Raw genomic sequence first — 56287 nt, forward strand, 5'->3', positions numbered from 1 at the left:
GAACTCCTCGGAGCGGCGGTAGCGCTCGTCGTGCTCCAGCCACGGCTCGCCGAGGGCGGTGAACTCGCCCTTGAACCAGCCCGATACGACGTTGACGGCGAACCGGCCGTTCGAGAGGTGGTCGGCGGTGGCGCCCAGCTTGGCGAGGACGCCGGGGTGCCACAGGCCGGGATGGACAGCGGCGATGACCTTCAGACGCTGGGTGGCGAGGAGCAGGGCCAGGCTGAAGCTGGTCGACTCGTGCTGGTACTCGGCGCCGTAGCTGGCCATGTACCGGACCTGGCTGAGCGCGTAGTCGAAGCCGTTGTTCTCGGCGAGGACGGCGAGTTCGCGGTTGTACTCGTATCCCCAGTCGGTGCGCTGCTCGATCTTGCTGGTGACGAGTCCCCCGCTGACGTTGGGAACCCAGTAGGCGAATTTCACGGGCGCGGCAGGCATGCGTGACTCCTGTTGCGGAATGTTTCCGGGCACGCCGAATTCAAGCCGTGCAAGGGCGCGGCGAATTCAGGCGGAGAAGACGGAAAAGGGCGGCGGATTCAGGGCGTTGATCAGGCCGCGGCGCAACAGGAGGCGCTGGAGACGCGCGCGAGGTCGACATGGCGTCGCCGCGTGAGGTCCAGTCGCATCTTCATGTCGTCGATCGTGGCAGTCGGCGCCGCGGACCGTCAAGGAAAACCCGACCGGTCTCGCATCCCGGACCATTGAATTTCACGAACGTGTGACAGGGAAACCCTTGAACACGCTGCGAAACGGGCGGCATTCTGCTGGGCGTGCGGACGGAACAACTGGAATACATCGCGGCCGTGACCCGGCTCGGTTCACTACGCCGGGCCGCGGAGGAACTGCGCCTTTCCCAGCCGGCGCTGAGCGAGACGGTGCGCAATCTGGAACGCGAACTGGGAGTCGATCTCTTGGAGCGCAAGCGGTCCGGGGCGACGATGAGCGCGGAGGGCCGGGAGCTGCTGCCGCACATCATCGATGTGCTGGACGCGGTTGACCGGCTGCGCGGCGCGGCGGGAGAACAGCACAGGACCAGCCGTATGGTCCGCGTCGGCACGGTGAACGCCGCCACGGTCCCCCTGCTCATCCCGGCCGTACAGGCCTTCCGCGCGGCCCACCCGATGACGCAGGTGGAGGTGGTGGGCACGCAGCAGTCCGAGATCCACCGGGCTCTGCTGGAGGGCGGTTTCGACCTCGGGCTGGTGAACCACCTGGACAGCGACGATCTGCCCGCCGACTTCGAGAGCACCGAACTGCTGCGCGGGCGCCCGGTGTTGTGTCTGCGCCCGGACAGTCCGCTCGCCACCTTGTCCGCCGTCACGGTGGACGATGTCCTCAATGGTCCGGAGCCGGTGATCGCGATGCGCTCCGGCTATGTCATGCACCGTTACGCCCACCGGCTGCTCCGGGGCCGCCTCCCCGACTTCTCCTTCTCCACCGACGGCGCCGAAATGGGCAAGCTGATGGTGGCCGAGGGACTCGGTGCCACACTCCTGCCGGACTTCAGTGTGATCGGCGACCCGCTGGAGCGACAGGGCTCGATCACCTACCGCCCGATCTCCGACGACTCCACCGAGGTTCTGCTGATGCTGCAGCGCCGCCGCGCCGTTTCCGCGCCCAGGGCGGCCCAGGACCTCTACGAGGTGTTCGTGCGCAGAGCGCGCGAGTTGGGCGGCTCCCTGACGTGAGCGCGTGCCGGGTCAGTCCTCGTCGGCCGGCACCACGACGAGGAACGCGTCCGACTTGAGGTCCATGATCACCGTCGCGGGCCTGCCCTCGGCGCGGCAGCGCGCCGCGTACTCCTCCGCCGGCCACGATCCGCGCGGAGCTCCCGCAGGAAACCGCTCCAACACCTTCGCGCCCATAGCGGCAGCCACCTCCAGTTGCGATATGCGATGACAACGTCCCTACGGTGCGCATGCCCGCGATCTGCGCAGACATGTACGGGAGCCGGGAGCGTGCCCCACGGGCGCCCTTCCGCCTGGAGCAACCCGCCGACCACTACACATAAAGATGAAATAAGAGCAGAATGGACTTACGCGGCGCTTACCCGCATACCGCACCAGACGCGGTCAGGCCTGCGAGTCAAAGGAGACGAGTCATGGCCAACGTCTCGCCCACCAGCAGGGGGGACATCACCACCCACCCCGATGTTTCCGAAATGCGGGAGCGCTATGCCCGCATGCTTGGCGGTCGCGATGTGACGCTCTTGGACGGACCGGTGTTCCTGCTCGGTCTGTACTGCGCCGTATCCCCGTGGATACTCCACTACACGACGAGCCAGCCCCCGCTGGTCACGCACAACCTCGTGGTCGGCATCGCGATCGGCCTGCTGGCCCTCGGGTTCACCCGGGCCCCCGAGCGCATGTACGGCCTCAGCTGGGCGTTCTGCGCGGTGGGCATCTGGATGATCATCGCGCCCTGGGTCGTCGGTACCAGCCCGGACACCGGTGTCGCCCTCAACAACATCATCATCGGTGCCCTCGCCGTGATCCTGGGGCTGATGTGCGCCGGCGCGGCGGCGAGGAGCGCCCCCAGGCCGTAGGAGGGACCAGAAAGGACGGCATGACGGCCGGTCCGCGCCCCGCGCGGACCGGCCCTCCCGCGTCCCGCACCGCTCAGTGGCCGGGCACGGACCACGGCTGCTGCGGCAGCGGACTGCCGGTCTCCAGCAGCGACTTGAGGTTCGACAGCACCGCCGGCCAGCCGCGGGAGACGTCGGACAGCGCGCCCTCGTCCCAGAGGTCCTCGTGAGTGACGGTGAGTCGGACGATGTCCTCGTGCGGCGTGATCTCGAAGGTCACCCGGGAGTACGTGTCCTCCTGCCCCTCGTTCTGGGGGTCGACCCAGGTGGTGACCAGGCGGGTCGGGCGTTCGCTCTCCACGACGGTGCCGACGGCGTCGGCGATGCCGGAGCCGTCCGTGCGGACGTGTTCCCAGCGGGAGCCCCGCCGCCAGTCCGATTCGTTGCGGTGGCCCCAGTAGGCGGCGGTCAGGTCCGCGTCGGTGAGCGCCTCCCAGACCTTCTCGGGTGTGCTGCGGATGTAGGTGACGTAGACGTAACTGGGCTTGTCGGTCATGGTGGCTTCCTCGGCTCGTCGTTTGACGTCGCTCAGCGCGCTCAGGCGCGGGCGCTCGAACTTGTCGATCCACCGCTCCTGGATCTCGTGGAGCGGGACCGGGTTGAGGTAGTGCAGCTTCTCCCTCCCCCGCCGCACCGTGCCGACCAGGTTGGCGTCCTCCAGGACGCCCAGGTGCTGGGTCACCGACTGGCGGGTCATCGCGATGCGCTCGCACAGTTCGCCGAGCGTCTGACCGTTCTGCTCGTGCAGCCGGTCCAGCAGCCGTCTGCGGGTCTCGTCGGCCAGCGCCTTGAAGACCTTGTCCATCCCGGAGTCCTCACCTGATCGCACACTCAACGTTATGCAGGCAATTACCTGCATGTCAAGGACGACGGAGCCTATGAAGCGCGCCACGGAACTTCCGGCGCTACCCCGCGCCCCTCAAGGGGCGCGGGGTAGCGCGCGACCGACCCCCACCGGCCCGCGGTTTCGTTACGCGCCCGCGGGCTCCGCGTCCGCCACCGCCGAGGTCCCGAGGTACTCCTCCGTGATCTCCTTCGGCCCGAAGGGCCACACCTTCTCGAAGCGCGCCCAGAGCACATACGCGACGCAGCCCAGGGCCAGCCAGGCCAGCGACCACTCGATGGGATGGCGGCCCGGCGAGTTCTTGTCCGCGTACCCGTAGATCACGCACCAGCCCGCGAACGCGACGATGCTCGGCACCGGGTAGAGCCACATGCGGTACGGCCGCTGCAGGGCCGGCTGGCGCCTGCGCAGCACCGTCAGCGCGACGATCTGGGCCAGCGCCTGGACGATCACCATCACCGTCGTCAGCAGCTGGATCAGGGTCGCCAGGTCCGTGTGCCGGCCGATCAGGAAGCCCACGGCCGTGATCACGCCCATGGTCGCCAGGCCCAGCATCGGGAAGCGGTGCCTGGGATGGAGCTTGGCGTAGGGGCGGAAGAAGACGCGCTCGCGGGCCGCGTCGTACGGCACCCGCGAGCCGCCCAGCAGCCCGGTGAAGACCGAGGCGAACGCCGTGATCAGAATGAGGACGGTGACCGTGTCCGCCGCGCCCTTGCCCCAGGTCTTCTCCAGGACAGCCGAGGCCACCGAGGTGGAGGCGATGTCGTCCGGGTTGGTCATGCGGTGCCAGTCGATCACGCCGAGCGTGCCGATCTGCAGCAGCAGGTAGATGGCCATGATGCCGAGGATGGAGAAGATGATCGAGCGCGGCAGGGTGCGCCCGGGATCCTTGATCTCGGCGCCCATGTAGGCCGTGGTGTTGTAGCCGAGGTAGTCGTAGATGCCGATGGTCAGACCGCCGGCGAAGCCGAGCCAGAAGTGGTTGCTGCCCAGGTCGAAGGCGTGCGCCGGGTAGGTGAAGGCGAGATGCGCGCTGAAGTCCGTCGCCGCGGCCAGGATGACCAGCACCACCGAGACGATCATGACGGCCCACATCACGGCGGTGATCCGGGCGATGTGCTCGATGCCCCGCCACAGCAGGATCACGACCAGGGCGATGATGCCGAGGCCGATCAGATCGCCGGAGGTCTGCCCCAGGTGGGGGGCGAGATACCCGAGGTACTGGACGAAGCCCACCACGCCGGTCGACATGATCAGCGGGATGAACAGCATCGCCGTCCAGACGAACAGGAACGGCATCAGCCGGCCCGTGCGGTACTGGAAGGCCTGGCGGAGATAGACGTAGCTCCCGCCGGAGCCGGGCATCGCCGCGCCCAGCTCGGCCCACACCAGTCCGTCGGCGAGCGCGAGCAGCGCACCGGCGATGAAGCCGATCACGGCCTGCGGGCCGCCGAACGCGGCGACCATGAGCGGGATCGTGACGAACGGACCGATGCCGCACATCTGGCTCATGTTGATGGCGGTGGCCTGGAACAGGCCGACACGACGGACGAAACCACCGGCGGGTGGCGGACTACCGGACATGAGGACTCCTGAAGCACCGGGCGCTGGGCTGCATGGGACGACCCTGACCGGCCTGGCTCGCCCGGCGAGGCCGTTGGCCGATAAAGTTAAGGAGCCTTACTTGATGCGTCAAGAGGCCATCGGACGGCCGCGCGCATACGTGAGAATGGTGCGATGCCCGCCAGTGACGCCGTAGACCAGCAGGACCAGCCCTGGAACCGCCGGCGGCTGCGCAGCACCAACGAGCGGTTGCTGCTCGACCGGCTGCGCAGCGGCGGCGCCGCCTCGCGCGCCCAACTGGCCCGGGAGACCGGTCTGTCCAAGCCAACCGTCTCCAGCGCGCTGGCCGCACTGGAGACGGCCGGGCTGGTCCACGAGGTCGGCACCCTCGCACCGGAGCGCGGCCGCACCGCCGTCCTGTACGCGCCGGACCCGGCGGCGGGTTACGCCCTCGGCATCGACGTCGGCCGCAGCTGGCTGCGGGTCGCCGTCGCCGACCTGGACGGCACCGTCGTCGCGCGCTCCGACGTGCGCAACCGGGCCCGCAGCTCGGGCGCGATGGCGGACCTGGTGGTGGCGACGGCCCGTCAGGTGGTCGGCGGCTCGGGCGTGGCCGCCCAGGAGGTGGTCCATGCGGTGGTGGGCACGCCGGGCGTGTACGACGAGCGGCAGCGCCGGGTTCGCTATGCGATGCACCTGCCGGGCTGGGGGCGCGCCGGACTCTTCGACCGGATGCGCGAGGAACTGGGCCTTCCGCTGGAGGTGCACAACGACGCCAATCTGGCGGCGCTCGGCGAGTACACCTACGGCGTCGGCGCGGGCAGCCGGCTGTTCGCGTACATCCTGATCGGCACCGGTCTCGGGATGGGCGTGGTCAGCGAGGGGCGGCTGTTCACGGGGGCGCACGGGCTGGCCGGGGAGATCGGGTTCCTGCCCTGGCCGGGGCAGCAGAAGCCGGAGCGGCTGGAGGACGCGGTCTCGGGGGTGGCCGTGGTCGAGGCGGCACGCCGCTTCGGCATGAGCGGACAGCTCACCGCGAAGGCGGTGTTCGACGCGGCCCGGCAGGGAAACGACGCCGCGGTCAAGGCGGTCCAGCTGGAGGGCGAGCGGATCGCGCACACCGTGGCGGCGGCCGCCGCCGTGCTCGACCCGGATCTCGTGGTCCTGGGCGGCGGGGTGGGTCACAGCGTGGACCTGCTGCTGCACCCGGTGCGCGAGCACCTGCGGTCGCTCACCCCGCTGCGGCCCAAGGTCGTGCCCAGCCGGCTCGGCGAGGACGCGGTGCTGCTGGGCGCGGTGGCCACGGCGCTCGGGACGGCGCGGGACGTGGTGTTCGAGCGCCGGTCGGCCGGGTCCTGACCCACTCGGGCCCGGGCCACGGTCATTGACAGGGTCCGCTCGGCGCCCCTAGCGTGACCCCGAGTTAGTAAAGTTTCCTAACTTTACGAAGGGGCTGGACACTCCGTGAACAGACACCGTCTCGCCACGGCCGCCGTAGTCCTCGGTCTGTTGGGTTCCCTGACGGCCAGCGCCTGGGCCGGACCCCACGCCCGACAAACCGCCCCGCCGGACCGGGTCACCCGCGTCTCCTCAGCGCCGGGCAGCGCGACCGCGCTGACGGGCTACACGATCCAGTCGACGGCCAAGGTCTCCGACCCGCCGGCCGACATCTCCTCCCCCGGCTACCCGGCCACCGGCTGGTACCCGGCGGGCCCCCGCTCCACCGTCCTGGCAGCACTCCTCGCGAACGGCGTGTACGCGGACCCGTTCTACTCGGCCAACCAGCAGAAGATCCCCAAGGCCGACTTCCAGGTCCCCTGGTGGTACCGCTCGGACTTCACGGTCGCCGACACCTCCGAGCGCACCTCCCTCGACCTCAGCGGAGTGATCTCGGCGGCCGACGTCTACGTCAACGGCCACCAGGTCGCCACGGCGCAGGACGTCACCGGCGCCTACACCCACCACGAACTGGACGTCACGTCACTCGTCCGCTCCGGCACGAACACCGTCGCCCTCCGCATCCGGCCCAACGACCCGGACAAGAACCTGACGATGGGCTGGATCGACTGGCTCCAGCCACCGCCCGACGAGAACACGGGCATCGTCCGCGATGTCCTCGTCCGCCGCGGTGGCCCGATCGCCCTGCGCGACGCGCACGTGCTCACCAGGCTGGACGTGCCCTCGCTCGCCTCTGCCGACCTGACCGTGAAGGCGCAGGCCCGCAACGACTCCGGCGCGCCGGTGACCACCACGGTCTCCGGCAGCATCGGCACCACGGCCTTCGAGAAGACCCTCACGCTGGCCGCGCACGAGACGAGGACCGTCAGCTTCGCCCCGACCGACGTCCCCGGCCTGCACCTGACCTCGCCGAAGGTGTGGTGGCCGGCCGGCATGGGCGAACAGCCCCTGTACGACCTGAAGCTCACCGCGTCCGTCTCCGGCACCGTCTCGGACACCGCGCAGCAGACCTTCGGCATCCGCGAGGTGCGGGCGCCGCTGAACTCCGACGGCGCCCGCCAGTACCGCATCAACGGCCGCAGTCTGCTGATCAAGGGCGGCGGCTGGTCGCCGGACGAGTTCCTGCGCTGGGACCGGACGTATGTGGAGGACCGGCTGAAGTACGCCCTCGACCTCGGCCTGAACACCATCCGCCTCGAAGGCCACCTGGAACCGGACGAGTTCTTCGACCTCGCCGACCGCTACGGCATCCTCACGCTGCCCGGCTGGGAGTGCTGCGACAAGTGGGAGGGCCAGGTCAACGGCAGCGAGTCCGGCGACAAGTGGACCGCCGCCGACTACCCGGTCGCCAAGGCGTCGATGGCCGCCGAGGCCGCCCGGCTGCGCGACCACCCGAGCGTGATCTCCTTCCTCGTCGGCAGCGACTTCGCCCCGGACGCGACGATCGAGAAGAACTACCTCGACGCCCTGAAGGCCGCCGACTGGCCGGTCCCGGTGGTCGCCGCCGCCTCCGACAAGTCCTCGCCGCAGCTGGGCAGTTCGGGCCTGAAGATGACGGGCCCCTATGACTGGGTCCCGCCCAACTACTGGTACGCCAAACGCGAGGGCGGCGCCACCGGCTTCAACTCCGAGACCAGCGCGGGCCCCGACATCCCCACCCTCGACACCCTGCGCCGCATGATGACCCCGGCCGAACTCGACACCCTCTGGAAGAACCCGAACGCCAAGCAGTACCACCGCTCCCCGTCGTCGACCTTCGGCACCCTCAAGCTCTACGACGACGCCCTCACCGGCCGCTACGGCGCCCCGACGAGCCTGACCGACTACGTCCGCAAGGCGCAGCTCGCCCAGTACGAGAACGTCCGCGCCCAGTTCGAGGCGTACGAACGCAATGCCACCGACTCGTCGAAACCGTCGACCGGGGTCGTGTACTGGATGTTCAACAGCGGCTGGACCTCGCTGCACTGGCAGCTGATGGACCGTTACCTCGACCAGGGCGGCGCCTACTTCGGCGCCAAGAAGGCGAACGAGCCGCTGCACGTCCAGTACTCCTACGACGACCGCTCGGTGGTGGTCGTCGACAACCGGCACTCGGCCGCCTCGGGGCTCACCGTCCGGGCCACGCTGTTCGACCCCGACGGGACGCGGAAGTACGACAGGACCGTCACCGGGGTGAAGGTGAGCGGGGACGGCGCGCACAGCACCGCACTCACCCTGCCGGCGTCCGTGCCCGGGTTGGCGAGCACGTACCTGGTGCGTCTGACCTTGAGCGACTCCTCGGGCAAGGAGGTCAGCCGGAACGTGTACTGGCTGTCCTCCAGGCCGGACACCCTCGACTGGGCCCACACCGACTGGTACTACACGCCGACGACGAGCTACGCCGATCTCACGGGTCTCAGTGCCATGGCGCAGATGCCTGTTGCGGTGACGGCTTCGACGAATACGTCGGGCGCGACCGCGACGACGACCGTGACCCTGCGCAACACCGGCGACGGAAAGACGCCGGCCCTGTTCACCGACGTCCATCTCGTCGACGCGCAGGGAAAGCCAGTGCTGCCCGTCGAGTGGTCGGACAACGAGGTGGGCCTGTGGCCGGGCGAGACGGTCACGTTGACCGCCACCTACCGCACGGCGGATCTGCACGGATCGGCGCCGCGGGTGCGGGTGTCCGGATGGAACACGCCGGAGCGGACGGTCCCGGCCGCATGACCGTGCGGGGCCCGGTGCGGAAGCCGGGCCCCACGGGCTTCAGCTGACGTTGAGCGCCGTGTCGTCGATGACGAAGGACGTCTGCAGCGTGGAGCCCTCGGTGCCGGTGAACTTGAGGGTGACGGTCTGGCCCGCGTAGCTCGCCAGGCTGAAGCTGCGCTGGGTGTAGCCGCTGGCGGCGTTCAGGTTCGAATACGTCGCCAGGGTTCCCAGCACGGTCCCCGAGCCGTTGAGTACCTGGACCTTGAGCGTGTCGTACGCCGTGCTGGTGCTGGTCTCCGCCGTGTCGACGTGCAGAGAGAAACTGAGCGCGGCGGTGGTGCAGCCGGCCGGGATGGTCACCGACTGGGAGAGCGTGTCGGTCGTGGCGGTGCCGTAGCCGTCCAGCCAGGCGTAGTACGAGCCCGTACGGGCCGGCTCGCTGCTGGAGTTGGTGATGACGCCGCTGGAGGCGCTCCAGGTGCTGTTGCCCGACTCGAAGCCGTTGTTGCCGAGCAGCTGGGCGGCGGTGCAGGTGCCGGAGCCACCGCCGCCGCCCCCGCTGCTGCCGGCCCCGGCGAGCCAGGCGGTGGCGTTGAGGGCGAGGGCGGCATTGGTGGCGCTGGAGTCGTTCCAGCCGTCGTAGAGGGTGTTGCCCGACTGGCCGGTGCCGTCGTCGATCGGCGAGCTGTCGCCCCAGAAGGCGACCCGCCCGCTGCCGAAGGTGCTGGTGAGGAAGAAGGCGCCGGTGTTGCCTGAATAGCCGGTGCGGTACAGCAGGCCCTTGACGGAGGAGTTGTCCGAGGGCTTGAGGGTGGCGGTGGTGCCGCTGGCGATGAGGCTCTTGGTGACGGTGCCGAAGGAGCCGTGCAGCACGGGGTCGCTGCTGTCGCTGATGGCGGCCGGGTGGTCGGAGCTGATGCTCAGCGAGTCGATGGAGAAGCCGAACGGGTCGGTCGAGTCGACGCTGTTGTTGGTCATCAGGTCGTTGAGGATCTCGACCGCGTCCTCACCGTCGTTGTTGCGGTCCGCCCCGGTGTGGTCGGAGATCATGAACAGTCCGCCGCCGTTCTTGACGAAGGTCATGATCGCCGTCTTCTCGGCGGTGGTGAAGAGGGTGTTGGGCTCCGGCAGGACGAGGGTGTCGAAGTTCGACAGGTCGGTGGCGGACGAGCCGCCGTAGGTGAGGGCACTGGTGGCGGTCTTGAGGCTGTAGCTGCCGGTCTTCTGCAGGGCCACGCCCCACGAGGACAGTGCGCCCGTCCAGTCGGTCTCCGAGGACGGGGAGGAGTCCTCACCCAGTGGGTCGGGCTTGCTGGTGGAGATGATCCAGTCGGCGTTGCCGGCCTCCTCGGCGTGCCCGTCGTCGAACAGGACGCGGTGCGTGGTGGCCGCGTGGGCGGGCGTGGCGACGACGGTGGCCTGGGCGGCCGCGGCGGCGGTGAGCAGGCCGAGCGCGGCCAGGGCAGTGGTGAGTCTTCGGCGCGATCTGGTGAGTGCGAGCATCCGGCGTACCTCCGTGTGGGGTTGGGGAAGGAGCGGGCGGTGCGGGGCCGGACCTACGCGCGTAGACACAGGGCATCTGCGCGCGTAGACATCGGCCGCACGTCTGACGTGCGGCCAATCGCTTGAACCGTACATGGCAGGAATGGAGCTGAACAGGCGTCACCGGGGCCGGCGGACGGAGATTGACCCGGCGTTGACCCGTGGTTGAAGCGGAACGGACTGTCCCTCGCGACAGGGGGCATCCGGATAGTGCGGGGGCCTTGACAAAGAGGGGCGGAGATGGAGATCTCAGGCATCATCAGTGCCATCGTGATCGGCATCGTCATCGGTGTGCTCGGCCGGCTGGTCGTCCCGGGGCGGCAGCACATCGGCATATTGCTGACGATCCTCGTGGGCATCGTGGCCGCGCTGATCGGATCGGCGATCGCCCATGCCTTCGACGTGGCCGACACCAACGGCATCGACTGGATCGAGTGGCTCATCCAGATCGGCCTCGCCGCGCTCGGCGTCGCCGCCCTGGACCGTTCGAGGGCGCGCCGCTGACCCGACACCCGCGGTGACACACCGGCCGTTTCGAGCCCGGGCGGGGGGCTTCGCGCGCCTCGCCCGGGTGCGGGCCGTGCTGCTCGGCGGCCGGCGGGGAGCAGCCGGATCGCGCGTTCCGCATTCTCCCCGGGCCAAGCAGCGTCACGGGAGGCGCAAGGGCCCGGGGTCAGGCCCGCCGATGCGGCTCCCCTCGGCGATCGGCGGGCCTGCCGCCTCGACCGTGCACCCTGAGCGGGAGAGTCGGGCACATCGGGAGGCTGTCCCCCGGGGCGGCTGTTTCCTCTCCAGAGGCTTCCAGCCGCAGTTGCCCGTGAGGCGGGGCCGTTCGGCCCTGGACAAGGGGCCGAACGGCCCCCGTTGCGATCACCGTCGGGCCGCCAGCGCGGCAAGCCCTTCGCGGCTGGACGGGTAGCGGGGCGTCCAGCCCAGTTCCTGCTCCGCCTTCGCCGAGGACACGCGCATGCTGGTCAGGAACATCGTGTGGGCGTACGACATCGGCTTGGTGAACCACAGCGGCACCGTCATCGGCCTGGGCAGGCCGAACTGCTCCGCCACGCACAGGACATGGGCCCGGAACCCGAGCGGGGTGCGGTCCGTGATGTTGTAGGCCTGGCCGGGGCGGCCGTGTTCGACGGCGGCGGCCACCGCGCGTGCCGCGTCGGTGAGTTCGATCCACGGCAGGACCCGGCCGTGGTCGGCGGGGGCGGGCAACTGCCGCTTGCGCAGCATGGGCAGGATGGCGTCGGTGCCGCCGGGGCCGTAGAACAGGCCGAAGCGCAGCGAGATGCCCGCCAGTCCGGCGGCCTCGAAGGTGAGTTGCTCCTTGATGCGCATGCCCTCGACGTGCCGTTCCAGTTCCGGCGTGGTCCCGCGCGGGCCGAAGGGGTCGTCCTCGGTGATCACGTGCTCGCCGAAGTCCCCGTAGCCGTAGCCGAAGACCATCGACTCGCTCACGAAGCGGGAGGCACCGGTGGCCTGCGCGGCCTCCACGAGGTGGGCGGTGCCGGCGATGCGCAGCGCGTCGGTGGCATGCATGTCGCGGTGGCGCATGGGCGCCTTGCGCAGGGCGGTCGCGGCGTGGATGACGGTGTCGAAGTGCTGTCCGTCGACGGCGCGCAGCAGCGCGTCGCGATCCATGAGGTCGGCCCGGACGCCGTTCTCCGGTCCCCGGCCGAGGCCGGTGACCTTGTGGCCGGCCTCGGTCAGGGCGCGGGTGATGTGACCGCCGAGGACGCCGCTGGCGCCGGCGAGGAGGATGCTCTGGTTCTTCTGGTTCGTCGTCATGACCGTGCGACGGATCGGGCGGCCGCGGATGTGACATCGCGGTGGATGCGGCCCCGGCTACGGCACGTAGGTATAGGGCGTCGTCGTGGTCAGGGGCTCGAAGCCCAGGCGTTCGAGGATGGGCCGGCTCTGGCTGGAGGCGTCCACCTGGAGGTAGCGGTAGCCGCGCTGCGCGGCGGCGCGGGCCCGGTGGGCGACCAGGGCACGGTAGACGCCGCGGCCGCGCCAGGCCTCGACGGTGCCGCCGCCCCACAGGCCGGCGAACCGGGTACCGGGCACGAACTCCATCCGCGCCGCACTCACCGGCTCGTCGCCGGCGAGGGCGACGGTGGCGATGACCGTGTCCGGCTCCTCGGTGAGCCGGGCCAGCAACTGGTGGCGCAGGCGGGAGCCGTCGGTGCCGAAGGCCTTCTCGTGGACGTCCGCCACCATGTCGACGCCCGCCGCGTCGGTGACCGGCAGCAGACGGATGCCTTCGGGCGGCCCGGCGTCGAGGTCCAGGCCCGCCACCTCGGCGATCATCAGCGTCTCCTCGGGTTCGGGCTCGAATCCGGCGGCCCTGAGCCGCTGTCCCAGATCCACCGGCCGGTCGTGCCCGTACAGCTTCCACTCGAACTCGTGGCCAAGCACGGAGAAGTACGCGATCTGCTCGGCGATCGCCGCGTCGGCGTCCGTCTCGTCCAGGCCGGACCAGACGACGCCGTTCCAGCCGTGGGCCGAGGAGACGTAGCGGACCACGCTGCCGACCCTCTCGACCCGCGCGTCGGGGCCGTCGGGCTGGGCGCCTTGGCGCATGTCACGGTCGAAGAGGGCGAGCACCCCGGCATGATCCATGGGCTCACTCCAGCATCCGGGGGCGGCCGCAGCAACAGGTTTACGGGCTGCCCTGCGGCCGTACCGCCGCCAGGTACGCGCTCAGCCGGTCCCGGTTGCGGGCCAGGCAGTCGATGCGCGCCTGGATGCGGTCGAGGTGGGCCTGGAGCAGTGCGGCGGTCTCGGGGGTCAGGCACTCGGCGGGCAGCAGGATCTCGTCCGGACCGGACAGGTAAGGCAGGATCGCCCGGATCATCTCCGTGGTCAGGCCGGAATCCAGCAGCCCGCGGATCTGCTGGACGTCCTGGACCGAGGGCTCGCCGTAGTCGCGGTAGCCGTTCTCGGTGCGGTCGGGGCTAAGGAGGCGCTGCTCCTCGTAGTAGCGCAGCAGCCTGGTGGGAACACCGGTGCGGCGGGAGAGTTCGCCGATCTTCATGGCCGCCTCCGGGGATCGCCCTTGCCTTCACACTGATGTGAAGGTCCGAGCATGGTCGCATGTCCACCACATCCATGGCCAAGGGCACCGCCATGTCTGTTCCGCTGCCGTGGCCGGGGCTGCTCGCCCTGTCCACGGCCGCCTTCACCGCCGTCCTGACCGAACTGCTCCCGGCCGGTCTGCTGCCCCGGATGGCACCGGCGCTGGGTGTCTCCGAGGCGCGCGTCGGGTTCCTCGTGACCGGGTACGCCGTCGCCTCCTTCACGGCGGCGATCCCGCTCACCGCGCTGCTGCGGGGGCTGCCCCGGCGACCGGTGCTGCTCGGCGCGCTGCTGGGGTTCGCGCTGAGCAACGCGGTGGTCGCGCTGTCGTCGTCCTACACCCTCACCTTTGCCGCACGGGTGTTCGCCGGAGGCATGGGCGGACTGCTGTGGGCGATGCTCGTCGGGTATGCGGCGCGGATGGTGCCGGCCGAGCGGCGGGGACGGGCGATCGCGATCGTGCTGGCCGGGATCACGCTGGCCCTGGCGCTGGGAGTGCCGGCGGGGACCGCGCTGGCGGAGACGCTGGGCTGGCGGACGGCCTTCGGGGTACTGGCCGGGCTGGCGGTGCTGCTGGTGGGCTGGGTGCGGTGGCGGGTGCCCGGGTTTCCGGGCGAGGCGCCGCACGCGCGCCTGCCGCTCGCCCGGGTGGCACTGCTGCCGGGTCTGCCCGCCGTCCTGTCCGTCACGCTGTTGCTGCTCCTCGGGCATCAGGTGATGTACACATACGTCGCCCCGTTCGCGGCGCACGCCGGTTTCGGCGGTACGGATGTGGTGCTGCTGGTGTTCGGGGCGGCCACACCGGCCGGGATCTGGATCACCGGGGCGGTCGTCGACCGGCATCTGCGGGCCACGCTGCTCGGCGCACTCGCGCTGTGCGCGGCCGCCATGCCCGCCCTCGCCCTGTACGCCCGCACACCCGCCGTGCTGCTCGCCTCGGTCGCCCTGTGGGGCGTGGCGTTCGGCGGTGCGCCGACCCTGATCCAGACCGCGCTGGTCGACGCCTCGGGTCCTGCCCACGCGGACGTGGCCACCTCCTTGCAGACCACCGTGTACAACGCGGGTATCGCCGCCGGTTCGCTGACCGGCGGTGTGGCCCTGGAGAAGCTGGGCCCGGGGGCACTGCCCTGGACCGCGCTGCCCCTGATCACGGCGGCCCTCACCACCGTGGTCCTCGCCCGCCGGCACGCCTTCCCGGCCGACCGGGGCCGCCCACCGGCTGCTCCGTGACGATCACGGAGCCGGGGCTTGCGGCAAGGTGCACGCCCCGGGGGCGGATCGTGTCCGTGGCGTCCTCGCGCCAACTGCACTGCGGGCCGCCTGAGTTGAGGGCCCGCGCCGCCGGCACTCACCCTCGGCGTTCCACCGGGTCGCGCCGGACGTGATGCCGGACGGCCCGTGTCCGGCCCTGCGGGCGAGGTGCGGGCGCTCGGCCGCCGGCACGCCGAAGCGCCCGGCGGCGGCCCGTTCCTCCCGAGATGCACTCGTCCGGCCGCAGTGCCTACGATCTAGGAAGCCAGGACGACCAGACCAGGTGGACGGCCCGGTCTCCTCCAACGGGGGGAGGCGCTTGCCCTTGCTGCCGGCAAAGCGGCTGATGGCCGCACATATAACCCTGGTGGCCGCCGCCACGGCCGTCTACCTGACAGTGCCCGCCGCGCGCGCCCCCGTGTGGGCCGTCATCGGCCTCTCCGGCACCGCCGCCGTGGTCGTCGGCAGCCAGGTCAACCGGCCCGCGCACCGCTGGCCCTGGTGGGTGCTCGCCGCCGCACTGTTCACTTTCATCGCGGGTGACACCTACTACAACGTCGTGGAGGAGTACTTCCACGCCTCCAACCCGTTCCCCTCCCCCGCGGACGCCTCCTACCTCACGACGTACCCGCTCTTCGCCATCGGGCTGTCCGGCCTGGTCCGATACCGCTGGGCGGGCCACGACCTGCCGAGTCTGCTCGACGCGCTGATCATCACCGCGGGTCTGGCGCTGCCCGTATGGGTGTACCTGGTGCAGCCACTGACCATGGTGCAGGGGCTGACCTGGCAGCAGCGGGCCATCAGCATCGCCTACCCTCTCGGCGACGTCCTGGTCCTGGCCCTGCTGGCACGGCTGCTGACGCCGAATCCGGTCGACCGGCACAACCGGTCGGTGCAGTACCTGGTCGTCGGGACGGTGACGCTGCTCGGCTTCGACATCGCCTACGGGATGCTGCAGCTCAACGAGACCTGGCAGGCGGGCACGGTGCTGGACTCGGGCTGGATCGTCTTCTACACCGCCTGGGGCCAGGCCGCACTGCACCCGGACATGGTGCAGCTGACCGCGGCCCTGCCGCAGCAGGGCTCCCTGCTGCCGCCGCAGCGGCGGCTGGTGATGCTGGCCCTGGTCACGCTCATCGCGCCGGGAATCCTGCTGTACGAGGGGCTGACCCGCTCGGCGCACGACGCGGCGGTGATCGCCGCGTTCTCCGGTGTGCTGATCCTGTTGGTGATCCTGCGGCTGGCGGGGATGGTGGTGGCCCACCGCAAGGCGGTGACACGGGAACTGGCGCTGCGCAGGGCAGCCGCCTCGCTGGTCTCGGCGGTCCGGCAGCAGGAGGTCGCGCGGTCCTGCGAGGCAGCCGTCGACCGGCTCCTGGGCACCATGGTCGGCCACCGGACCCTGCTGCTGCCCGCCGAACGCGCGCCGGATCTGGCCCCGTACCACGTGCAGATCGTGCACGCCCGCGACCTGGGTACGGACACCGGCGCCGAACTGGACGAGGCAGCAACCGTCCTGGTCTGCCTCATGATCCCGCCCGACCGCCCGTACGGAGACGTCCCGGGCGTCCTGCTGGTCGCGGGGCCGGCCGAGACGCTCGCCGAGACACGGGGCTCGATGGAGATCCTGGCCTCGCACGCGGGGCTGGCCATGGAGCGCATCGCCCTGCGCCAGGAGATCATCCGCAGGGAGAGCGAGGCATACTTCCGCACGCTGGTGCGCAACACCTCGGACGTCATCCTCATCCTCGAGGACGACAACACCATCCGGTACGCCAGCCCGTCGGCGGCCACCGTCTTCGGCACCAACGACGTGGTCGGCGCATCGCTGCCCGACCTGGTCGACCCGCGGGACCGGCACCGGGCGGCGCGGGAGCTGACGGCCGTGCGGGACACCGGGCCGCGGGCCACCCACGACCACTGGTGGGTGCGCCACCGGGCGGGCCGCGTCGAGGTGGAGGTGCGGTGCAGCGACTTCCGGGACGAGCGGACCGTGGCCGGGCTCGTCGTCACCCTGCGCGATGTGACCGAGCAGCGGCGGCTGGCCCACGAGCTGACCCAGCGGGCCTTCCACGACTCGCTGACCGGCCTGCCCAACCGCACCCTGCTGCTCGAACGGATCGAACGGGCCCTGCTGCGCGGCCGCCGCGAGTCGTCCATGACCTGTCTGCTCTTCATCGACCTGGACGACTTCAAGCAGGTCAACGACACGCTCGGGCACTCGGCGGGCGACCACCTGCTGATCGCCGTCGGCGACCGCCTCTCCAAGACGCTGCGGCGCACCGACACCGCGGCCCGGCTGGGCGGCGACGAGTTCGCCGTCCTGATGGAGGACGCCCGTGAACCGCTGGACGCGGAGCTGCTGGCGGCGCAGGTGATCCAGACGCTGACCAGGCCGTTCGTCCTCGCGGACGAGTCGGTGACGGTGTCCGCCAGTGTGGGGGTGGCCACGGCCCGCGACAGCACGGACGCGGAGGAGCTGCTCAGCCACGCCGACCTGGCACTGTATGCGGCGAAGTCGGCGGGCAAGCGGCAGTGGCGGCGCTTCCAGCCGCTGCTGCACACCCGCATGGTCGAGCGGCACGACCTGCAGAGCCGGCTCGCCCAGGCGGTCGCCGGCCGCGAGTTCGCCCTGCGCTACCAGCCGGTCGTGGACATCTCCGCGGGCGAGGTCGTCGGCTTCGAGGCACTGGTGCGCTGGCCGAAGGCACCGCACCGGCCCGTCACAACCGAGCAGTTCATCTCGCTGGCCGAGGAGACCGGCCACATTGCGATGCTGGGGGCATGGGTCCTGGAGAACGCGGTCAGCGACATCGTGGGACTGCAGCAACTGCCCGGCCCGGTCAGCCCGCCGTACGTCAGCGTGAACGTGTCCGCCCGCCAGTTCCGCGACGGGGGCTTCCTGGACCAGGTCGACCAGGCGCTGCGCACGCCGGGCCTGGCCCCCGGTTCGCTGCAACTGGAACTCACCGAGACGGTGCTGCTGCGCCGCGACACCCAGATCCAGTCCGTGCTGCGCTCCCTGAAGGAACTGGGCGTGCACATCGCGGTCGACGACTTCGGGACAGGCTTCTCCTCGCTGCGCTATCTGCGGGACTTCCCCATCGACGCGCTGAAGATCGACAAGACGTTCATCGACGACATCACGCGCGACGCGCAGCAGGTCGCGCTCGTCGAGGGCATCGTGCGGCTCGCCGACACCCTGGGTCTACAGGTGATCGCCGAGGGGATCGAGGACGCGGCGCAGCGCGACCTGCTGGCCGGCATGGGCTGCCGTTTCGGGCAGGGCTATCTGTTCGCCAAGCCGATGACGGTGCAGCAGAGCGAACGCGTGCTGCGGGAGAGCGAGGGACGCTGCTACGCGCCCGGCAACGGCGCCACCAAGACGGTCGCCGTACCTGCCGCACGGCCCGCGTCCCGGGGACGGCGGGCGGCACTGTGGGCGGACCTCGAGCACCTGCGGCGGACCAGCCCGATGAGCGACGCGGTGCTGGACGAGGTACGGGGCCGGCACATCCGCAGCCGTGGCCACTGGCTGGTCGACTTCGCGTCCTGCAACTACCTCGGCTTCGACTGGGACCCGGAGATCATCAAGTCCGTGGAGCCCTCCCTGCGACGCTGGGGCACCCACCCCAGCTGGTCGCGGCTGCTGGGCAGCCCGCGCCTGTACCCGGAGATCGAGGCACGGCTTGCGGACCTGCTGGGCGCCCCGGACACGCTGCTGCTGCCCACGCTGACCCTGATCCACGCCTCGGCCATCCCGGTGCTGGCCGAGGGCGGCCACGTGTTCGTGGAGGCGACGGCGCACAGGACGGTGTACGACGGCTGTGTGGCGGCCCGCGGTCAGGGCGCCACCCTGCACCGCTTCCACGCCGAACGCCCCGAGGAACTGGAGACGTTGCTGGACTCGGTGCCCGCGGGCCTGCCGCGGCTGGTGTGCCTGGACGGCGTCAACAGCATGACCGGCAACGTTCCCGATCTGCCCACGCTGGCCGCGGTCTGCCGCGCCAGGGGTGCGATGCTCTACGTGGACGACGCGCACGGCTTCGGGGTGCTCGGGGAGCGCGGCCCGCAGGAGCTGTGCCCCTACGGCTCGCGCGGCAACGGGTTGGTGCGGCACACCGGCGAGTCCTACGACGGGATCGTCCTGGCCGCCGGCTTCTCCAAGGCGTACTCGTCGCTGCTCGCCTTCCTCGCCCTGCCCACCGAGTTGAAGAACCGGCTGAAGACGGCCGCGGGGCCCTATCTGTACTCGGGTCCCTCCCCGACGGCCTCCCTGGCCACGGCGCTGGCCGGGCTGGACGTCAACGACCGCCGCGGGGACGTCCTGCGCGCCGAGCTGTACCGCAGGACCACCCGGGTGCTGGATCACCTCGACGGACTGGACGTCAGGACGCTGAACAAGGACCGCCTGCCGATCATCGAGATCCCACTGGCCAACGCGGACGACCTCGACGCGGTCGGGGCGTTCCTGTGGGAGGAGGGCATCTATGTGACGCTGGCCGCCTATCCGCTGGTCCCGCGGGACCGGGTGGGCTTCAGGATCCAGATCACGGCACTGAACTCGGACGAGGACATCGAGCGACTCAACGGCACCCTGACCCGGCTGGCCGCGCGGTTCCCCCTGAGGGCGAAGGCCTGAGACGGCCATGAAGACGCACAACGACGACGTCGACTGGGACCGTTGGCCGGTCGCGGACTACCTCGCGGAGAACTACCGCGACCTGCACCCCTCCGACGCTGCGGTCATCACCCACCACTCGGCGTTCTACCGCCGCTTCGCGCCGGGCTCCGTCGGGCGCTCGGTGGAGTTCGGGGCCGGGCCCAACCTGTATCCCCTGATCCTCGCGGCCGCCGCGAGCCGCCGGATCGAGGCCGTCGACGCGGGTGCGGGCAACATCGCCTATCTGGAGCGCCAGATCCAGTGCGGACCGGACGCCAGCTGGCTGCCGTTCCACGCGCTGTGCCGACGCCTCAACCCCGACCTGCCGGCCACGCTGGCCGGGGCGCTCGCACATGTCAACGTCGTCCACGCGGACGTCAGGGAGCTGGAGCCCGCCGGGTACGAGCTGGCGTCCATGCACTTCGTCGCCGAGGGCGCCACCGAGGACTACGCGGAGTTCACGGACTTCTGCCGCGCCTTCGTCCGCTGCGTGGTCCCCGGCGGGCACCTGGTGGCCGCCTTCATGGAGAACATGCCCACCTACCGCATCGGGCCGGTGTCGCGCTGGCCGGGCTGCCCGGTGGACCCGGACATGGTCACCAGGGTGTTCACCCCCATGACCCGAGACCTGTCCGTCCACCACATCGACGCCGACCCGACCCTGCCGGACTACGGGGACTCGGGGATGGTGCTGCTGACGGCGGTGGCGCGTTAGCGGCGGTCCGGCGGATCAGGCCGGCCAACGCCCCTGGGCGGAGGGCGTGCCAGACCCCACGACTCGCGGGGTGGACCCCGGGCAGGCCCTAGCCGAGTTCCAGTGTCGTGACGCCGAAGACACGGTGCCGAGCGTAGGGGCGGACCGGGCCGGTGTACATGCGGGCCGTCTCGAAGGAGGGGGTGAAGCCTGCTCGTTCGGCCAGGGCGAGGCCCGGCGCGTTCGTCTCGGGCACGTCCACGGCGACCTCGCTGCCGGCCGCCTCGGCGGTCAGGGCGGTGAACAGGGCCTGCGCGTCCTCGGGGGTGTCGGCGAAGAGCGGGCCGATGCGGAGCGAGTCGTGGCCGGGGCGGATCACTCCGTAGCCGGTGACCCGGTCGCCGGTGCGGCGCACGAGGGCACGGTGTCCGGTGCCGGTCAGCCAGTGCGCCAGGAAGCGGGGTCGGTCGGCCGGGTAGCAAGCGCTGTCGTAGGCGGTGAGCTCGGCGAGGTCGGTCTCCTGCACATGGTGCACGCCGGCCGGGGCCTCGGCCGCGGGCGCGGTCCCGGTGAACCGGATGGTGCGGTGGGCGAGTTCGAAGCCGGAGCGGCGGTAGTTGTCCTGCTGGGCCACCACCCCGTCGAGACCGATGGTGCGGCTGCCCGCGTGGGCCAGCGCGGTCTTCCAGGTGGTGAGGCCGTGTCCGCGGCCGCGCAGGTCGGGCCGGACGAGGTAGCAGCCGAGGAAGGCGTAGTCGGGGCCGTAGTTGACGACGGAGATCGCCGAGACCGGTTCGCCGTCGATCCGGCCGAGGAAGAACCCGTCGGGGTCCTGCGCGAAGAACGCCGCTTCGTCGGCCGCTCCCGGGTTCCATCCCTCGTCCGCGGCCCATCCGCTGATCACCGGCCAGTCCTCGGGTCCGGCCTGGGTGACGACGAGGTCTTCGAGGGCAGCGGAGGTCATGCGTGCGCTCCATTCCGTGGGGGTAGGGCGGACAAGGGGGCGCGATGATCGACCGCGCCCCGCAGCATCCTTGCGGATCTTGCGGGGCGCGTCACGGTGGGTTTGAGCCGTTGCCGAGCGAGCTCAGCGCCCCGGCCCTGGACGGAAGCGCCGTCGGATGGCGGCTCCGCCCAGCACCAGTGCGGCGCTGGCCAGGGCGGCGGGCAGTGTCTGGTCGGTGCCGGTGTGGGCGAGGGAGGCCGGCGCCTTGCGTGGGGCGGCGTGCAGGGCGGGCGCCGACCGCGGATGCGCCTTCGGCGGGACGACCGCAGGCTTCGGATGAACCTTCGCCGGGACGGTCACGGGCTTCGCAGGCGCCTCGGACGGGGCGGTCGGCTCCGGCTCGCTGCAGGAGCAGGCGTGGCCGACGGAGTCGTCGACGGATTCGTCGTCGGTGGCCGCATCGCCGGCGCCGGCCACGTTCGCCGTGTTCCCGTCGGCGTTCACCGGGAGGTGGACCGGGAGCTGGAGGGTGTCGCCGGAGACCGCGCCCGGCGAATCCTCACCGCTGCCGCGGGCTGCACTGCCGCCGGCCGCACGTTTGCCGGCCGCACCCTTGTTGCTGCAGCTGTTGCCCGCGGCGGGGTTGAGGAGTCCCGCCACGCTCGCGGTGTTCCCGCACACGTTCGCCGGTACGTGGACCGGGAGCTGGGCGGTGTTGCCCGAGGTCACGCCGGGCGAGTCGGCGGTCGCACCGTCCGCCGCGGCTGTGGCGTAAGCCGGAACCGTCAACGCCATCGCTCCCGAGGCAGCGGCGACGGCGATCACACCGTTTCGGGTAACCCTTCTCATAGGTTCCCTGCCTTCCAGACATGGCCACGGGTGCATACCCGCGCCGGAGAAGCGGGCACGCGCCCGCACCGGATAAAACGCCTGGAAATCGTCCAGGTTATGGCTTATTCACCTTTCACCCCATCGAGTGGCGCGGATGTCGCGCTCACGACCAAACCGCCGTATGCGCGGCGAAGGAGCGCAGGGTAAGGCATCCCGTAGGCCCCCGCTCGCCCGGAGGCGCGCCCTGCGGCATCCGCTTATCGTGATCGAGGGCGCCGTTCTCCCGGTCCCCGGCGGGCGCCCCGGGAGGCATTGATGCTGGCCAAGCTGTCAACGCGGCCCGCTGTCCGACGCTTCGCCGTCACCGGAGCCGTAGGCCTGGCCCTGCTCGCCGCAGGGCTGCCCACGGCCGCCTCGGACCGCACCGGGCCCGACCTGTCACGGTTCTACCGGCAGAAGATCACCTGGTCCGGGTGCAAGGGCGCCGACATGCCCAAGGACCTTCAGTGCGCCAAGGTCACCGTCCCCCTCGACTACGCCGGCCCGAAGGCCGGCACGCTCGACCTGGCCCTCGCCCGCTACCGGGCGACCGGCAAGAAGCGGGGTTCGGTGCTGCTGAACTTCGGCGGCCCCGGCGCCGGGGGTGTCAGCCAACTCGCGTCCGGCGGCGACGACTTCATGAGGCTCACCAACGGCTACGACGTGGTGACCTTCGACCCGCGCGGGGTCGGCAGGTCCTCACCGGTCAGCTGCGGAGACGGCTCCGAGGAAGCCTCGGCCGCCGCCGACGGGATCACGGAGAGCAACGATCCGCGGGCCGTGCTGCGGCAGTTGAAGGAGGCGGCCGCCCAGTGCGCGAAGCACTCGGGTCCGGTACTCCCCCACATCGGCACGGTGAACGCCGCACGCGACCTGGACGTGATGCGTGCGGCGCTCGGCGACAAGAAGCTCAACTACCTCGGTTTCTCCTACGGAACCCGGCTCGGCGCCGTGTACGCGGCCCAGTTCCCCAAGAAGGTCGGGCGGTTGGTCCTCGACGGGGTGGACACGCTGACCGAACCGATGTCCGAGCAGGGAGTGGCGGGTGCCGAGGGACAGCAGACGGCCCTGGACGACTTCATCACCTGGTGCACCAAGGACATCGCCTGTCCGTTCGGCCAGGATGCGCGCGCTGCCCGTGAGCAGGTCGTGCATCTCGTCGACTCCCTCGACAAGGACCCGTTGCCGACGGACTTCGGCCAGGAATTCACCGGGCAGGACCTGGTGGGGGCGATCAGCCAGGCGCTCTACAGCAAAGACCTGTGGCCGTCGCTGGAGCGCGCGATCGCCGAGCTGGTCGAGGACGGCGACGCGCGCGGGGTGATGGGTTTCTCGTCCGGCGGGGACGCGCTTCCCTTCCGGCAGCACGCCGGGGGCGGCCTGGTCGACGAGAACGACGTCCCGCTCGACAACCTTCCGGCGGCGCTGATGGCGATCAACTGCGCGGACGATCCCGATCGCCCGGGCGCCGACCGGATCGTCGAGGACCTCGGCCGGTTGCGCGCCGAGTACGAGCAGGCCTCCCCGGTCTTCGGCCGCTACCGCCTCACCGAGCTGCTGATGTGCTACGGCCGCCCCAAGGGCACCGACTTCATCCGCGACCGGGTGCGCGACGTCCACACCCCGAAGATGCTGCTCGTCGGCACCCGCGGCGATCCGGCGACGCCGTACCGCTGGACCGTGGAGACAGCGAAGCGGCTGGGCTCCTCGGCCGTGGTGCTCGACAACAAGGGCGAGGGCCACACCGGTTACGCGTCCTCCAAGTGCGTCCAGGGCAAGGTCGACGACTTCCTGCTCTACGGCAGCCTGCCGCCGACCGGCAGCTCGTGCGGCCCGGAGGACGACGAGACCCCGGCCACCTGACGTGTCAGCTCTCCCAGGAGGCGAGCTGCCGCAGCGCCCCCGCCGTCCTTACGAACCCGTCGTCCCCGAGCAGCGCCCGCAGTTGCGCGTTCAGGCGGTCGACCTCCGGCTGTCCGGCGCGCAGGGCGGCGACGCCCGCCTCGGTCAACTCCAGCCTGACGGCCCGGTGTTCACGCAGATGCTGCTGCTTGAGCAGGAGTCCCGCCGCGGTGAGCCGTCCGACGAGAGCCGTGACGGCGGATTCCCGCAGGCCGAGGATGCGGGCCAGCTCCTGCTGGGTGAGCCCGGGCTGGTCCCGCACGGCGAACAGCGCGCCGAGCTGGGCGGTGGTGACGCCCGCGGCGGCCAGGCAGCGGCGGTCGACCGTCGTGCGCAACTGGTGCGCCGCCCGCTGCAGCAGGAAGTAAAGACGCTGATCAGGCTCGGACATGGGCCGATCTTGACAGACGGGGCCGGCCCGCGCCACTGTCACTTCACTAGTGAAGTGAACTGAAAGGGTGAGCAGGACGATGGATCTGGACCTGGCCCGCGAGATCCTCGCCCAGCAGCCTTTCAGCAGGCTGCTGGGCGCCCGGGTGACGGAGTTCGGGGACGGCGAGGCCACCCTGGAGCTGGACATCCGCGAGGAACTGCTCCAGCAGTACGGCTTCGTGCACGGCGGGGTGCTCTCCTACGCGGCCGACAACACGCTGACGCTCGCAGCGGGCACCGTCGCGGGGGCGGGGCTGATCACGTCCGGGTTCACCATCGACTACCTGCGCCCCGCCACCGGCGAGGTCCTGCGCGCGCACGGCCGGGTGGTGCGGGCAGGCCGCACCCGGGTCGTCACCCGCTGCGACCTGATCACGATCGACGCCGCCGGGGAGCAGACCCTGTGCGCCGTGGCGCAGGGCAACATCGCGGTGATCGAGCCGAACGGCGAGCAGCGGTAGACCGGAAGCCGGAATTGCCCTGATTGCCCAGTACGGCTGTCCCTAATGCCCTTTGGGGGAAACGGCCCTATGGTGCTTGGTATGGAGCACGACCTGAGTCCCTCAACCCTGTCCGAGCTCCGGCGCCCGCGCGCCTATCCGGCCGTGTCGGTGCTGACGCCCACACACCGCCGGGAGCCCGAAAACGCCCAGGATCCGGTCCGGCTGCGCAATGTGGTGGCCGAGGCCAAGAAGCAGCTGGAGTCCGACCCCGCGGTGACCCGCGAACGGCGCTCCGACGTGGTCCGTCAGCTCGACCAGGCTCTTCGGGAGGTGGACCTGACGCATGCCGAGGACGGCCTGGTGATCTTCGCCGCTCCGGGGGAGCACCAGGTGTGGTCGCTCGCCCGCACGGTGCCGGAGCGCGTGGTGCTCTCGGACACCTTCCTGACCCGCAACCTCGTCTCCGCCCAAGCAGCCGAACGGCCGTTCTGGGTACTGTCGGTCTCCTCCGACCGGGTCACCCTGTGGAGCGGCGGCACCGACCGCGTCACGGAGGAGCGAACCGGCGGATTCCCCATGATCAGGCGCCCGGTGAACTTCGACGCCGAACGGCAGGAACGCATCGGCGACATGCCGAGCACCTTCCGCGACGAGGACACCCGCCACTTCCTGCGGGAGGCCGACGCCGCGATGGGCATGGTCCTGCGCGAGCAGCCGCGGCCGCTGTACGTCACGGGCGAGCAGGCGGCCCTGTCCGCGATGGACGAGGTCGGCAGCGTCACGAAGGAGGCGGTGCACGTCCGGCACGGCGGTCTCGCGCACGGCACTCCCGACGCCGTGTGGCAGGCGGTACGGCCGAAGGTCGCCGCCGAGGCACGCAAGAACACCGAAGCCGTGGCCCGGGAGCTCGAAGCGGCCCGTGGCCGCAAGGCGTTCGCCGCCGGTGTCGACGAGGTCTGGCAGAGCGCCCGCGAGGGCCGCGTAGGGCTGCTCGCGGTCGAGGAGAACTACCGCGTGACGGTGCGCGACGTCCTCGGCGGCCATCTGATCCCGGCCGAGAGCGGCGACCTGGACTCCCGCGAGGACATCGTGGACGAGATCGTCGAACAGTGCCTGGAGACGGGCGCGGACGTCCGCTTCGTGCCGGACGGGATGCTGGGCGACGCCCACGGGATCGCGGGAATCCTGCGCTACTGAACCCCACCCGCCTCGGGGCGGGCCACCGCTCGTCGATTGGCCCGCGACCCGGGCACGGCACCACTGGCAGACTGCGATCTCCTGGTGCCGTGCCTCGAGGAGATGTTCATGCAGGTCGCCGTGGTCACCTTCGACGGATTCAACGAGCTGGACAGTTTCATCGCCTCCGCGCTGATCAACCGGTGCCGGAAGGACGGTCTGGAGGCCTTCATCACGACGCCCGAGCCGGTGGTCGCCTCCATGAACGGCGTCGAGGTGACCGGGCAGCGCCCCATGGAGTTCGTGAGCGAAGCCGACGTCGTGCTGATCGGCAGCGGGGTGAAGACGCGGGACGTGGTCGCCGACGACCGGCTGATCTCCCGGCTGCCGCTCGACCCCGCACGGCAGTTGATCGGTGCACAGTGTTCGGGCGCCCTGGTGCTCGCCCGGCTCGGGCTGCTGCATTCCATGCCCGCCTGCACGGACAGGACGAGCCGGCCCTTCGTCGAAGCCTGCGGCGTCACCGTGCTGGACGCGCCGTTCCATACCGCAGGGAACATCGCCACGGCCGGCGGCTGTCTGGCCTCGCAGTATCTCGCCACCTGGGTCATCACCCGCACCCTCGGGGAGGACGCCGCCCGCGACGTCCTCGACTACGTGGCCCCGGTGGGCGAGAACGAACAGAGCGTCGAGCGCGCCCTGCGTGCCGTCCGCGCGGGCGAGGCCGCACTGCGCTGACGCCCCGCGAACCGCACCTCAGACATTGCCGAACAGCGAGCTCAGCCCCTCCTCGACGGCCGTGCCGATGTCCTCCTGCCCGGCCGCCACCACGGCATAGGTGCGCAGCAGGAACCGGCGCAGGGCCGCGGTGTCGAACTGGAGCAGGGCCAGGCCGTAGGGAGAGTGCAGCTCCATGACGGTACGGTCCTGTCCGCACGGCCAGATGTGCACGTCGCCGTGCCCGGCGGGACCGCGCAGCCCCTCGTCCAGCAGGGCGCGGCCGAAGGTCCAGGTCACTCCTGTGCCGTCCAGGGAGACCTCGGGCGGGAAGTCGAGGTGCACGGCCAGCGGCTCCGTGGCGGCATAGCGCAGCGTGGCGGGAACCGGGAGCTCCCGCTCGTCGGCGGTGATCAGACGGCCGCGGGCGGGCTGCTCGAGGGTGAGGTCCATGGTCGGTCTCCACTGCGGTCGGAGGTCGGCCGGATTTCCGGTGTGCTGGTACGAGCCCGCAGGAGCCGTTTGCATTACGTGGAAGCGCTTGCAATTTTGTGTGACCTGCGTCACGCGGCGAGGGCTAGAACAAAGAGGCGTCGAACGCACGACTGAACGCGCATCGGAAATTCACAACAACCCTTCAAATCGCGTACGCTGCCTACGACTTGACCCGCCTGCGACGTACGCCATTCGCACCGCACGACCGCTCCGTGAAGACTGTGGCATATGCCAGAAGCACCACCGTATCGTGTGTTGCCAAATCCCTTACAGGGCGTCGCGGGCTGTGCAACAGTCGTAACGGTCCTTCAACCGCCTGCCCCGGTCGTACCGTCCCCGCATCGGAGTGCGCCATGCCGTCCCACCTCTCTGCGGATCACCCAGCCGCCCAGCCGCCAGGACGCGGCTCGGTCGAGGCGCTGATATCGCAGACGCGGCGGCTCAAGGGCGGCGTGGACGCCGTACGGCGGGACGCCCGCGGCGACGGCTCGGACCCACAGGAGCGGTGGCAGCGTGCGCTGTGCGATCTGGCACTGCACCAACTCAGCGACATCGACACCCACTTGGGGCAGCTCCGGGACGGCCCGCCGCCCGTGCCCCCGGTCGCTGACCCGGCACACCTCGCCCGGGCCGTGCCCTCCGCTCCCCCGCGCGACTCGCTGCTCAGCCGGGTCGGCAGCGCCGAGTGGAACCTGCTGACGGACGAGGCGACCTGGTCCGGGGAGCTCTACCAGATCCTGGGCCGCGACCCCGCCACCCCGGCACTCACCCTCGACGAACTGCCCTCCCTGGTACTGGACGAGGACCGCGCCAAGCTGACGACGATGGTCACGGACTGCCTCGTCGACGCCAAGCCCATCGACGGCGAGTTCCGCATCGTGCGCCCGGACGACGAGGTCCGCACCGTGCACATGATGGGCGAGCCCGTGCTCGACACTGACGGCAGCACCGCCTCGATGTGGGCCGTACTGCGGGACGTCAGCGAACTGCGCCGCAGCCAGAAGGTGGTGAGCGAGACCCGTGACTCGCTGCAGCGCCACCAGCACCGCGCGCAGACCGAGCACCGGCTCGCGGTCGAGTTGCAGGAAGCCGTGCTGCCGCCATGGCGTGGCTCCCTGCGGCTCCCGCAGCAACGGCCCGAGACACTGGACCTGGCGGCACACCATCTGCCGTCCTCCACCAGCGCACTGATCGGCGGCGACTGGTACGACGCGCTGGAACTGCCAGACGGCCAGACCCTGCTCGGCGTCGGCGACCTCACCGGACACGGCATGGCCGTCGCCTCGGGCATGGCGACGCTGCTGGGCGCCGTGCGCGGCATGGCGATGGCCGGCACCGAGCCCGGGCAGCTGATGGCCTGGCTGAACCAGTTACTCGACGCCACCGTGCAACCCGCCCTCGGTACCGCCGTCTGCTGCCGCTACCGCCCCGAGACCCGCACGCTGACCTGGGCACAGGCAGCACACCCCGCCCCGCTGCTGTTCCGCAACGGGACGGGGCGCAGGCTGCACGCACCGAACGGCGTCCTGCTCGGTGCGACCTCGCAGGCCTCCTACCAGCAGGCGGAAGAGACCCTTGAGCCGGGCGATTTGCTCCTGCTGCACACCGACGGGCTGGTGCCCGGGCGCGGGAGTACGGAGACGCTGACCGCGGACCAACTCCTCGGCCTGGCCCCCCGCTTGACCGAGGCAGAGACCGCGCAGGACTGCGTACGGATGGTCGTGGAGGAATACGGCGAGGCCGACCGCGAGAACGACGCGTGCCTGCTCGCCGCCAAGGTGAGGTGAACCCTCCGGGTGCCCCGGTGAGATGAAGCCCGGCTGACCCGGTGAGATGAAGCAGCGACAGCTGCACAGGCCCCCTATGCCCGTGCGCTGTTGCCGCCCTTCGCCGTCCTGGGCAACGCGAGTTTGATCTCCTCCCGCAGCTCGTGGATCTTCGGGTAGCTGGAGTACTCCGCGGTGAGCCGGTACATCTGGCGCAGCCGGTCCCAGGTGCGGTGGGAGGAGTTGGATCCCATCGACATCAGGGCGAGGCGTGCATAGCGGTCGGCCTGTTCGGGGTCGTCGGCGATGAAGCACGCCGAGGCCATGGACAGGAAGTCGAAGATCTTCGACCGCTGCCGTCCGTCGACCCTGAGGGCCAGTGCCTTCTCCGCGTAGTGCTGGGCGTGCACGGCCGCTCCCGGTTCGTGCTCGGCCAGGGTGCGGTAGGCCAGGGCCTGCATGCCGTACAGGTCCTCCTCCTTGAACATCTGCATCCAGCTCGGCGGCGGCACATCACCCCGGTCGGAGACGAAGAGGTCCTCCGCCCGGCCGAGGGTGCGGCGCATCGCCTGGCCCTTGCCCATGGAGGCCTGTGCCCAGGCCTCGATGGTGTAGAGCATCGCCCGGGTGCGCGGCAGCACCTCGTCGCCGGAGCCGGACTGGGCGAGCTTCATCAGGTCCAGTGCGTCGTCGGGCCGGCCCAGGTGCACCATCTGGCGCGCCGCCCGGGAGAGTGCCTCCCCGGCGCGGGGCCGGTCGCCGCCCTCTCTCGCGGCATGCGCGGCGATGACGAAGTACTTCTGGGCCGTGGGTTCCAGGCCGACGTCGTGCGACATCCAGCCCGCGAGGACGGCGAGATTGGCGGCGACGCCCCACAGACGTCGCTGGAGATGGTCGGGGTGACGGTAGGCGAGCATGCCGCCCACCTCGTTGAGCTGGCCCACGACCGCCTTGCGCTGCAGCCCGCCGCCGCGGGCGGCGTCCCAGGCCCGGAACACCTCGACCGAGCGCTCCAGTTCCTCGATCTCCTGCGACCCGATGGGAGCGGCCTCGTAGCGGTCGAACCCGGCGGGGTCGGCGTGCAGGGGATTGTCGAAGTCGGGAGCGTCGGCGGAGAGGGTGGGATCGGTGTGCAGCCAGTCGTACATGGCGCTGCTGAGTGCGGATCCTGCGGTGAGCGCGACACCCGCGCCCACCAAGCCGCGTCGGTTGAGCATGAGGTCCATTCCCGTGAATTCGGTGAGGACCGCCGCGGTCCGCTCGGGCGCCCACGGCACACCGTCGGGATGTTCCACACTCCCGGCGTCCTGCCGTTTCCCCGTACGCCCGTGCCGGACCAGACCGAGGTCCTCGATGGTCACGACACGGCCGAGACGCTCGGTGAACAGAGCCGCCAGCACCCGTGGCACCGGATCGCGCGGGATCTCTCCCATGTCGATCCAACGCCGCACCCGGGAAGTGTCGGTCGACAGCTGGGGGTGGCCCATGGCCGCCGCCTGCCGGTTGACCAGCCTCGCGAGTTCACCCTTGGACCAGCCGGCCAGGCCGAACAGGTCCGCAAGGCGGGTGTTGGGTTGTCCGCTCACGTCAAGCCCCCAGGTTCTCGGCTGAGTTGACAGTAGCCCGGTGCAAGTTGCCGGGCGACTATTCGCCAGGGTTCGCCAGGGTTCGCCAGATGGTGTGCCACTGGGCATCGGGTGTCAGGTAGGAAAGCGCCACCCCGACCCGGTCGCCTTCTTGAACAAGGGATGCATTCCCCAGGGTGCACCCGAGGTGCCGGGCCGGGTAGCGCTTTGTCGTCGCAGGCACACGAAGGGATCTGTTTCGCCCATGTACGCAGCATCGTCCTCCGTGTCCGCCCCGCCCCGGTCGCTGCACTCCCGCCCGGCGGGCAGCGGCCCCTACCTCGACCCCGGCGCGCGTCCGGCGGCCCCCGCGCTCGGCGCGGGCCGGCCGCGGCGCCCCGCCGGGCTCGGCACGCAACCGCTCAGCGGGAGACTCGACTTGTCCGGCCCCCAGGGCGCCCAGCTGCGGACGGCGATCGCGTCGGTGCACCGGATCTGTCCCGAGTTCGCTCCGGTGCAGATATTGCGCCGCAGCGGCCGGTCCGTGCTCCTGGTCGGCACCACCGGGCGCAGCACGGCCGTCGCCAAGTGTTTACTGGACCACTCCCCAGCCTGGGCCGAGCGGATCCGCCATGAAATAGCGGCATACCGCTCGTTCGTCCGGCACCGCCCGCCGGTGCGGGTGCCGAGACTGATCGCGGCGGACCCGGACAACTGCACACTGGTCATCGAGCGGATGCCGGGACGGGTCGCGGCACTGCAGCGGCACCCGGCCGAGGCCCCACCGCGCGCCGACATCAGGGCGGCCCTCGGCGCGATCTGCCGGCTGAACGCCTGGCGGCCGCCGGCGGGCACCTTCGACGCCCCGCTCGACTACGCGGCCCGCATCTCCCGCTACCACGAACTGGGTCTGCTCACCGACCGCGACATGGGCGACCTGCAGAAGCTGCTGCACGGCATCGCGCACTCGGCGGGCCGGCAGGGCATGGGCCAGTTCTGCCACGGCGACGCACTGCTCTCGAACATCCTGCTCTCACCGGCCGGTCCAGTGCTGGTGGACTGGGAGCACGCGGGCTGGTACCTGCCGGGCTACGACCTGGCCACCCTGTGGTCGGTGCTCGGCGACGCGCCGGTGGCCCGCCGTCAGATCAGCCAGATCGCGCAGTCGGCGGGCCCGGCCTCGCGGGATGCGTTCCTGGTGAACCTGATGCTCGTACTGACCCGTGAGATCCGTACCTACGAAACAGCCGTGCAGCGTTCGATGCACGACACGACCCCGGCGGCACCGGGAGTGGCCCACCCAGGTGCTGCGCCGTCCGGCGAGGAACAGCGGCTGCTGCTGAGGCGGCTGCACGACGACTGCCAGCTGGCCCGACGGGCCGTACGCGCGGCGGTCGGCACTCGCTGACGGGGACGAAGGTCCGCGGTGCGCCCAGGACAACGGCGTACCGCGGACCTTCGTATGTGCGCACCTGCTCGGCAGACCTTTCCGAAGGGTCTTCGCCAGGGGCCATTGGTGTACTCCACTGACGCCCCGCAGGCCCGCACACCGCCGCGCAGAAACTCCTCCACCCTCGTGTTGACATGGGAAATCTCCTGCCTCTGGGCATGATTGACGGATCGTCGGCCAGCGGGTACCACTGACCCACCGCTCGGCCCTGCACGCCCCGCCACGCTCGTTCGTCCCAGGAGGCTGCGTTGAGAGGATCTGCCACCGACCCCACATCCGCGCCCGGCCACAGACGCACGCGCAGAACCGCCGGCGCTCTCGCCGCCGCGACCCTGCTGCTGCCGCTGCTCGGCGCGGCCCCGTCCGACGCCCGGCCCGCCGAGGACCGGCTCCAACAAGCGTTCGCCGCCGCCTCCGCCGAGTACCACGTGCCGCAGAGCGTGCTGCTGGGCGTGTCGTATCTGCAGTCCCGGTGGGACGCGCACGGGGGCGCGCCGAGCGTGTCCGGCGGTTACGGCCCGATGCACCTCACCGATGCCCATACCGCGATCGCCCGCACCGCGCGCCACAGCGACGGCACGGGGGACGCCCGCGGGGACACGGCCCGCGCCGCCCTGCACCCGGACACCAAGGTGCCGGAGAACGCCGAACTCCCACCCCGGCTCAAGACGTTGCCGAAGGCGGCCGACCTGACCGGGCTGAGCGCCGAGCGGCTGCGCACGGACCCGGCCGCCAATGTGGCGGGCGGTGCCGCGCTGCTGGCCGCCGAGCAGAAGGAGCTGGGAGAGCCGCTCAGCGCGGACCCGGCGCAGTGGTACGGGGCGGTGGCCCGTTTCTCGGGCGCGGACGACACCTCGACGGCGGCGGCCTACGCCGATGACGTGTACGAGGTGATGCGCACCGGCGAGCAGCGCACGACGGACGCCGGACAGTACGTCGTCCTGACCGCCCAGCCGGACCTCGCCCCCGACACCGCGCAACTGCAGAAGTCCGGCCTGCGCACCCTCTCCGCGGGCGGCACGGAATGCCCGAAGTCGGTGTCCTGCCAGTGGGTCCCGGCGCCGTACGAGGAGTTCGGGGACAACGACTACGGCAACCACGACCTGGGCGACCGCCCCGCCTCGCAGAGCATCGGATACATCGTCATCCATGACACCGAAGGCACCTGGGACGGGGTCCTGAAGCTGGTCCAGGATCCCACCTATGTGTCGTGGAACTACACCCTGCGCTCCACGGACGGCCTCATCGCCCAGCACGTCAAGGCCAAGGACGTGGCCTGGCACGCGGGCAACTGGTACATCAACGCCAAGTCGGTCGGCCTGGAGCACGAGGGCTTCCTCGCCGCGCCCGACGCCTGGTACACGGAGGCGATGTACCGCGCCTCGGCGCGCCTGGTGCGGTACCTCGCCGCGAAGTACCGCATCCCGCTGAACCGGCAGCACATCCTCGGCCACGACAATGTGCCGGGCCCCACGACGTCGACCATCCCGGGCATGCACACCGACCCCGGCCCGTTCTGGGACTGGCGGCACTACTTCGAGCTGCTGGGCCACCCCTTCCGGAAGACCGCAGGCAAGAGCGGCGGGCTGGTGACGATCCGGCCCGACTACGAGGCCAACCAGCCGGAGTACACGGGCTGCGTCACCAAGGACGAGCCCTGCGCGGCGCACGGCTCCAGCGAGGTGCGGCTGTACTCCGCTCACGACGAGCACTCCGCCCTGGTCAAGGACGTGGGTCTGCACAAGAACGCCGACTCGACGATCGACGTCAATGACGTGGGCTCCCGGGCGTCCACCGGCCAGCAGTTCGCGGTGGCGGGCCACTACCGGGACTGGACGGCGATCTGGTACCTGGGCCAGAAGGCATGGTTCAAGAACCCCAAGAAGCACCGGACCGCGGTGGACGCGTCGGGATACGTGGTCACCCCGAAGCCGGGTCTGGACAGCGTGCCGGTCTACGGGCGGGCCTACCCGGAGGCCTCGGCGTACCCGGCCGAGGTGCCCGCGCAGGCGGTGTCGCCGCTGCCGTACACACTGCCGAAGGGGCAGAAGTACGTGGTCGGCGACAAGGTGCCGGGCGAGTACTACTACGCGGTCACCTTCACCACCGACTCGCACCGGGTGGTCGTCGGCAAGGACCTGTACTACGAGATCCAGTTCGGACACCGGGTGGCGTTCGTACGCGCCGCGGACGTGACGGTGGTGCGGTCCCGCCGGTAGCCGGTGTCAGCCCTGCTGGAACAGCTCCGCCGGGAGCGGCTTCAGCAGGGCGTACAGGTCGTCGGTGATGGGACGGTCCCAGGCGGCGATGGTCACCAGGACGTTGTCGCTGCGGTCGAACTGCACGCAGGAGATACGGCTCTCGGAGAGCTTGAGGCGGCGCACGATCAGGAGATTGTCGCCCTGCATGACCGGCATGTCCTCGACGCCGACGACGCTCACCTCCTCCTCGTTCTCCAGCGCGAGCAGCAGCTGGGCCACCTCGAAGGGGATCTCGCCCTCGGCGGTCTCGCGGGCCGGGGAACCCTCGGGCAGATTGCCGATGATCATCGCGGGGCCGCGGCCGCCGAACAGGTCGTAGCGCAGGAAGACGCCCTGACAGGTGCCGTCGGGGGCGGGCAGCAGCCCGGCGCCCAGATTGCCGGGCCAGTCCCCCGGATCCATGGCCAGTACGTCGAAGTCGGGCCCGGCGGGGGTGGCGCTGCGGCGGCGGAGGAACGACATGTCGCCCATGGTACGTGGTGCCGTTCGGCGATGTGCGGGAGGTCACGGGGGTTTCGAGGCGGTCGTGCGGGTGCGGCTTGCGGGTGGCTGGTCGCTCCCCCACTCTCGACTTCGCTCGAGCGGGGGGACCCCCATCGCGGCGGAGCCGCACATCGATACAGCCCCGCGCCCCTAAGGCTCTGCCCCCGGGGTTGGCCGTCCAGCATCCAGCGCCGCTCCCAAGCCCGTGATCTCCGTGCCCATCTTCCTGTAGACCGCGGAGAGCAGGCGTACGGCCGTCGGCTCGTCCAGGTGCAGTTCCTTCGCGATCTCTGCCTCGGTACGGCCCTGAGCTGCCAGGTTGGCGACCGTACGTTCCCGGGACGTCAAGGTGTCCGTCTCGGTGCTGTGGAGGCGGCGGGGGCGGAGACCCGCTGCGGCCAGTTCGTCGCGGGCTGTTTCGGCAAGGCCGTCGGCGCTGCACTGGATGGCCGCGTCGAGCCCTCGGTAGAGGTGTTCGGCGGCGTCTCGGGGACGGCCGGTGCGGCGCAGTTCGGTGCCCAGGGCCACGAGGGCGCAGGCGAGTTCGTAGGCTGCCGGGGAGCGTTCCAGATGGGCGACGGACTCCTCCAGGTATTTGACGCGGGCCGAGCCCGAGGAGACCTCGGCGGCCGTCCGCAGGGCCTGGCCGATGGCGGACGGGGTGCCGAACTGGCGGGCACGGGCGAGCGCTTCGAGGGCGGTGGCGACGGCCCTTTCGGGCGTGTCGTGGCTCTCGGCGCGGGCGAGGTGGAGCTGCCAGGGGCACCAGGCGGGGTTGCGCATGCCGCGCGGTTCCAGGCGCCGGCCGGCGGCGGCCAGCTCCTCGGCCGCTTCCTTGGTGCGGCCGCGGGCGAGCAGGAGTTCGCCGTGCACGGTCTGGGCGTCGGGGAAGACGACGGCGGCCGGGAAGGGGGCCTCGAAGGAGTAGTCCTCGGCGACCTGCGCGGCCTCGGTGATCCGGCCGCGGGCGAGGAGGACCTCGATGAGGATGCCCACGGCGTACCAGTGGGCGGGGGTGCCGGGGCCCACCCGCTCGGCGAGCCGGAGTCCCGCCATGACGAAGTCCTGCGCCTCGGAGAGCCGGCCACGGCGGTAGCGGACGTAGGCGAGGAGTGTGTAGGCGAAGGAGAGGTGGGCGCCGCGCCAGCCCTGGCGCTCGAAGTCGGCGATCCCGGTCGCGAACAGCTCTTCGGTCCGCCCGGGCCGGTCGGCGTACATGAAGGCGAGCGCGACCAGGACGGGCACCTCGAAACCGCGGTCGGGTTCGGCCCAGCCGAAGCCGCCGGCCAGGGCGCGCTCGGCGTGGCGGAGGGCGACGTGGGCGGGTTCGCCGCGCAGGACGGCGTCCCAGGTGCGCAGGCCGATGATGTAGCGCTCGGTGAGGTCGCGTCCGCTGAGGCGGTCGGCGAGCCTGGTCAGGCGGCGGGAGCGGGAGGGGTGGTCGGGTTCGTCGGCGCGGAAGGCGTCCCACATGAACTGTTCGGCGGTCATGCGCAGCTTGACGCGGGCGTCGTCGGTGGCGCGGATCTCGCGGGCGAGGGTGTCGGAGGCCTCGGCGAGGCGGTCGCTGTGGGCGAGGACCTGGGAGAGCCGGTAGACGATGTGCTGGCGCAGGCCGGCGTCGGCGATGGGCTCCTCGAGGGCGGCGCGCAGGTGGTTGACGGTGGTCGCGGGTTCGGTGAGCAGGGAGGCCGAGCCCAGTTCGTACAGCACGGCGGCGCGGTCCTCGTAGGGCGGAGGCTCCCGCAGGGCACGGGAGAGATAGCTGCGGGCGGCGTCGGGGGCGCCGGCGCGGAGGGTCTCCTCGGCTGCGGCGCGCAGTTGCTGGACGACCCAGTTGTCGCCTTCGGGGTGGGTCTCCAGGAGGTGACGTGCGGCGGCGGAGGGCCCCTGTCCGTCGTTGATCACACACCAGGCGGCCTGGCCGTGCAGGGCGACGCGGACGCCGGGCGGGATGGCCCGGTAGACGGCGGTGGCGATCAGGGGGTGCACGAACTCCAGGGTCTCGGCGCCGGTGAGGATGCGGGCGCCGCGCAGGGCGTCGGCGGCGTCGGCGGCCTCCTCGTGGCCGAGTCCCGCGACGGCGGCGGCCAGCAGCGGATGGATCTCGGTGCCGAGGACGGCGCAGGCCCAGGCGAAGCGCACGGTGGAGGCGCCCAGGCGTTCGAGGCGGGCGACGAGGCCACTGCCCTTGACGGCGGCCGCAAGATCGCGCAGCAGATGGGCGCCGGTCTCGGTCGGGGCGAGGCCGCGGTCGCGCACCTTGGCGACGAGCTCCACCGTCTCGAACGGGTTGCCGGCGGTGACGGCCCAGCACTCACGGCAGAACGCGTCGTCGGCGTGCGCGCCGAGCGTCTCCCGTACCAGGCGGGCGACGGCGGCGGCGCTCAGCGGCTCCAGGTCGAGGGGGCGGCCGCCCGCACGCCCCGGCAGTCCCTTGAACGACTCGGCGTGGTCGGGGAGTTCGTCGGGCCGGTAGGCGACGACGACCAGCAGCGGGAGCTGTTCGGCGCGGGGCGCGAACGCGGCGAGCCAGCGCAGGGATTCGGGGTCGGCCCAGTGGGCGTCGTCAAGGACGAGGACCATCGGGGCGCGCAGTACGGCGAGATGGGTGAGCACCCAGTCGAGGCCGTCGCGCAGGCCCTGCTGGTCGGGCGGGGCGCCGTCGGTGGGGGCGCACAGGCCGAGGGCGGGGCCGACGATGTCGTACCAACTGCCCAGCGAGGCCCGCAGATCGGTCTCCGCGGATCCCGCCAGTTGGGGCTGCAGCAGCTGGCGGGCGACATGGAAGGCGACGCGCTGTTCCTGGTCGCCGCCGCGGGCGGACAGCACGGTGCAGCCCCGGGCGGCGGCGCGCCGGCGGACCTCGGCGAGGAGGGTGGTCTTGCCGATGCCGGCACGCCCGGCGACGGCGAGGAGTGCGCCGCGGGGGCGCTCGGACGGCTCGGCGCCGTCCTTGCGCAGCCCGGTGAGCTCTCCCAACGCCTCGTCCACTGCGGCGAGTTCACTCTCGCGCTCGAAGATGGTGCGGCTGCTCCGCACGCTGCGCTGCCCCATGGCATACCCCCTGTCACGGTGGTGCGCCCGCGCGGGGAGTGGGCGCGCACCGTGACCTACAGGTACCTCAGCGTACGCCTCGCGGGAGTCGCGCGACCCGGTCTGTGGATTACTGACCGAACCGCTTCAGGGGCTGATCCCCCCGCGGTGGAGTCTGTTCTGAACACCGGGGCACATCCCTCCGTATCCCCCATAGAGGGTCTCCCGTGGCAGACGAGGACAAGCCCGACAGGTGGCGGGCAGGCCCGGAAGGGGATGAGCCACATGGCACTCACGGCACACAAGGCCCGTACGAGGGGTACGGCACTCGGGGTCACGGCGTCGGCCTTCGCCGCCGCCCTCGTTCTGGCCGCCTGCTCCAGCGGGGGTGGTGGAGGCGGCGGAGGCGGCTCGGCCTCCTCCGGAGCGAGCAAGGCCTCGGGGACCCGGGTGACGGTCACCGAGACCGAGTACGGGCTGAAGCTGTCCCGGTCGTCGTTCACAGCGGGCACCTACACCTTCGTCGCCGACAACAAGGGCAAGATCACGCATGCCCTGTCCATCGACGGTCCCGGCGTGGAGGACGCCAGGACCAAGAACATCCAGGGCGGCCAGGAGGCGAACGTGACGGTGACCCTCAAGAAGGGTTCGTACGATTTGTACTGTCCGATCACTGGTCACAAGCAGCTCGGGATGAACACGCACATCCAGGTCGGCTGAGCCGTCACCTTCCTTGGACGGTCTTGTGCCGGTCGTGGTGGCGGGCGACACGTGCGCGGTTTCCGCAGGAGGGCCCGCACCAGTCCTGGCGCGGGTGCTCCTGGAGGAAGTAGCGCACGCGGCGCGGCGCGGGACAGGCGCGCAGCCGCTGCCGGTCGGGGCCGGCGAGGAAGGTGATCGCGGCCTGCGCGAGGGTCCCGGCGAGATCGTGAGCGCCGTCGGCCGCCTTTCTGCGGACGGCGGGTTCGGCGCCCGCGGGCCAGTGCAGCACGGGGACGGTCGGGGTGCGGGCGGCCGCGGCGTTGAGGCGAGCGACGGCTTCGGGTACGGGCAGCGGGCGGGCCGCGTCGGCGCGGCTGGGTTCGGCGGGGCGTACGGCGTGGGCGAAGAGGGCACGGACGGCCGCCCGCAGGTCGCGTACGGCGGTGAGGCTCGCCCGGTCGGCGGCGAAGGCGGCGGCGTCCGGCACGGTGTCGGGGTGGGCGCGGGCCGTGTCCGTCGTGACGGATGGTGAGGGCGAGGTCGAGAGCGAGGCGGGTGTCCCTCGCGAGCGGTACGGCGGTGTCCATTAGCGCCTGGGGGAAGGTTCATGGCGGGTCCGCGTCGGCTGCCGCGCGGGCTTGAGGTGTTCGCGGGCGAGCTGCCGCGGGGGCGCGCCGACCGCACGCCACGACCGTCTCGACGGCCGGTGCAGCGGGAACCCGACGGCCCGGTCACTGATCCTGAAAAGCCTTTCGCGGCCCTGAACCATGTCGACGCTCACGGCTGCCGCCTCAAGGGGCGCGGGGAACTGCGCGACAAGCCCCCGCGCACCTGCACCGCACCCCGCGCCGTCAGCGGCAATTCCCGACTGAGTCGGCCAGGCGCCGGCCCTCACTCCTCCCCCATGACCGGCGGCACCACCGCCACCGGGGCCGCCGCGTGCAGCAGGACCGCCTGGGTGACCGAGCCCATCATGCGGGCGGGCGCCAGCAGACGGCGGCGGTGGCGGCCCACGACGACCAGGTCGGCGTCCTTGGAGGCCGCGACCAGCTGACCGGCCGCGTCGCCCGGCATCGCGTAGGTGTCGACGGGGACGTCGGGGTGCCTTGAGCGGTGCGGGGTGAGGAAGCCCTCGGCGAGGGTCCAGGTCTCGTTCTCGACGGCGTTCTGGTCGACCAGCGGCGGCCCGAGTTCGCCTGGGACGGTCCAGGGCTGCACGGGCCACATGTAGGCGGCGACCACATGGAGGCGGGCACCGCGCAGCCCGGCCTCGGTGAAGGCGAAGGCGAGGGTCGCCTCGTCGGGGCTGTCCACCTGCAGGCCGACTACCACGCGCGGGCCGGGCTCGACCGGTACGTCGCCGTGCACCTCGCGGCCGGGACGGGGCACCACCACGACGGGGCACTCGGCGTCCCGGGCTGCGGCCATGCCGTTGGAGCCGAGCAGCAGACTGGCGAAGCCGCCGCGCCCTCGGGAGCCGAGCACCAACAGCTGGGCGCCGGTACCCAGTTCGGGCAGCAGGGCGGCCGGCACCCCCTCCAGCCCGTGGTACTCCACGGCCGGCAGGTCGGCCCGCCCCTTCAGATATGTGCGCACCTGGCCGAGCACCGGGTCGTCGCCCGGCACCGGCGGCCCGGCGGCAAGGATGTCGGGCTGCGCCCAGGCGGCGTACTGCCGCACATGGACCACCCGCAGCGGCACCCCGCGCCTGCGGGCGTCGTCGAGGGCCCAGTCCAGGGCGCGCAGACTGTCGTCCGAACCGTCGACCGCCGCGATGACCGGCAGGGTGCTGCACATGGGTTCCTCATCTCCGGGAGACGACCTTCCCTTCCCGGGGCCAGCCTCGCTCAGGCTTCGGCCCAGGAAGGGCGCTCAAGGTCGCGTGTCCGCAAAGACGGATGGAACACCCCCGGATCGGCCCGTCGGCTCAGCCGCGGGGCCGCCGGGTCAGGTCAGGTCGAACTCTCCTTCCCGCGCCCCCGACACGAACGCGCCCCATTCCGCGGGCGTGAAGATCAGGGAAGGGCTTTCCGGGCGGCCGCTGTTGCGCATCGCGATGAATCCCTCGACAAAAGCGATCTGGACATCCCCCAGGCCACGGCTGCTCGAGTGCCAATCGGCGTTGCTGAGGTCCAGCTCAGGCTTGTCCCAGCCCGCAAGCGGGTGCTGCTGGATGGTGGTCTCGGCCACGTCCGTGCTCCTCCCGATTCGTCGTCCGCGGCCAGCCTAGCGATCGGTTTCTGATGCCAACAGGCCACGTGAGGGGGACCTTTCCGGAGTCTTCTACGACTCCGGGGGTTCGCTCCCCACGAGCCACATCGAGAAGAACTGCGATCCGCCCCCGTAGGCGTGTCCGAGGACGCGACGGGCCCCTTCCACCTGGTGTTCTCCGGCCTGCCCGCGCACCTGGAGCGCCGCCTCGGCAAAACGGATCATGCCGGAGGCGCCGATGGGATTGGTCGACAGGACACCGCCCGACATGTTGACGGGCAGGTCCCCGTCCAGTTCGGTCACCCCGGCCTCGGTGAGTTTCCAGCCCTCGCCCTCCTCGGCGAAGCCGAGGTTCTCCAGCCACATCGGCTCGTACCAGGAGAACGGCACATACATCTCGACGGCGTCGATGTCGCGGCGCGGGTCGGCGATCCCCGCCTGCCGGTACACGTCGGCGGCACAGTCCTTGCCGGCCTGCGGCGACACGGCGTCCTTGCCGGCGAAGAGGGTGGGCTCGCTGCGCATGGCGCCGCCCAGCATCCAAGCCGGCGGCCGGGGCGCGCGCGCCGCGCCGGCCCGGTCCGTCAGCACCATGGCGCAGGCGCCGTCGGAGGACGGGCAGGTCTCGGAGTAGCGGATCGGGTCCCACAGCATCGGCGAGGCCTGGACCTTCTCCAGGGTGATGTCGTGCTCGTGGAGGTGGGCGTAGGGGTTCTTCAGGGCGTTGCGCCGGTCCTTGTAGGCCACCAGCGAGCCGACCGTGTCGGGCGCGCCGGTGCGCCGCATGTACGCGCGCACGTGCGGGGCGAAGAAGCCGCCTGCCCCGGCGAGCAGCGGCTGCTGGAAGGGTATCGGCAGGGACAGGCCCCACATGGCGTTGGACTCGGACTGCTTCTCGAAGGCCAGCGTCAGCACGGTGCCGTGGACGCGGGCCGCGACCAGGTTGGCGGCGACGAGCGCGGTCGAGCCGCCGACGGATCCGGCGGTGTGCACCCGCAGCATCGGTTTGCCCACCGCGCCGAGCGCGTCGGCGAGGTAGAGCTCGGGCATCATCACGCCCTCGAAGAAGTCGGGCGCCTTGCCGATGACGACGGCGTCGATGTCGGCCCAGGTCAACTCGGCGTCTTCAAGGGCACGTTGGGCCGCCTCACGCACAAGTCCCGCGATCGACACGTCCCGCCTCGCCGCCACGTGCTTGGTCTGGCCGATGCCTACGACGGCCACGGGCTCCTTGCTCATCGGGGATCCCCTTCGAGTACGGCGACCAGGTTCTGTTGCAGACAGGGCCCGGAGGTGGCGTGGGCGAGCGCCCGGTCGGACTCGCCCCGGTGGATGCCGGCGGCGGCCTCACCGATGCGGATGAGGCCGGCGGCCATGATCGGGTTGGCGGCGAGAGCTCCGCCGGACGGGTTGACCCGCACGTCGTCGCCGAGCCGCAGCGCCTTGCGCAGCACGATCTCCTGCGAGGTGAAGGGTGCGTGCAACTCGGCGGTGTCGACGGGCCGTTCGAAGGCGCCGGCCTTCTCGGCGGCCAGCCGGGTGGAGGGCGAGTCGGTGAGGTCGCGGACACCGAGGCCGTGGGCCTCTATGCGGTGGTCGATGCCGCGGATCCAGGCGGGCCGTTCGCACAGCTGACGGGCCCGCTCCCCCGCCGCGAGGATCACGGCGGCCGCGCCGTCGCCGATGGGCGGGCAGTCACCGGTACGCAGGGGCCGTACAAGGTAGTCCCCGTGCGGCACCGAACCCCGCAGCTGGGCATGGGAGTTGGCGGCCGCGTCCGCACGGCTGCGGGCGGCGACGGCGGCGAGCGCGGGCTCGTCGGTGTCGCCCGCGTCGATCAAGGCCTGCGCCTGAAGGGCGGCCAGAGCCACGGAGTCGGGCCACAGAGGGGCCAGGTAGTACGGGTCGAGCTGCCGGGTCAGGACGTCGCGCACGGAGCCGGGCGAGGACTTGCCGTACGAGTAGACGAGGGCGGTGTCGGCGTCCCCGGTGAGGAGTTTCGTCCACGCCTCGTACAGGGCCCAGGCGCCGTCCATCTCCACGTGCGACTCGGAGATCGGCGGCCAGGCGCCGACGCCGTCGAGGGCGAGGGTGAAGGAGAACGCGCGCCCGGCCAGGTAGTCGCTGGAGCCGGAGCAGGTGAAGCCGATGTCGGCGGTCTTCAGACCGGTCTGGTCGAGGACCTCGTGCAGCACCGGCATGAGCATCTCCACCTCGGAGAGTTCCTCGCTGGTGCGGCGGTGGTCGGTCTGGGCGAAGGCCACCAGTGCTATGTCACGCATCACAGCAGCTCCTTGTACGTCTCGTACTCCGCGTCGGGCTCGCCGGTGGGCCGGTAGTGGTCGGGGTAGCGGGCCCCTTCGGTCCACACCGGTTCGACGCGCAGGCCCATGCGCACCTGGTCGTAGGGGATGCCGCCGATACGGCCGTGCAGCGCGAGGCCGGCGCCGTCGAGGGCGATGTGGGCGTAGACGTACGGGACTTCGATGTCCAGGTTCTTCGCCTTGATGTTGACGATGCAGAAGGTGGTGACCGTGCCGCGCGGCCCCACCTCGACCTGTTCCGACGTGGCCAGGCCGCAGGTGGGGCAGGCGCCCCTGGGCGGCACGTACACCTTGCGGCAGGCGGGGCAGCGTTCGCCGACGGTCCGCCGCTCGGAGAGGGCGTTGATGTAGGCGGTCTGGGCGCGGCCGGGCGAGTAGGTGTAGTCGAGGCGGGCGTGGGCGACGATGCCGCTGATCGCGTCCTCGAACTCGCCGGTGTGCCCGGTGGTTCGGGCGGGTCCGCCGTCGTACGGCTCGAAGCAGGCGATGTCGGTGATGGCGCCTTCACGCGCTTCGGCCCAGCGGACGCGGACACGCATACCGGTGCGTACGGCGTCCGGCCCGGGGACGTCGAGGGCGTGCAGCAGGGCGGTGTCGGCCCCGTCGAGGCGGACCAGGACCCAGGCGAAGGGGGTGTCGAGGGGCTGCCCGCGGCGGGGTTCGTGGTTCCAGGCCCAGGTGGTGACCGTGCCGGTGGGGGCGACCTCGACCAGGTCGCGGATCTCCTCGGCGGTGACGGGGTCGTACTCGACGGGCGGGACGAGGACACGGCCGTCACCGGTCCTCACCCCGAGGACGACCCGCTCACGCAGTCCGGTCAGAAAGGCGCTCTGCACAGGCCCGAGGGATCGGGTGAAGGGGAATTCGACGGCGAGGGGAGCTTTGAGGACTTCGGGCATCGGGCTGCCTCCTTGAGAAGTCGGCGGTGATGACGCGCCCCGACAGGGGCGCGGGGCAGTGACATGTGCGGCTCCGCCGCGATGGGGGTCCCCCGCTCGAGCGAAGTCGAGAGTGGGGGAGCGACCAGCCACATACGACCCGCACCTTCCGAACGGACCAGGCCGAGCGCAGCGCTACGCCCGCTTGTAGACAGGCGGCCGCTTCTCGGCGAAGGCGCGGGCACCCTCCCTCGCATCGGCCGTGTCGAAGACCGGCCACCCCCGCTTGAGTTCGGAGGCGAGCCCGTCCGTCTCCGTCATCTCGGCGGTCTCGTACACCGACGCCTTGACGGCCTCCACGGCGAGTGGCCCGCAGGCGTTGATCTGTTCGGCGATCTCCAGGGCCTTGGCGAGGGCGGTGCCGTCGGGCACGACATGGCCGATCAGGCCGATGCCGGCGGCCTCCCGGGCGGTGTAGGGGCGCCCGGTGAGCAGCATCTCCAGGGCGTGGGTGCGCGGGATCTGGCGTTGCAGCCGCACCGTGGAGCCGCCGATGGGGAACAGTCCGCGCCTGACCTCGAAGAGCCCGAACGTCGCCGACTCGCCCGCGACGCGGATGTCGGTGCCCTGGAGGATCTCCGTGCCACCCGCCACGCAGTAGCCCTCGACGGCGGCGATCACCGGTTTGCGGGGGCGGTGGTGGCGCAGCATCGCCTTCCAGTGCAGGTCCGGGTCGGCCTTGAGGCGGTCCCGGTGGTGCTCGCCCTCCATGCCCTGGCCGGCGAGGGCCTTGAGGTCCATGCCGGCGCAGAACGCGCCGCCCGCACCGGTGAGCACGATGGAGCGGACGGCGTCGTCCTCGTCGGCCTCGATCCAGCCGTCGTACAGACCGACGAGCATGGACAGCGAGAGCGCGTTCTTGGCGTCCGGCCTGTTGAGCGTGAGCACCAGTGTGGCGCCTTCGCGCCGCACAGTGAGGTGTTCGGTCCCACCCATCACCCATCTCCCCTCTCAAAGAACGAGAACAGGTTGCAGTAGGCGGGGAGCCACTTCAAGGGTTTTCTGACAGGCAGTCAGATTTCTTCGCGCGGGCCCTTCACAGTTGCCGCCCGCTTTGCTCTGATGACCGGCGAACCGACGGATGCGCCTTTCTTCGTCATGGCTGTTGGTCGTCATGGCTGCCGGGGTCAGGAGGAGCGGTGGAGTACAACCTTGCCGACCTGTTCGAGTCGGTCGTCGACGTGGTGCCGGAGCGCGAGGCGCTGGTGTACATCGACCACCCGGGCACGGGCGCGGAGCGGCGCCTGACGTACGAGGAGCTGGACGAGGCGGCGAACCGTATCGGCCACCATCTGATCGACGCCGGGATCCGCCCCGGCGAGCACCTCGGGCTGCACCTCTACAACGGCATCGAGTATCTGCAGACGGTGTTCGGGTGCCTCAAGGCGCGCATCGTCCCGGTCAACGTCAACTACCGTTACGTAGAGGACGAGTTGGTGTACCTGTACCGGGACGCCGATCTGGTGGCGCTGGTCTTCGACGCGGAGTTCGACGAGCGGGTGGCGGCGGCTCTGCCGCAGTGCCCGAAGCTGCGGCATCTGGTCCGGGTGGGCGGGGCGCAGGATGGGGTCTCGGCCGTGTCGTTCGCCGAGGCCGAGGCAGCCGGGTCGCCGCAGCGCGGCTTCCCGGCGCGCTCGGGCGACGACCAGTTCATCATCTACACCGGCGGCACCACCGGGATGCCGAAGGGTGTGATGTGGCGTCAGGAGGATCTGTTCTTCTCGGGTCTGGGCGGGGGCGCGCCCACCGGTGAGCCGGTCAGGAAGCCGCAGGAGCTCGCCGAGCGGGTCGCGGCCGGGGGCTCCGGGATCACCTTCTTCCCCACTCCCCCGCTGATGCACGGCACCTCCACCCTCACCTCGCTCATCGGCTTCAACTTCGGGCAACGGGTCGTGATCCACCGCAAGTTCGTGCCCGAGGAAGTGCTGCGGACCGTCGAGAAGGAGAAGGTCACCAGCATCTCGCTGGTCGGCGACGCGATGCTGCGGCCGCTGATCGACGCTCTGGCCGGGCCCATGAAGGGCACGAACTGCTCGTCGGTGTTCAGTGTGTCCTCGTCCGGCGCGGTGCTCTCCGAGACGGTGCGCCGGCAGTTCCAGGAGCTGCTCCCGAACGCGATGCTGCTCAACAACTACGGCTCCTCCGAGTCCGGCTTCAACGGCACGGCGACGGCCGATTCCGGGGCCGGGCAGTCCTTCCGCATCCGCGTCAACTCCCGTACGCAGGTGGTCGATCCGGCCACCCACGAACCGGTCGCGGTGGGCGAGGTGGGCCGGGTCGCACAGTGCGGTCATGTGCCGCTCGGCTACTACAACGACCCGAGGAAGACCGCCGAGACCTTCTTCGAGAAGGACGGCGAGCGGTGGGTGCTGCTCGGCGACATGGGGACGGTGGACGAGCAGGGCGTGGTCACGGTCCTCGGACGCGGCTCGCAGTGCATCAACACCGGGGGCGAGAAGGTGTACCCCGAGGAGGTCGAGCAGGCCCTGAAGTCCCATCCCGACGTGTACGACGCGCTGGTGGCCGGGGTGCCGGACATGAAGTGGGGCAATCACGTGGCGGCGGTGGTGCAACTGCGCGAGGGCGCGCCACGGCCTTCGCTGGAGGATGTGCAGTCCTACTGCCGTACCCATCTCGCCGGTTACAAGATCCCGCGGCAGCTGGTGATCACCGAGGCGATACGGCGGTCGCCCAGTGGCAAGGCCGACTACCGGTGGGCCCGGGAGGTGGCGGTCGCGGCGGACCGCTAACCGCTAGCCGGAAAGCCGGGGCCCGCAGTGGGCCGTGCGGGGCGGCGGGCGTACTCTTTGCGCGCGGTTGACCCGGGTGTTTGAACGGAGCGTGACGCAGGGCCGTACGCGAGGTTGGCGGCTCTGCCCTGCGGGCCCGGTCCGCCGTGCCATCAGCGCTTTCGCACGGAAGGACCCACGGGTGTCGCACCTCACGCCCCCTCGTCAACTGCCGGAGACGGACGCGGACGCACCGGACAGGACCAGAGCCGGGGAGGCCTCGACCGCTCCGGAAGCCGACGAGCCGGCCGTGGACACCGCAGCGCAGGAGACGGGCGGCGTGGAGGACGGGAAGGAGCCGACCGAGGCCGTCGTCCCGGACACGGCTTCCAGCAGCGAAGGTTCCGCCGACGAGGAAGCGGACACCTCCACGACCGCCGACGGGCCCGGCCCGACGGGCGCCGCCGGCTGGTTCGGCTGGCGCCGTCGCTACCCCCGTACGGCGGTTGCCGTCCACATGGGCACGACCGTCCTGGCCGCCGCGCTGGTGTTCGTCGTGCTCCTCGTGCCCAACCGCCTCGACTGGATCACGGTCCAGTCCTTCCTCCGGCTCCCCGTCGAGGCGGTCTTCCTCGCGGCCGTCCTGCTCGTACTCCCGTCGAAGGGACGACGGATCACAGCCGTCGCCCTGGGGGCGTTCGTCGGCCTGTCCGCCGTTCTGAAGTGCCTCGACATGGGCTTCCGCCAGACCCTGGCCCGGCCGTTCGACCTGGTCTTCGACTGGGTGCTGCTCAGCGACGGGGCGGACTGGGTGAAGGACTCCTTCGGGCGCTCCGGCGAGGTGCTCGCGGTGGTCGGGGTGATCGTCCTGGTCGTCGCCGTGCTCACCTTGAGCGCGCTCGCGATGGTGCGGCTGGCCGACGTGCTGTCCCGGCACCGCCCCGTCGCCGTCCGCTCCACGCTGGTCCTCGGCGTCGTGTGGATCATCTGCTTCACCCTGGGGGTGCAGTTCGGCGGGGTCACCGTCGCCACCAAGGGCTACGCCCAGTACCTCGCCAACCGTGTGCAGTACGTCCGCGACGGCCTCGGCGACGCCGACGTCTTCAAGAAGCAGATGGCGGTCGACGCCTACGCCAGGACGCCGTCCGACCGGCTGCTGACCGGGCTGCGCGGCAAGGACGTGATGTTCACCTTCATCGAGAGCTACGGCCGGGTGGCGATCGACGATCCGACGATGGGACCGGAGGTCGACGCGACGCTCAAGGCGGGTGACGCGAGGCTCAAGGCGGCCGGTTTCGCGGCGCGCAGCGGCTGGCTCAGGTCACCGGTGACGGGCGCCGGCAGCTGGCTCGCCCACTCGACGTTCCTGTCCGGACTGTGGATCAAGAACCAGCAGCGGTACCGCACCCTGACCACCAGCGACCGCGCCACCCTCACCAGCTACTTCCAGAAGACCGGCGCCTGGCGCACGGTCGGCATCGTCCCGGGCGTCCGCAAGGCCTGGCCCGAGGGCAAGTACTTCGGCCTCGACCACATCTACGACTCCACGCACCTCGGCTACCAGGGCCCGTACTTCAGCTGGACGCCGGTGCCGGACCAGTTCAGCCTGGAGGCCTTCCAGAAGCTGGAGCACGGCAAGAAGAACCGTGACCCGATCATGGCGGAGATCATCCTGGCCTCCAGCCACAACCCCTGGTCGCCCATCGCCCACATGATCGACTGGAAGGACCTCGGGAACGGCAAGGTCTTCTACAAGATCAAGCAGGAGGGCACGAACCCCACGGAGGTCTGGAAGAGCGCCAAGCGCGTCCGCACCGAGTACCGCAAGGCCATCCAGTACTCCCTGGACAGCCTGACCCAGTGGATGCAGCGCTACGGCGACGACAAGACCGTCCTCGTCTTCCTCGGCGACCACCAGCCCGTCCCCACGGTCACCGGGGGCACCAGCAACCGGGACGTGCCGGTCACCATCGTCGCCCGCGACCCGAAGGTCCTCGACCGCGTCTCGAACTGGGGCTGGACGGACGGGATCAAGCCCGCGGACAACGCCCCGGAGTGGACCATGAACAAGTTCCGGGACCGCTTCATGACGGCATACGGGCCGCAGGGCGGGTGAGCCGGCCGGCCGACGACGGTTCGGTTCGGTAGGGGGTCCTTCGGATGGGCCAGCACGGCGCGCCGGGGGCGGGGTGCCGTCCCTAGGGTCGCAGTGACGGTGAGCGGATCACCGGCCCTGAAGGGGACCCCCCATGCACATAGCGACGCGCGTGCTGAGCACAGCAGCACTGGCTTTCCTCGCGACCACCGGCCCGACGGCCGTCGTGGCGCATGCCCAGACCGACGTGGACTGCCGCGACTTCGCGTTCCAGGAAGACGCGCAGGCGGTACTCAACCGCGATCCGAGCGACCCGTTCCGCCTGGACGCGGACCACGACGGCATCGCCTGCGAGGACCTGCCGCACAGTCCCTCGCCCGCGGCCACGGTCACCCCCGCCACGCTCACCCCGGCACCGGCGACCTCCACGCCGGTTCCGCAGCGAGGGGTGAACGCAGGCGTCGGTGGCGGCACGGGGCCGGCCGGCTTCGAGGTGGCGGGCGGTGTCGGACTCACCCTCCTCGCGCTGAGCCTGATCGGCGGTCATGTCGTGCTGCGGCGGCGTCGAGGCGCTGCGGCGGCCGGACCGCGCAGGCCGTGACCCCGCCCGCCGGGCTGCTCACCTGCCGGTGAAACAGACGCGCCGGCCGTCGGCCGGGATCAGGCACACGCGGGCGTCGCCCGGATCGTGCGGCGGTGTCAGGGCCGTCATCGGGGTCGCCAGGTAGGCGTTGCGCTCCTTCTCGGTGTCGACATGGATCTCCTTGGGGGGTGCGCCCGGCAGGGTGAGTTCGACCCGGTCGCCGAGGTGGAGGCGGGCGGCGCGGGCCCAGACGGCGTGGCAGGCCGTGCCGTTGCGCAACTGCACACTGCGCCCGTCGGCGGCGGTGCGTGCCGCGAGGGTCCTGACCATCCGCGGGCCGCCGCAACCCATGTCCAGCGGGTTCTTCCCTTCGCAGGTACGGCCCGAGCAGCCGGGGCCGGGCGTGAACGTCGCCGGGGCGGTGCCGGGGGGCGCCGATGACGACCCGTACGGCCCGGACAGCAGTACGGCGACCGTTGCCACCGTGGCCGCCGCCAGCCCCGCCAGCGCGCCCCACGCGTACGGGGAGCCGCGGAGGTTCCGGCGCTCGGGAGGCGGCTCGGGCGTCGCCCGTGCCCGCCCGCTCCAGCGGGCGTCGGCCAGCTCCCACAGGGCCAGCAGCCGTTCGGGGCGTACGCCCGCCACCTCGCACAGGGCCTCCACCGCGCGCCGGGGCACCGGCTGCGTGCCCGCCAGATAGCGCGCCCAGGAGGACTTGCTGTAGGGCGTGCGCCGGGCCAGCTGGGCCAGGCTCAGTCCCGCCGCGACGCGCACCTCGCGCATGCTCCCGGTCAGTTGTGCCGTCTCCGGGCTCATGTGCGCAGCTTCTTCCAGGTGTCGGGGCCGACGATGCCGTCCGGCGCGAGTCCGTGCCGTTCCTGGAAGGCACGCGCGGCCCGCCCGGTCTTCTCGCCGTACACACCGTCGACCCGTCCCCCGTCGAAGCCGTGCCGTCGCAGCAGGCACTGCGCCTCCACCACGTCCCAGCCGGTGCTGCCCCGGTCCAGGAGCGCATCACGGCTGGTGGAGTAGCCCGCGGTGAGGACGCCGTGTGCGCGCCGGACCCGGTCGCAGCCGTACGTGTGACCGCTGGGGAAGGCGGAGGCGCCGGACGCGACGTTCTGCTGCGCCCCGCCGCCGTCGTCCCGGTGCCAGGCGGCTCCGCTCAGGAATCCGGCGCCGAACGCCGCCAGGACGGCTGCGACGGCGACGGCCGGCAGCGCATGAGGGATGCGCCGTGACCGGGGCGTACGGCGTGGGGACCGGGGCCCGTCGCCGGCTGCCGCCGCCCGTTGTGCCCGTGCCGTCTCGGCGACCTCGTGCAGCACCAGCAGCCGCTCCGCCGGCGCCCCGCAGACTTCGGCGAGTTCCTCGGCCGCCGCGCGCGGCACCGGCTTCTTCCCGTTGAGATAGCGCTCCCAGGACGAGGAGCTGTACGACGTCCTCGCCGCGAGCGCGGCGAGGCTCAGGCCCGCGCGGTCCTTCAACCGCCGCAGCTGTGCGACGAGTTGCCGCTCCGTGTCGTCCAGCCCGGCGGGCAGTTCCTTCCAGCGCGTCATGTCACTTCCCCGTGCGCGTGCGCGGTCGCCGTCGTGGAGGAGGACGCGGTTCCTCCGGGGCTGTGGTTGCGGGTCCCGTCCACTGTGACCGCATCCCGACCCCGCCCGCCGTCCCACGGTCTTGTCAGGGGACACGGCGTCCCAGCAGGTCAGCGCGTGGGCCGTGCCGCGTGCCACCGGTCCTGCCGCTTCCCCTGGCCGCTGCCGGATCCGGCCGGGCAACGTCGTTGGTGCCATCGAGGGGCTCGGCCCGGGAGCGTCGTTTCGTGCCCTCGCATTCCACCGGAAGCGATACGGCCCCTCAACTCACCGGAAAGGAACCGGCCATGACCATGCGCAGGATCCTCGCACTCGCGACCGTCACCGGAGCGCTCGGCGCCGGCCTGGTGCTGGGCTCGGTCGGCAGCGCCTCCGCGCGGCCCGACGTGCCGAACATCAGCCGCGGTGACACGGGCGTACCCGTGCTGTGCGTCCAGCACGGGTACAACGACTGGGCCAGGCGGACCCATCACCACACGATCGGCGAGGACCGGATCTTCGGCTCCGGCACCTACAGCGCGGTCCGGCTCTTCCAGCAGAAGTCCGGCCTGCGTGTGGACGGCGTCGTCGGCAAGAACACCGGCGACAGCCTGCTGGACAACCTCCAGGGCGACGGCGGCTGGCGCTCCGGCTGCTACGAGCACCTGCCCAGCTCGCACCGCTGATCGAAGCGGACGCGCGTCGGGCCCTGTCCTCTCGGGGGAGGACAGGGCCCCTCGCACTCTTCACTCCACCTCAAATGTCATGGCAGGCGGCGCATCCCGCAACTCGAGCGGGGCGGCATGCGGGCCGGGCCGCTACCCCGCCGAAGGCAGAACGGCTGCGTCCCGGTCCAGAAACCCGGCTACCCGGCGTGCGAACCACTCGGGGTCGTCCACCCACGGAGAGTGCCCCGCACCAGGCTGGACGGTGCATTCTGCGTTCGGAAACACCTCGGCGACGGTGCGCGCCGGCTCGGGGCCGGGGCCGCCGTCGAGCCCGCCGGCGAGGACGAGGACCGGTGCGGCCACTCGGGCGAGTGCGGCGCTGGTCGCCGGCGGGTCGTAGGCGCCCTCGGAGCCGCAGACGTCGAATGCCTCGTCGTTGAACTCGGCGCGGGCGTCGTGCTCCGCCGCCGCGTCGTCCCAGCGGCCGTAGAAGAAGGGCGCGAACGCCGGGTCGAAGTCGGTCTTCCCCGACAGCCACGCCTCGAACGAGGGGAACAGGTCCCCGAACCACGGCTCGGCGCTCCTCAGCCGTGCCGCGGCCAGCCGGTCCTCGGCGCTGGGCTGCCTTCCCAGCGCCCACGGGGCGCAGGTGACCAGGACGAGCCTCGCCACCCGCTGCGGGTGCCGGGCGGCGTACAGCAGCGCCGGACTGCCACCGGCCGAATGGGCGAGCAGGTCCATCCGCTCAAGGCCCAGGTGGGCACGGAGCGCCTCCACGTCGTCCACGAGCCGGTCGCACCGGTAGGTGGCCGGATCCGCCGGTACCGCGGAGTCACCGGTGCCGCGCAGGTCGAGCAGGACCAGCCGGCGGTGCGCCGCGAGACCGCCCGGCATGCGCCGATCTTGCTGTCCCATGGCCCGGTGTCGCAACGCGGTTGTGGGGGCGCCGCAGAAAATGCGGGCCGCCCTCTTGCCTGCCCCGACGTGGCCTGAATTACTGATCCCGAACAGCTCGACCGAATGATCGGTCGCCCGTATTGATGTGGTTGGCGAAGGAGACGTCCCGATGGCGGATGCGACGGAGCTGCTGGACGTGGGGGAACGGCTCGACGCCGGGGCGCTGCGGACGCTGCAGCTGGAGCGGCTGCGGGCCTCGCTGCGGCACGCGTACGAGCACGTCTCCTTCTACCGGGAGTCCTTCGACAAGGCCGGCATCCACCCGGACGACTGCCGCTCCCTGGCCGACCTGGCCCGCTTCCCGTTCACCACGAAGGCGGACCTGCGCGAGAACTACCCGTACGGCATGTTCGCCGTCCCGCAGGACCGCATCCGCCGGATCCACGCCTCCAGCGGCACCACGGGACGCCCCACGGTCGTCGGCTACACGGACGCCGACCTCTCCCTGTGGGCCGACATGGTGGCCCGCTCGATCCGTGCGGCGGGTGGCCGGCCCGGCGACAAGGTGCATGTGGCGTACGGCTACGGGCTGTTCACCGGCGGCCTCGGCGCCCATTACGGGGCGGAACGGCTCGGCTGCACGGTCATCCCCGCCTCCGGTGGTATGACGGCCCGCCAGGTCCAGCTGATCCAGGACCTGGAGCCGCAGATCATCATGGTGACGCCGTCGTACATGCTCACGCTCCTCGACGAGTTCGAGCGCCAGGGCGTCGATCCGCGCGGCACCTCCCTGCGCGTGGGGATCTTCGGGGCCGAGCCGTGGACCGAGGAGATGCGGCGGGAGATCGAGGAGCGGTTCGCGATCGACGCGGTGGACATATACGGGCTGTCCGAGGTGATCGGCCCGGGGGTGGCGCAGGAGTGCGTGGAGACCAAGGACGGGCTGCACATCTGGGAGGACCACTTCTACCCGGAGGTCGTCGACCCGATCACCGGTGAGGTGCTCCCGGACGGCGAGGAGGGCGAGCTCGTGTTCACCTCGCTGACCAAGGAGGCGATGCCGGTCGTGCGGTACCGCACGCGTGACCTGACGCGGCTGCTGCCGGGCACGGCGCGGGTGTTCCGGCGGATGGAGAAGGTCACCGGGCGCAGTGACGACATGGTGATCCTCCGGGGTGTCAATCTCTTCCCGACGCAGATCGAGGAGATCGTGCTGCGCACCCCCGGTGTCGCGCCGCACTTCCAGCTGCGCCTGACGCGGGAGGGTCGCCTGGACGCCCTCACCGTGCGGGCGGAGGCCCGGCCCGACGCCGGACCCGAGGTGCGGGAGGCCGCAGCGCGGTCGATCACGGCGGCCGTGAAGGACGGAATCGGCGTCTCGGTGGCGGTGGAGATCGTCGAGCCGGAGTCGCTGGAACGGTCGGTGGGGAAGATCCGGCGGATCGTGGACCTGCGGTGACGCTCCGCCGGTGGTGCCGATACATCCGCCGCGGGCCACGATGCGGTGGCGGTGGTCTGCGGCACCATCGTGGCTGGTCGAGCCCGCGCGGCGGAGCCGCAAGGCGATGCAGCCGCGCGCCCCTTCGGGGCGCGGGGTCCTACTGGCCGGCGAACCGGTCCCGCAGTTCCCTCTTGAGGATCTTCCCGCTCGCGTTGCGCGGCAGCTCGTCCACGAACACCACCCGCTTCGGCGCCTTGAAGTGGGGCAGCTTCTCGCGGGCGTGGGCGATCAGTTGGTCCTCGGTCACCTCGCCGCGCGGGACGACGACCGCGGTGACCGCCTCGATCCAGTGTTCGTCGGGGAGGCCGATCACGGCGGCCTCGGCGACGGACTCGTGGGTGTAGAGGGCGTCCTCGACCTGGCGCGAGGCGACCAGTACGCCACCGGAGTTGATGACGTCCTTCACGCGGTCGACGATCGTGTAGTAGCCGTGGGCGTCCCGTACCGCCAGGTCGCCGGAGTGGAACCAGCCGTCGCGGAAGGCGTCGGCGGTCTCCTCGGGCTTTTCCCAGTAGCCCTCGCACAACTGCGGGGAGCGGTAGACGATTTCGCCCGGTGTTCCGTCGGGGACGTCCTTGCCGTCCTCGTCGACCACGCGGGCGTCGACGAAGAGCACGGGGCGGCCGCAGGAGTCCATGCGGCCCTTGTGCTCGTCGGGTGCCAGGACGGTGGCGAGGGGGCCGATCTCGCTCTGGCCGAAGCAGTTGTAGAAGGCGAGCTTCGGGAGTCGTTCGCGCAGCCGTTCCAGGACGGGCACCGGCATGATCGAGGCGCCGTAGTACGCCTTGCGGAGTCCGCCGAGGTCGCGCGTGGTGAAGTCGGGGCGGTTGGACAGGCCGATCCATACCGTGGGCGGGGCGAACAGGCTGTCCGCGCGCCCGGTTTCGATGAGGTCGAAGAGCCGGTCGCCGTCGGGCGCGTCGAGGATGATGTTCGTGGCGCCCACCGCGAGGTAGGGCAGCAGGAACACGTGCATCTGCGCGGAGTGGTAGAGCGGGAGGGAGTGCACGGGGCGGTCGCCGGCGCTGAGGTCGAGGGCGGTGATCGCGCTCAGGTACTCGTGCACCAGGGCGCGGTGTGTCATCATCGCGCCCTTGGGCAGGGCCGTCGTGCCCGAGGTGTACAGCAGCTGCACCAGGTCCTCGGTACGCGGCTCGGGCCCGTCGTGGGCGGGGGCCGCAGCGAGCCGGGCCAGCAGTGAATCGTCGGCATCCCGCAGGGGCAACGTCCTTGCGTCGTCTGCGAGTCGACCGGCCAGGTCGGGGTCGGTGAGGACCAGCGCGCTGCCGGACTGTTCGACGATGTAGGCGAGGTCGTCGCCGGTCAGGTTCTGGTTGACGGGCACATGGACGAGGCCCGCACGGGCGCAGGCGAGGAAGCCGATCAGATAGGCGTCCGAGTTGTGGCCGTAGGCGCCGACCCGGTCGCCGGGAGCGAGTCCCTGCTCGAGCAGGACGCTCGCCGCGCGGGAGACGGCCTCGTCCAGTTCCTCGTACGTCCACCTGCGGTCGCCGTACTCCACCGCGATGCGCGCGGGGGTGCGTCGGGCGCTGCGCCGCAGCGCCCCGTCAACCGTGCTGCCGTGTCCCTGCGTCATGACTGATGATCCTCGGTGCGTGGCCGGGGCAGGTCAAGCACCCGTGAGGCGCACGCACCCGCCCGCCGGCACGCCCCTCCACTCCTCCCGGGTAACTCGCCGACGGGGTCCGCCGGAGCTTCCCGAGAGGTAACGGCCGCCGCCGTGGCTCACTGCGTGTAGAAGGTGGCGTCGCCCCGGTCGGTCGCCGTGCTGGGGGCCTGGACGTAGAGCAGGTAGTTGTAGTGGCGGATGTAGCGGCCCGGGAGGTTGTACGCCTCGTACGAGACCCCGGCGGAGTCCGCGAGGCCGGCCTGGGCGGTGAAGGAGGCGTCGGACGCGAACTGCGCCGTCCCGTCGTTCTTCTCCACCCACACCTCGTAGTTCTTGTGGCGCAGGAAGTAGCCCGGGAAGTTGGCCGACTCCAGGGAGACAGTGTCCGTGCCGGCCAGACCCGTGACGACCCGGAACTGCGAGTCGGCCAGTGGCGAGACGTTCGCCTCGATCTTGGCGCGGTAGTCCCAGTGCCGGACGAACCGGTCGGGGAAGTTGTACGACGAGAGCCGGATCGGG

At 71.1% G+C, this 56287-nt stretch carries 48 protein-coding genes and 1 pseudogene (2 of these 49 only partly in view); 21 read left to right on the forward strand and 28 right to left on the reverse strand.

The window, feature by feature from the left end; all coding sequences use genetic code 11:
- Together sfnG and ACWC1K_RS08270 are read right to left on the reverse strand one after the other, a co-directional pair.
- A protein-coding gene (gene sfnG / locus ACWC1K_RS08265) for a dimethylsulfone monooxygenase SfnG (protein WP_450829475.1) crosses the window boundary here: on the reverse strand, positions 1-438 show its 5' end (the start). Its footprint begins 684 nt before the window's first position; only the first 438 of its 1122 coding nucleotides appear in the window; its start codon is at positions 436-438; the stop codon falls past the left edge of the window.
- 110 nt (positions 439-548) lie between these two features.
- Entirely contained in the window at positions 549-632 is an 84-nt protein-coding gene (locus tag ACWC1K_RS08270; protein ID WP_350760414.1) for a putative leader peptide, read from the reverse strand.
- 138 nt (positions 633-770) lie between these two features.
- Between ACWC1K_RS08270 and ACWC1K_RS08275 the strand changes: the two genes are divergently transcribed.
- Positions 771-1688, forward strand: coding sequence for a LysR family transcriptional regulator (locus tag ACWC1K_RS08275; RefSeq protein ID WP_450829476.1), 918 nt, complete (start codon positions 771-773; stop codon positions 1686-1688).
- A gap of 12 nt (positions 1689-1700) precedes the next feature.
- Here ACWC1K_RS08275 and ACWC1K_RS08280 read toward each other — a convergent pair whose 3' ends face one another.
- Positions 1701-1865: a hypothetical protein gene (locus tag ACWC1K_RS08280; RefSeq protein WP_266964205.1), complete on the reverse strand. Its 165-nt coding sequence runs from the start codon at positions 1863-1865 to the stop codon at positions 1701-1703.
- A 236-nt stretch (positions 1866-2101) separates the two neighbouring features.
- Between ACWC1K_RS08280 and ACWC1K_RS08285 the strand changes: the two genes are divergently transcribed.
- Positions 2102-2545, forward strand: a complete 444-nt coding sequence (locus ACWC1K_RS08285; protein WP_450829478.1) for an SPW repeat protein — start codon at positions 2102-2104, stop codon at positions 2543-2545.
- Positions 2546-2618: 73 nt separating this feature from the next.
- On the opposite strand, the gene ACWC1K_RS08290 is transcribed toward ACWC1K_RS08285, so the two are convergent.
- The gene (locus tag ACWC1K_RS08290) at positions 2619-3389 is read right to left on the reverse strand and encodes an ArsR/SmtB family transcription factor (protein WP_351476736.1); all 771 of its coding nucleotides are present in this window, start codon (positions 3387-3389) and stop codon (positions 2619-2621) included.
- Positions 3390-3554: 165 nt separating this feature from the next.
- Positions 3555-5012: an APC family permease gene (locus tag ACWC1K_RS08295; protein WP_450829480.1), complete on the reverse strand. Its 1458-nt coding sequence runs from the start codon at positions 5010-5012 to the stop codon at positions 3555-3557.
- A gap of 153 nt (positions 5013-5165) precedes the next feature.
- Here ACWC1K_RS08295 and ACWC1K_RS08300 point away from each other — a divergent pair, with 153 nt between their 5' ends.
- Positions 5166-6350 carry an ROK family transcriptional regulator gene (locus ACWC1K_RS08300; RefSeq protein ID WP_450829481.1) on the forward strand — a complete coding sequence of 395 codons (1185 nt, stop codon included), beginning with the start codon at positions 5166-5168 and terminating at the stop codon, positions 6348-6350.
- Between the two features lie 105 nt (positions 6351-6455).
- The gene (locus ACWC1K_RS08305) at positions 6456-9158 is read left to right on the forward strand and encodes a glycosyl hydrolase 2 galactose-binding domain-containing protein (RefSeq protein WP_450829483.1); all 2703 of its coding nucleotides are present in this window, start codon (positions 6456-6458) and stop codon (positions 9156-9158) included.
- 39 nt (positions 9159-9197) lie between these two features.
- Here the strand turns inward: ACWC1K_RS08305 and ACWC1K_RS08310 are convergent, their stop codons facing one another.
- Positions 9198-10643, reverse strand: a complete 1446-nt coding sequence (locus tag ACWC1K_RS08310) for a hydrolase (RefSeq protein ID WP_450829484.1) — start codon at positions 10641-10643, stop codon at positions 9198-9200.
- Between the two features lie 279 nt (positions 10644-10922).
- On the opposite strand from ACWC1K_RS08310, the gene ACWC1K_RS08315 reads away from it, so the two are divergent.
- A complete protein-coding gene (locus tag ACWC1K_RS08315; RefSeq protein ID WP_450829485.1) occupies positions 10923-11186 on the forward strand; it encodes a GlsB/YeaQ/YmgE family stress response membrane protein in 264 nt (87 codons plus the stop codon).
- 366 nt (positions 11187-11552) lie between these two features.
- Here the strand turns inward: ACWC1K_RS08315 and ACWC1K_RS08320 are convergent, their stop codons facing one another.
- The 3 genes from ACWC1K_RS08320 to ACWC1K_RS08330 are packed head-to-tail and all read right to left on the reverse strand — an operon-like array spanning position 11553 to position 13722.
- A complete protein-coding gene (locus ACWC1K_RS08320) occupies positions 11553-12473 on the reverse strand; it encodes an NAD-dependent epimerase/dehydratase family protein (protein WP_450829487.1) in 921 nt (306 codons plus the stop codon).
- 57 nt (positions 12474-12530) lie between these two features.
- Positions 12531-13307: a GNAT family N-acetyltransferase gene (locus ACWC1K_RS08325; protein ID WP_450829489.1), complete on the reverse strand. Its 777-nt coding sequence runs from the start codon at positions 13305-13307 to the stop codon at positions 12531-12533.
- A 40-nt stretch (positions 13308-13347) separates the two neighbouring features.
- Entirely contained in the window at positions 13348-13722 is a 375-nt protein-coding gene (locus tag ACWC1K_RS08330; RefSeq protein WP_450829491.1) for a MerR family transcriptional regulator, read from the reverse strand.
- 59 nt (positions 13723-13781) lie between these two features.
- On the opposite strand from ACWC1K_RS08330, the gene ACWC1K_RS08335 reads away from it, so the two are divergent.
- The 3 genes from ACWC1K_RS08335 to ACWC1K_RS08345 all read left to right on the forward strand — a co-directional run bounded on the left by ACWC1K_RS08335 (position 13782) and on the right by ACWC1K_RS08345 (position 20392).
- Positions 13782-14993, forward strand: a complete 1212-nt coding sequence (locus tag ACWC1K_RS08335) for an MFS transporter (protein ID WP_450829493.1) — start codon at positions 13782-13784, stop codon at positions 14991-14993.
- 367 nt (positions 14994-15360) lie between these two features.
- Positions 15361-19656: an aminotransferase class I/II-fold pyridoxal phosphate-dependent enzyme gene (locus ACWC1K_RS08340; protein ID WP_450829495.1), complete on the forward strand. Its 4296-nt coding sequence runs from the start codon at positions 15361-15363 to the stop codon at positions 19654-19656.
- 7 nt (positions 19657-19663) lie between these two features.
- Positions 19664-20392: a class I SAM-dependent methyltransferase gene (locus ACWC1K_RS08345; protein ID WP_450829497.1), complete on the forward strand. Its 729-nt coding sequence runs from the start codon at positions 19664-19666 to the stop codon at positions 20390-20392.
- Between the two features lie 88 nt (positions 20393-20480).
- Here ACWC1K_RS08345 and ACWC1K_RS08350 read toward each other — a convergent pair whose 3' ends face one another.
- Together ACWC1K_RS08350 and ACWC1K_RS08355 are read right to left on the reverse strand one after the other, a co-directional pair.
- Positions 20481-21335, reverse strand: a complete 855-nt coding sequence (locus ACWC1K_RS08350) for a GNAT family N-acetyltransferase (RefSeq protein ID WP_450829498.1) — start codon at positions 21333-21335, stop codon at positions 20481-20483.
- Between the two features lie 123 nt (positions 21336-21458).
- On the reverse strand, positions 21459-22112 hold the full coding sequence (locus ACWC1K_RS08355) for a chaplin family protein (protein ID WP_450829833.1): 654 nt from the start codon (positions 22110-22112) through the stop codon (positions 21459-21461).
- 351 nt (positions 22113-22463) lie between these two features.
- Here ACWC1K_RS08355 and ACWC1K_RS08360 point away from each other — a divergent pair, with 351 nt between their 5' ends.
- The gene (locus tag ACWC1K_RS08360; protein WP_450829499.1) at positions 22464-24050 is read left to right on the forward strand and encodes an alpha/beta hydrolase; all 1587 of its coding nucleotides are present in this window, start codon (positions 22464-22466) and stop codon (positions 24048-24050) included.
- 4 nt (positions 24051-24054) lie between these two features.
- Here ACWC1K_RS08360 and ACWC1K_RS08365 read toward each other — a convergent pair whose 3' ends face one another.
- Positions 24055-24480: a MarR family winged helix-turn-helix transcriptional regulator gene (locus ACWC1K_RS08365; RefSeq protein WP_450829501.1), complete on the reverse strand. Its 426-nt coding sequence runs from the start codon at positions 24478-24480 to the stop codon at positions 24055-24057.
- A gap of 79 nt (positions 24481-24559) precedes the next feature.
- Between ACWC1K_RS08365 and ACWC1K_RS08370 the strand changes: the two genes are divergently transcribed.
- The 3 genes from ACWC1K_RS08370 to ACWC1K_RS08380 all read left to right on the forward strand — a co-directional run bounded on the left by ACWC1K_RS08370 (position 24560) and on the right by ACWC1K_RS08380 (position 26878).
- The gene (locus tag ACWC1K_RS08370) at positions 24560-24982 is read left to right on the forward strand and encodes a PaaI family thioesterase (RefSeq protein ID WP_450829835.1); all 423 of its coding nucleotides are present in this window, start codon (positions 24560-24562) and stop codon (positions 24980-24982) included.
- 81 nt (positions 24983-25063) lie between these two features.
- The gene (locus ACWC1K_RS08375) at positions 25064-26161 is read left to right on the forward strand and encodes a baeRF3 domain-containing protein (RefSeq protein WP_450829502.1); all 1098 of its coding nucleotides are present in this window, start codon (positions 25064-25066) and stop codon (positions 26159-26161) included.
- A gap of 108 nt (positions 26162-26269) precedes the next feature.
- Positions 26270-26878 carry a DJ-1/PfpI family protein gene (locus tag ACWC1K_RS08380; RefSeq protein ID WP_450829504.1) on the forward strand — a complete coding sequence of 203 codons (609 nt, stop codon included), beginning with the start codon at positions 26270-26272 and terminating at the stop codon, positions 26876-26878.
- Between the two features lie 18 nt (positions 26879-26896).
- Here the strand turns inward: ACWC1K_RS08380 and ACWC1K_RS08385 are convergent, their stop codons facing one another.
- Entirely contained in the window at positions 26897-27310 is a 414-nt protein-coding gene (locus tag ACWC1K_RS08385; protein ID WP_450829506.1) for an SsgA family sporulation/cell division regulator, read from the reverse strand.
- Between the two features lie 395 nt (positions 27311-27705).
- Between ACWC1K_RS08385 and ACWC1K_RS08390 the strand changes: the two genes are divergently transcribed.
- Positions 27706-29139, forward strand: coding sequence for a PP2C family protein-serine/threonine phosphatase (locus ACWC1K_RS08390; RefSeq protein WP_450829508.1), 1434 nt, complete (start codon positions 27706-27708; stop codon positions 29137-29139).
- A gap of 74 nt (positions 29140-29213) precedes the next feature.
- On the opposite strand, the gene ACWC1K_RS08395 is transcribed toward ACWC1K_RS08390, so the two are convergent.
- On the reverse strand, positions 29214-30704 hold the full coding sequence (locus ACWC1K_RS08395; RefSeq protein WP_450829510.1) for a DNA-binding protein NsdB: 1491 nt from the start codon (positions 30702-30704) through the stop codon (positions 29214-29216).
- Between the two features lie 244 nt (positions 30705-30948).
- Here ACWC1K_RS08395 and ACWC1K_RS08400 point away from each other — a divergent pair, with 244 nt between their 5' ends.
- Positions 30949-32091 carry an aminoglycoside phosphotransferase family protein gene (locus ACWC1K_RS08400; RefSeq protein ID WP_450829512.1) on the forward strand — a complete coding sequence of 381 codons (1143 nt, stop codon included), beginning with the start codon at positions 30949-30951 and terminating at the stop codon, positions 32089-32091.
- Between the two features lie 290 nt (positions 32092-32381).
- Positions 32382-34352: an N-acetylmuramoyl-L-alanine amidase gene (locus ACWC1K_RS08405; RefSeq protein WP_450829514.1), complete on the forward strand. Its 1971-nt coding sequence runs from the start codon at positions 32382-32384 to the stop codon at positions 34350-34352.
- Between the two features lie 6 nt (positions 34353-34358).
- On the opposite strand, the gene ACWC1K_RS08410 is transcribed toward ACWC1K_RS08405, so the two are convergent.
- Complete coding sequence (locus ACWC1K_RS08410) at positions 34359-34856, reverse strand: hypothetical protein (RefSeq protein WP_450829515.1); 498 nt, start codon at positions 34854-34856, stop codon at positions 34359-34361.
- A 171-nt stretch (positions 34857-35027) separates the two neighbouring features.
- The gene (locus tag ACWC1K_RS08415) at positions 35028-37934 is read right to left on the reverse strand and encodes an ATP-binding protein (protein WP_450829516.1); all 2907 of its coding nucleotides are present in this window, start codon (positions 37932-37934) and stop codon (positions 35028-35030) included.
- A 264-nt stretch (positions 37935-38198) separates the two neighbouring features.
- On the opposite strand from ACWC1K_RS08415, the gene ACWC1K_RS08420 reads away from it, so the two are divergent.
- A complete protein-coding gene (locus ACWC1K_RS08420) occupies positions 38199-38633 on the forward strand; it encodes a plastocyanin/azurin family copper-binding protein (protein WP_450829518.1) in 435 nt (144 codons plus the stop codon).
- A gap of 4 nt (positions 38634-38637) precedes the next feature.
- On the opposite strand, the pseudogene ACWC1K_RS08425 reads toward ACWC1K_RS08420, so the two are convergent.
- The 7 genes and pseudogenes from ACWC1K_RS08425 to ACWC1K_RS08455 form a co-directional block, all read right to left on the reverse strand.
- A pseudogene (locus ACWC1K_RS08425) lies at positions 38638-39202 on the reverse strand (ABATE domain-containing protein).
- Positions 39203-39506: 304 nt separating this feature from the next.
- Complete coding sequence (locus ACWC1K_RS08430) at positions 39507-40412, reverse strand: universal stress protein (protein ID WP_450829519.1); 906 nt, start codon at positions 40410-40412, stop codon at positions 39507-39509.
- 150 nt (positions 40413-40562) lie between these two features.
- Positions 40563-40805 carry a DUF397 domain-containing protein gene (locus ACWC1K_RS08435; protein ID WP_450829521.1) on the reverse strand — a complete coding sequence of 81 codons (243 nt, stop codon included), beginning with the start codon at positions 40803-40805 and terminating at the stop codon, positions 40563-40565.
- Positions 40806-40898: 93 nt separating this feature from the next.
- Complete coding sequence (locus tag ACWC1K_RS08440) at positions 40899-42065, reverse strand: thiolase domain-containing protein (protein WP_450829523.1); 1167 nt, start codon at positions 42063-42065, stop codon at positions 40899-40901.
- Positions 42062-43108 carry a thiolase domain-containing protein gene (locus ACWC1K_RS08445; RefSeq protein ID WP_450829524.1) on the reverse strand — a complete coding sequence of 349 codons (1047 nt, stop codon included), beginning with the start codon at positions 43106-43108 and terminating at the stop codon, positions 42062-42064. The genes ACWC1K_RS08440 and ACWC1K_RS08445 overlap by 4 nt, the downstream gene beginning before the upstream one ends.
- Positions 43108-44049: a Zn-ribbon domain-containing OB-fold protein gene (locus ACWC1K_RS08450; RefSeq protein ID WP_450829526.1), complete on the reverse strand. Its 942-nt coding sequence runs from the start codon at positions 44047-44049 to the stop codon at positions 43108-43110. Before ACWC1K_RS08450 ends, ACWC1K_RS08445 begins: the two co-directional genes overlap by 1 nt.
- 174 nt (positions 44050-44223) lie before the next feature.
- Positions 44224-45024 carry a crotonase/enoyl-CoA hydratase family protein gene (locus ACWC1K_RS08455; protein WP_450829527.1) on the reverse strand — a complete coding sequence of 267 codons (801 nt, stop codon included), beginning with the start codon at positions 45022-45024 and terminating at the stop codon, positions 44224-44226.
- A 203-nt stretch (positions 45025-45227) separates the two neighbouring features.
- On the opposite strand from ACWC1K_RS08455, the gene ACWC1K_RS08460 reads away from it, so the two are divergent.
- From ACWC1K_RS08460 to ACWC1K_RS08470, 3 genes are all read left to right on the forward strand, one after another.
- Positions 45228-46838, forward strand: a complete 1611-nt coding sequence (locus ACWC1K_RS08460; RefSeq protein ID WP_450829529.1) for an acyl-CoA synthetase — start codon at positions 45228-45230, stop codon at positions 46836-46838.
- 181 nt (positions 46839-47019) lie between these two features.
- A complete protein-coding gene (locus ACWC1K_RS08465; protein ID WP_450829531.1) occupies positions 47020-48933 on the forward strand; it encodes a sulfatase in 1914 nt (637 codons plus the stop codon).
- A 133-nt stretch (positions 48934-49066) separates the two neighbouring features.
- Positions 49067-49513 carry an excalibur calcium-binding domain-containing protein gene (locus ACWC1K_RS08470; protein WP_450829532.1) on the forward strand — a complete coding sequence of 149 codons (447 nt, stop codon included), beginning with the start codon at positions 49067-49069 and terminating at the stop codon, positions 49511-49513.
- Between the two features lie 18 nt (positions 49514-49531).
- Here the strand turns inward: ACWC1K_RS08470 and ACWC1K_RS08475 are convergent, their stop codons facing one another.
- Positions 49532-50311: a helix-turn-helix domain-containing protein gene (locus ACWC1K_RS08475; protein WP_450829533.1), complete on the reverse strand. Its 780-nt coding sequence runs from the start codon at positions 50309-50311 to the stop codon at positions 49532-49534.
- Entirely contained in the window at positions 50308-51054 is a 747-nt protein-coding gene (locus ACWC1K_RS08480; protein WP_450829535.1) for a peptidoglycan-binding protein, read from the reverse strand. The genes ACWC1K_RS08475 and ACWC1K_RS08480 overlap by 4 nt, the downstream gene beginning before the upstream one ends.
- A gap of 326 nt (positions 51055-51380) precedes the next feature.
- Between ACWC1K_RS08480 and ACWC1K_RS08485 the strand changes: the two genes are divergently transcribed.
- Positions 51381-51758 (forward strand): peptidoglycan-binding domain-containing protein, encoded by a 378-nt coding sequence (locus ACWC1K_RS08485; RefSeq protein ID WP_450829536.1) that lies wholly within the window; start codon positions 51381-51383, stop codon positions 51756-51758.
- Positions 51759-51890: 132 nt separating this feature from the next.
- Here the strand turns inward: ACWC1K_RS08485 and ACWC1K_RS08490 are convergent, their stop codons facing one another.
- Positions 51891-52634: an alpha/beta fold hydrolase gene (locus ACWC1K_RS08490; RefSeq protein ID WP_450829538.1), complete on the reverse strand. Its 744-nt coding sequence runs from the start codon at positions 52632-52634 to the stop codon at positions 51891-51893.
- 172 nt (positions 52635-52806) lie between these two features.
- Here ACWC1K_RS08490 and paaK point away from each other — a divergent pair, with 172 nt between their 5' ends.
- The gene (gene paaK, locus ACWC1K_RS08495; protein WP_450829540.1) at positions 52807-54096 is read left to right on the forward strand and encodes a phenylacetate--CoA ligase PaaK; all 1290 of its coding nucleotides are present in this window, start codon (positions 52807-52809) and stop codon (positions 54094-54096) included.
- Between the two features lie 139 nt (positions 54097-54235).
- Here paaK and ACWC1K_RS08500 read toward each other — a convergent pair whose 3' ends face one another.
- Together ACWC1K_RS08500 and ACWC1K_RS08505 are read right to left on the reverse strand one after the other, a co-directional pair.
- Positions 54236-55735: an acyl-CoA synthetase gene (locus ACWC1K_RS08500; protein ID WP_450829542.1), complete on the reverse strand. Its 1500-nt coding sequence runs from the start codon at positions 55733-55735 to the stop codon at positions 54236-54238.
- Positions 55736-55884: 149 nt separating this feature from the next.
- A protein-coding gene (locus ACWC1K_RS08505; protein ID WP_450829837.1) for a family 43 glycosylhydrolase crosses the window boundary here: on the reverse strand, positions 55885-56287 show its final stretch. Its footprint extends 1022 nt past the window's final position; only the last 403 of its 1425 coding nucleotides appear in the window; its start codon lies off the right edge, out of view; the stop codon is at positions 55885-55887.

It is taken from the genome of Streptomyces sp. NPDC001492 (assembly GCF_053597275.1).

What these genes read in the sequence shown, in the direction of transcription:
- ACWC1K_RS08320 (WP_450829487.1), bottom strand. Translation starts at nt 12,473, where the DNA reads ATGACGACGAACCAGAAGAACCAGAGCATCCTCCTCGCCGGCGCCAGC.
- ACWC1K_RS08315 (WP_450829485.1), top strand. Translation starts at nt 10,923, where the DNA reads ATGGAGATCTCAGGCATCATCAGTGCCATCGTGATCGGCATCGTCATC.
- ACWC1K_RS08380 (WP_450829504.1), top strand. Translation starts at nt 26,270, where the DNA reads ATGCAGGTCGCCGTGGTCACCTTCGACGGATTCAACGAGCTGGACAGT.
- ACWC1K_RS08340 (WP_450829495.1), top strand. Translation starts at nt 15,361, where the DNA reads ATGGCCGCACATATAACCCTGGTGGCCGCCGCCACGGCCGTCTACCTG.
- ACWC1K_RS08355 (WP_450829833.1), bottom strand. Translation starts at nt 22,112, where the DNA reads ATGGCGTTGACGGTTCCGGCTTACGCCACAGCCGCGGCGGACGGTGCG.
- ACWC1K_RS08350 (WP_450829498.1), bottom strand. Translation starts at nt 21,335, where the DNA reads ATGACCTCCGCTGCCCTCGAAGACCTCGTCGTCACCCAGGCCGGACCC.
- ACWC1K_RS08490 (WP_450829538.1), bottom strand. Translation starts at nt 52,634, where the DNA reads ATGCCGGGCGGTCTCGCGGCGCACCGCCGGCTGGTCCTGCTCGACCTG.
- ACWC1K_RS08345 (WP_450829497.1), top strand. Translation starts at nt 19,664, where the DNA reads ATGAAGACGCACAACGACGACGTCGACTGGGACCGTTGGCCGGTCGCG.
- ACWC1K_RS08280 (WP_266964205.1), bottom strand. Translation starts at nt 1,865, where the DNA reads ATGGGCGCGAAGGTGTTGGAGCGGTTTCCTGCGGGAGCTCCGCGCGGA.
- ACWC1K_RS08360 (WP_450829499.1), top strand. Translation starts at nt 22,464, where the DNA reads ATGCTGGCCAAGCTGTCAACGCGGCCCGCTGTCCGACGCTTCGCCGTC.
- ACWC1K_RS08455 (WP_450829527.1), bottom strand. Translation starts at nt 45,024, where the DNA reads ATGGGTGGGACCGAACACCTCACTGTGCGGCGCGAAGGCGCCACACTG.
- ACWC1K_RS08415 (WP_450829516.1), bottom strand. Translation starts at nt 37,934, where the DNA reads ATGGGGCAGCGCAGCGTGCGGAGCAGCCGCACCATCTTCGAGCGCGAG.
- ACWC1K_RS08485 (WP_450829536.1), top strand. Translation starts at nt 51,381, where the DNA reads ATGACCATGCGCAGGATCCTCGCACTCGCGACCGTCACCGGAGCGCTC.
- ACWC1K_RS08470 (WP_450829532.1), top strand. Translation starts at nt 49,067, where the DNA reads ATGCACATAGCGACGCGCGTGCTGAGCACAGCAGCACTGGCTTTCCTC.
- ACWC1K_RS08480 (WP_450829535.1), bottom strand. Translation starts at nt 51,054, where the DNA reads ATGACGCGCTGGAAGGAACTGCCCGCCGGGCTGGACGACACGGAGCGG.
- ACWC1K_RS08445 (WP_450829524.1), bottom strand. Translation starts at nt 43,108, where the DNA reads ATGCGTGACATAGCACTGGTGGCCTTCGCCCAGACCGACCACCGCCGC.
- ACWC1K_RS08475 (WP_450829533.1), bottom strand. Translation starts at nt 50,311, where the DNA reads ATGAGCCCGGAGACGGCACAACTGACCGGGAGCATGCGCGAGGTGCGC.
- paaK (WP_450829540.1), top strand. Translation starts at nt 52,807, where the DNA reads ATGGCGGATGCGACGGAGCTGCTGGACGTGGGGGAACGGCTCGACGCC.
- ACWC1K_RS08420 (WP_450829518.1), top strand. Translation starts at nt 38,199, where the DNA reads ATGGCACTCACGGCACACAAGGCCCGTACGAGGGGTACGGCACTCGGG.
- ACWC1K_RS08295 (WP_450829480.1), bottom strand. Translation starts at nt 5,012, where the DNA reads ATGTCCGGTAGTCCGCCACCCGCCGGTGGTTTCGTCCGTCGTGTCGGC.
- ACWC1K_RS08430 (WP_450829519.1), bottom strand. Translation starts at nt 40,412, where the DNA reads ATGTGCAGCACCCTGCCGGTCATCGCGGCGGTCGACGGTTCGGACGAC.
- ACWC1K_RS08375 (WP_450829502.1), top strand. Translation starts at nt 25,064, where the DNA reads ATGGAGCACGACCTGAGTCCCTCAACCCTGTCCGAGCTCCGGCGCCCG.
- ACWC1K_RS08450 (WP_450829526.1), bottom strand. Translation starts at nt 44,049, where the DNA reads ATGCCCGAAGTCCTCAAAGCTCCCCTCGCCGTCGAATTCCCCTTCACC.
- ACWC1K_RS08390 (WP_450829508.1), top strand. Translation starts at nt 27,706, where the DNA reads ATGCCGTCCCACCTCTCTGCGGATCACCCAGCCGCCCAGCCGCCAGGA.
- ACWC1K_RS08500 (WP_450829542.1), bottom strand. Translation starts at nt 55,735, where the DNA reads ATGACGCAGGGACACGGCAGCACGGTTGACGGGGCGCTGCGGCGCAGC.
- ACWC1K_RS08335 (WP_450829493.1), top strand. Translation starts at nt 13,782, where the DNA reads ATGTCCACCACATCCATGGCCAAGGGCACCGCCATGTCTGTTCCGCTG.
- ACWC1K_RS08300 (WP_450829481.1), top strand. Translation starts at nt 5,166, where the DNA reads ATGCCCGCCAGTGACGCCGTAGACCAGCAGGACCAGCCCTGGAACCGC.
- ACWC1K_RS08310 (WP_450829484.1), bottom strand. Translation starts at nt 10,643, where the DNA reads ATGCTCGCACTCACCAGATCGCGCCGAAGACTCACCACTGCCCTGGCC.
- ACWC1K_RS08410 (WP_450829515.1), bottom strand. Translation starts at nt 34,856, where the DNA reads ATGTCGTTCCTCCGCCGCCGCAGCGCCACCCCCGCCGGGCCCGACTTC.
- ACWC1K_RS08365 (WP_450829501.1), bottom strand. Translation starts at nt 24,480, where the DNA reads ATGTCCGAGCCTGATCAGCGTCTTTACTTCCTGCTGCAGCGGGCGGCG.
- ACWC1K_RS08400 (WP_450829512.1), top strand. Translation starts at nt 30,949, where the DNA reads ATGTACGCAGCATCGTCCTCCGTGTCCGCCCCGCCCCGGTCGCTGCAC.
- ACWC1K_RS08285 (WP_450829478.1), top strand. Translation starts at nt 2,102, where the DNA reads ATGGCCAACGTCTCGCCCACCAGCAGGGGGGACATCACCACCCACCCC.
- ACWC1K_RS08270 (WP_350760414.1), bottom strand. Translation starts at nt 632, where the DNA reads ATGAAGATGCGACTGGACCTCACGCGGCGACGCCATGTCGACCTCGCG.
- ACWC1K_RS08370 (WP_450829835.1), top strand. Translation starts at nt 24,560, where the DNA reads ATGGATCTGGACCTGGCCCGCGAGATCCTCGCCCAGCAGCCTTTCAGC.
- ACWC1K_RS08385 (WP_450829506.1), bottom strand. Translation starts at nt 27,310, where the DNA reads ATGGACCTCACCCTCGAGCAGCCCGCCCGCGGCCGTCTGATCACCGCC.
- ACWC1K_RS08330 (WP_450829491.1), bottom strand. Translation starts at nt 13,722, where the DNA reads ATGAAGATCGGCGAACTCTCCCGCCGCACCGGTGTTCCCACCAGGCTG.
- ACWC1K_RS08440 (WP_450829523.1), bottom strand. Translation starts at nt 42,065, where the DNA reads ATGAGCAAGGAGCCCGTGGCCGTCGTAGGCATCGGCCAGACCAAGCAC.
- ACWC1K_RS08290 (WP_351476736.1), bottom strand. Translation starts at nt 3,389, where the DNA reads ATGGACAAGGTCTTCAAGGCGCTGGCCGACGAGACCCGCAGACGGCTG.
- ACWC1K_RS08325 (WP_450829489.1), bottom strand. Translation starts at nt 13,307, where the DNA reads ATGGATCATGCCGGGGTGCTCGCCCTCTTCGACCGTGACATGCGCCAA.